The following is a 57671-nucleotide window of genomic DNA, read 5'->3' as shown; positions in this document are numbered from 1 at the left end:
AACATCCCTATATAATAAAGCACAACAACAGATAGAGAACCATATAAAGCAGAAGGGAATCTAAGCGCCCATTCACTTAATCCAGCAATTTTGCTAAAAAGATATATGGAAAGATGACTCAAGGGAGCCATAAATCCTTCACTCATTACTGAACGATAAGCATCTTGTAGAGTAGTATGATTAATCTGAAAAGCCGTTGCACCCTCATCTTGCCAAAGACTCATGCTATCAAGATGAAACAATCGAAGGCATAGCGCTCCTATGAATAGAGATACAGACCATTGAAAATTGGTTAACGCTCTGTAAGTTGTCATTATTTATTACCTGGAAATATGTTATTATTATTTTCTGATATCATATTATATGTCTAGTGAATTATAAAACAACAGCAAATCAATAATTAGAGTACAAAACATATCTGTTCAATTGTCAAGGTAGTTTTGGTAAATTCATATTGGGTTTAATCATTTTAATGTTTACACTCATGCATATTTTGTCAGATTATCATATAACCTATGCTCCCTGATATTTCCATCTCATGCCAGTTTTTCCCATCCTATCCTTTATCAAAGGACGACACGCACTTTCTACATTCCCGCTTCCAATAGGATGCTCCTTTTCAATATACTCACTATATTTCATTCGTTCTTTATTATTTTCGAATAATGAAATAGTATCCGATCAAGATAAACATAAGCATCTGTAATATTCTTCTTCAAAAAATAACCTTGCTCAGCGGGCAAGGTTATTCATATTAGAATATAATTTATTTGTCATGTTTTCATAATAAAATGCTTACCACGAAAAAACTGTAAATAATGATTGCTTATTATTCAATAATTATCATATAATAAACTCAAATCATCACTCCCCCCAAAAGGAATAATATTACTCATTGATTTTTACTAATATTTGAATAGAAATAAATCATGTGCGGAATAGCAGGTATCTATAACACAAGAGCTCGAAATCCAGTCGATTCATCAGTACTAGAAAAGATGATTGAATCGCTCAGGCATAGGGGGCCAGATGAAACAGGTTTCCACATAAACAATGATATCGCACTTGGGCAAAGCAGGCTTAGTATAATTGATCTATCAGGCGGGAAACAGCCGATTTACAATGAGGATAAAACAATTTGCGTGACTCTGAACGGAGAGATATTCAATTATATTGAGTTAAGAGAACAATTGATTAAAAAGGGTCATGTATTTTCCACCCATAGCGATACAGAGGTTCTTGTTCATCTTTATGAAGATTATGGCAAGGACTTCCTTCAACATCTCAATGGTCAGTTTGGCATTGCGCTATGGGATGAAACGAATAAAGAGTTAATATTAGCGAGAGACCGCGTTGGAATACGTCCACTCTTTTATTCTATTTTGAATGATGGCAGCTTGTTATACGCCTCTGAGATGAAGGCCATTTTCTGTCATCCTGGGATAAAACCAGAACTTGATCCTCATGGCATTGATCAAATATTCAGCTTCTGGGTTAACATTCCACCAAGGACAGTATTTAAAGACATAAATGAACTTGCTCCGGGCCACTTTCTTACTGTTTCGCAAGGTGGAATTAAGAGTTACAAATTCTGGGATTATCAATATCCAGACGAAAGAGATTTCGAAGATAAACCCCTATCCTACTATGTTGAAAGATTGAATGAAAAACTATATGATGCGGTAACCATTCGCCTTCGTGCGGATGTGCCTGTTGCAGCCTATCTAAGCGGTGGCATCGACTCCTCAATCATCACATCGCTTGTAAAAAAATATCATAATAATGATCTTATTACTTTCTCAGTCGCATTTCATGATGCGGACTATGATGAACGCCCCTACCAGATGGAGATGGTAGATTTCTTAAATACTGACCATCGAATTATTGAAGCTGATTACAATAATATTGGAAATGCATATTCTGACGTGGTATGGTATGCTGAAAAACCGATGATTCGAACTGCGCCTGCCCCGCTTTATTTGTTATCAGGTTTAGTGCGGGATAATAACATCAAGGTAGTGCTAACCGGAGAAGGGGCTGATGAAATGTTTGGTGGTTATAATATTTTTAAGGAGGATAAAATCCGTCGTTTCTGGGCAAAATATCCGAATTCCAGATGGCGTCCCAAACTCCTCTCGTCATTATATCCCTATATCGCTAAGGATCAAAGGGCGGAAAGATTCTGGCAATTATTCTTTAAGAAGGGACTCACTGATACAGATAATAAATATTATTCCCATAACATCCGTTGGAATAATACCTCACAGATAAAACAGCTCTTCAACAACCAATTTAGAGAGTCCTTTGATGATAATCTGATATTTCAGGAATTAGAAGATTATATAAATCCGGAGATAAGAAGATGGCACCCGCTCTGCAGGGCTCAATATCTGGAGTCATCCCTATTTATGGCAGGATACCTGCTCTCATCTCAAGGCGATCGAATGATGATGGGTAATTCTGTAGAGGGGAGATTCCCATTTCTGGATCATAATGTTATAGAATTTGCAAACACCATACCGCCAAAATATAAAATAAAGGTGCTGAATGAAAAATTCATATTGAAAAAAACCTTTGAACAGATCTTACCCAGTTCAATTATTAACAGACCAAAACAACCCTATCGCGCGCCAATAAGTCAATGTTTTACAGAAAACAACAATATATCCTCATCAATGATATCTGAGAAAAATATCGATAAATTCGGGTACTTTGTACCAGAGAGCGTAAAAAATTTATTGAAAAAATTTTCACAAAAGGGTGGGAAAAATATCAGCGCACGCGATGACATGGCTTTGGTGGGTATTGTTTCTCTGCAATTGTTGCATTATCATTTTATTGAGAGGTATCAAGATAATTTTTCTACCCTTAGTATAAAAAAATAGGATGTGAATCTGGATTTTTCCCAAAATAGGTTACATCATCTATGATTTTAATCTTTTCGCCACGTAGAATTGAATAGAGGGTGCGCTCAATACCGATCCCGCCTCCAGCAGTGTCAGGGAAAATCGGTTTACCCGTTGAATCCTTCATTGAGGCAAAATATAGAAATGGCCCATACCCACCAAGTTCATCAATATTTTCAATATTCCCATCAACAATATTCGGGCGAGATGGCAGAACCCTATTATCAATTATTCTTTCGATAATCGGTTCAAAAAGCCATTCCCTGATCGCTCCTGACATGATCTCCTTTGCCGGCGCTTGCTTGCCTGACTTCGCGTCTATACTCTTTGCCAAAATATCATAATTAAAGATATTACGAGATTTAGCATCTCGTAGATTGACCTTAGATCCATTCTGAGATAGATACGGATAGATTAGATCATAGTTCTCCCTCAATAAACCTGTTATCCAGAAGAACTGGGCATCTGTCATCTTCCCAACCTCTTCTTCAAGTCCTCTTGCTCCAAATTTTGCTACACATTCGTCTTTATGGAAGCTAGGGAATGGAATCCTTGGCACCTCCAATATCACGCCAAGATCTTTTAGATTATCGCTATTTCTTTTATTCAATTCCTCGCATACATGAACCATCATCCTTTCAAAAAAATTCTTTGCCTTTCCCATATCTTCATCAAGGGCATCGAACACCATTGACACCTGATTATAATAATCATCAATGGTTATTCCCCTATTGCGTCTAAATTCAACATCCATCTGAGAAAAATCAGCAAGATATCTTCCCCTCTGTTCTCCAATAGGACTCTCGATCTCAAGACGGATATTCGGTGAATCAACAAATATGCCTTTAATGTCAGGATTTGAACATGCTAGGAACTTACTGTAAATCATGCTATGTGTTGTTAGGTACGTATGCCCCTTGTAGTCGATAGCAGGTGTATGTTCAATATCATGCGCCAATGGATCTGTAATAATACTCAGCATAACCTTTTCAAGATTAAAGAGCCCCTCATTAACAAGGAATTGATTCATGGCATTCACAAATGTAGTTCGAATTGCCATCACATTGAACAGATTATCGGATATCCATTTGCTCGTGTAATTTTCCTTAATATAATCCCCAAGGGTAGAACCTTCCTCGTTTATTGCGGATTGAAATCTGTAAAGATCTTCACCAATAGTCTTAATTTTATCTTCCATTTTTACATGCCCTATTCAAAAGGAATAATTTAATACGAAGTCCCTTCAATGATTTTCAATTCCATATCGACTTCTTGATTCTTAAATTCATTCTCTTACTGAATGCATCCTGAGGTGAAAAGAAATATTACTTACCCTCATCAAGATGAAGTATAAATTTCAATCATTTTTTTTATAGATGATAAAAAAGGGATAATAGTACAAATAATGGATGTATTCGCTACCTTTGACAGTTGTCATTCACCTTTATGCATAGGTGTAGGTTCAGCAAATGCAGGAATCTTATAATAATTCTATTCAAAACAAATGGACTCCTGCATTTGCAGAAAGTCATTTGACAATCTCTATAATACTCAGTTAATTTTACTTCTATGTAACAAAATATCCCTTTAATGCTTTGCCAATTATCCACATTAAAATAATGTTGTAAAATCAGTGCCCCTTTCAAGGGCTGCACTCATAAGCAAAGGAGTGAATGCCTATACCCGCCCATATGCTCGACGGCTGGTAAAACATTTGCCAACCCTGTCAGCACAATGACTATATAAGAACTCAAGAGTTTGTTTATTTTTTTCTTTAGGATACACTAAGTACATGGACAGAATAGTAAGTAAAAATATTAAAGAGATAACCTCTCTTATAAAAAAGAGAGAGATAACCTGTGTGGAATTGATAAAGGCTTACCTGGAACAGATAGTTAAATATGATCCTGTTCTGGAGTGCTTCATCTCACTATATAGCAGGGAGACTCTTATTAAACAGGCAGAGGAGAGCGATGCGCGGTGGCAGAACAAGGCTCAAAAAAGCCTGATTGACGGCTTACCCATAGCTATAAAAGACAACATCCATTCTATGGGTATTGCAACCACCTGCGCTTCTAAAATTTTAGAGAACTATTATCCCCCATATGACGCAACAACAATCAAAATGATCAAGGGAAAAGGTGGGATTATCATAGGTAAGACCAATCTGGACGAATTCGCAATGGGATCAACCTGCGAAAACTCAAGCCTCAAGCATACAAGAAATCCCTGGGATTTAAACAGGGTACCTGGAGGTTCATCAGGCGGATCTGCAGCGGCTGTGTCATCAGGCATGGTTCCCCTGGCCATAGGAAGCGATACCGGGGGTTCTATACGGCAGCCAGCAGCGTTTTGCGGGATTTTCGGTTTAAAGCCAACATACGGCCTTGTTTCACGGTATGGATTGACAGCCTATGCCTCCTCATTAGATCAGATTGGTCCTTTATCCAGAGATGTATATGGGATTGCTATTCTGTTGAATGCAATAAGCGGGTATGATAAAAATGATTCCACATCCCTGGACATACCCTCAAAGGATTATACAGCTAAATTGGATCAGGATATAGCTGGAATGCGCATAGCAGTATTGCCGGAACTCTTCCAGGAGGGAGTGTCTCCGCAAATTCGGGAGCAATTTAAGAAATCCATAGGGATGTTAAAAGGGCTGGGCGCTCAAATTGAAGATGTTTCATTTAGCGCCCTTCAATACGCAACCTCTGCATACTATTTTATTGCAACAGCCGAAGCCTCTTCAAACCTTTCCAGATATGATGGAGTAAAATACGGCTATCGAAACAGCAGGCAGAGTGATTATCAGGAGATGCTTCGCATGACGCGTTCAGTCGGTTTTGGAAAAGAGGTTAAAAAACGAATTCTTCTGGGTAATTTTGTGCTTTCTTCAGGGTATTACGATGAATACTATAGAAAGGCCCAGAGGGTGAGGGCTTACCTCAGAGAGGAATTAAAAAAAATATTTGAGACATTTGATGCTATTGCCATGCCCACCACCCCTGAGATAGCCTTTCCCATTGGCGAGAGCCTGAAAGATCCTATGAAAATATATTTGTCAGACGTTACCACAGTACTGCCCAATCTGGCGGGACTGCCGGCGATTTCAGTGCCTTCAGGTATGGTTAATGATATGCCTGTAGGTCTTCAGTTGATGGGCAGGGCGCTAGAAGAAGAAAATCTGCTGAAAATTGCTTTTGCCTTTGAAAAGCAGCTCAGAGATGAGTTCATACCCCCTCTCGAAGAGGTGTTTGCTGATAAGGATAGAATCGTCTGCAAGACAGGCGCCAGGGAAGAAGGCGGGAGAGAGGAAGCAACCTCAATATATACACAGGAAGATATTAACAAAATATCCAAAACATATATGCAAAGAGATAAAAATTATTCTGACAGGGTATATTGTAATGATCTTGAAGACTATGTGAATAAAGATATTAAAATCGCAGGATGGATTCATAGAAAGAAGAACCTTGGCGGCATTGAGTTTTACGATTTAAGGGACAGGAGTGGTTTCACACAGCTTGTTATTGAGGGGGATGGACTTAAGGAACGTTTAAATCTCGAAACGGTTGTTGAAATCTATGGGCAAGTGACAAAGGAAGAGCGTAGTCCATATAACAATATTGAAATAAAGGTAAAGACAATAAATATTATTGGCAGGGCTGCTAATGATCTGCCTATCAGCATTAATAATAACTCAGGCAACATAAATCTCCCGACAATACTTGATAATAGAACTATTTCAGTAAGGAATCCGAAAATTCTAAATACATTCAGAATCCAGTCAGAGATAGTTAAGCTCTTTGGAGAATACCTTTCAGAACATAAATTTATTGAAATAAAAACACCCAAGATCATTTCTTCCGGAACTGAGGGGGGCAGTAATATATTTGAGATAAAATATTTTGGAAACTCAGCATTTCTAGCCCAATCGCCACAGTTTTATAAACAGACCATGGTAGGGAGCGGATTTGAACGGGTATTTGAGATCGGTCCGGTATTCAGGGCAGAGCTTCATAACACAGTGAGACATTTAAATGAGTATGTGAGCCTGGATTATGAAATGGGATTTATAAAGGATGAGCAGGATATTATTGATATGCAGGAAGGGCTTATAAAATACATTTTCAAAAAATTGAAAGAAAAGTTTGCATATGAATTAGAAGAGGCTGGTTCCCCAATTGATTTGCCTGAAATCATTCCCAGAATTCACTTTCTGGAGGCCCTGGAAATTGTAGAGTCATTCGGTATAAGGGATATGGAAGAGGGTGACATTTCACCTGAGGGTGAAAGGGTTATATGTGAATATTTTGAAAGGGAGAAAAACTCATCCCTTGTTTATATAATCGGTTATCCTGTAAAAAAGAGACCTATGTACACAATGCCCGATGAGCGATTGCCTGGTTACACCAGAAGCTTTGATTTGCTCTACAATGGAATTGAAATTACTACAGGGGGACAGCGGATTCATGATTATGATATGCTCAGGGAGAATGTTTTAAGTTTTGGCTGCAATCCACGTGATTTTAGTCATTACATGGATATCTTCAGGTTTGGCATGCCGCCGCATGGCGGACTGGGTATGGGATTGGAAAGGCTGACAATGAAAATTCTAAATCTGAAAAATATTCGAGAGGCCTCCCTCTTCCCGAGGGATATAAATCGGCTATCCCCATAGATAGATGGAAGTTAATAATGAAAGAAAAAGGAACAATAAATATTGAGAAACTGATTGGACTTGCAACTTTTGATGTAAGCGAAGAAGAAAAGGGTCAGCTCGAAAAGGAGTTAGAGGATTTTTTGGAATATGCCAGGGTAATCAATAATGCCCCCTGCCAGGACATGAAACCGGTCAGTCATGCTGTTTACAAAGATCCCTATCTGCGAGAGGATGAATCTGAGACATGGGCTGATCTGGATATGCTCATTAAAAATGGTCCATCCGTTCTTGGTACAAATTATATTGCCCCTCCCCAAAAAGGGAGGACAGGAATTGATGAAAAGTCCCTGGAACGGAATGTAATTACAGAGAAGGGCATTGAGTATGAGGCGGTAATTGGATTAGAGGTGCATGCCCAGTTGAATACGAAGACAAAATTGTTCTGTAAATGCTCTACTGAATTCGGCAGGGAATCAAACAGCAATACCTGTCCTGTATGCTCCGGACACCCCGGTGTATTGCCTGTTCTAAATAAAGAGGCTGTTAATATGGCAATACTTGCCGGGCTGGCTGCAAAATCAACAGTAAATAATCGCTCCATCTTTGCCAGGAAAAATTATTTTTATCCTGATTTGCCCAAGGGTTACCAGATTTCCCAATTTGAGGAGCCTATCTGCAGCGGCGGATATGTTGATGTGGAGGTCGATGGGCCTGTTAAAAGGATCAGATTAAACCGCATCCACATGGAAGAGGACGCTGGAAAGATGGTTCATGTGGGAGCGCCAGGCATCTGGGGATCAAAGGCGAGCGCTATAGACTTTAACAGATGCAGCGTTCCTCTTCTCGAAATTGTCACTGAGCCGGATATATCAAGTCCAAAGGAGGCCAGGGAGTATGTTATGATGATACGGGCCATACTGGTTTCCCTGGGCATATGCGACGGCAATATGGAAGAGGGCAGCCTGCGCTGTGATGCCAATGTGTCTATAAGACCTGTGGGAAGCGCTGAACTGGGGGTTAAAACTGAAATTAAGAATATGAACTCCTTTAAGGCAATTGAAAAAGCCCTGGATTATGAGATTGACCGCCAGAGGAAGATGAAAAAAGCAGGCATTCCTATTGAACAGGAAACAAGATTATGGGATGATAGCGCTCAGAAGACATATCTGATGAGAAGTAAAGAGGAATCCCATGATTATAGATATTTCCCCGATCCTGATCTGTTGCCCCTTGAATTAACTGATGAATGGATCAATGGCCTTAAAGATAGATTACCCCTTTTGCCTCTGGAAAGGAAGAAGACATACAAAGAGGAATACGGCTTTAACAATGACGAGGCCCGTTTATTCATGATCAATCCGGACTATGCTGATTTCTTTGAGGAGGTACTGAAGATCTATGATAAGCCCAGAATACTGGCAAACTGGTTTTTTAGTGAGATATTATCCTACATTGATAACGATATTCAGAATATGCATATTCAACCAGCAGATTTATCAGAGTTTCTCAAGAAGATTAATAGCGGAGAAATAAGCGGCAAGATTGGCAAGGACGTGATAAAAAGGGCCTTTGCCACGAATAAGGGATTGATTGAGATTATTGACCAGGAAGGGATTAAACAGATCATTGATCCAGATGCTATTGAGAAGATAGTTGATGAGATTCTTGAGAAGAATCCATCCCAGGTTGATTTGTATAGAAGCGGTAAGACCAAAATAATGGGCTTCTTTGTTGGGGAGGTGATGAAAGCCACTAATGGGAAGGCCAATCCAGGGATGGCAAATGAGATATTAAGGGAAAAGCTCAGTTAACAGCAAAAATTCACAAATATGGACAGCCAGCATCATCATCTATTGATGGGAAACCTCGTTATCGTTATGCGGAATTAAATATCTGTCGTATGCCTCTCTAATTCTATGCTGATAATCCTTTAGTTTACTCATAAATTGAGGGGCTTTTGCATCAATACCAAGCATACTTTTTGCCAAAGCCTCCAATTTTACTGGATCAGCAGGCAATGAATGAACCTGCCTGTCTTCATACAACTGCAGATAATGCTCAACCTTTCTCAAAAAAATATATTCCTCCCTTAGACTTTTAACAACATCCTGATTTAAAATATTGATTTTTTTAAGAACAGTCAATGCTTTGAGGGTATTTGCCTCTAACAACCCTGAATTGGATGGAAGATTGATTAGCTGAAGACCCTGAACCAGGAATTCGATATCCCGTATGCCACCTATACCGTTTTTTATATCAATTCCTGATAGAATTCTTGATGAATTTTCCTTAACCGCTAATGAACGAAGCCTCCTGATTGATTCGATCACGCTTTTATGGGTAATCCTGTTATTATAAATCTCTTTGACTTTATCAATAAATTTATATCCCACTGGGAGATTCCCGGCCACCGGGCGCAGTTTAAGCAGCGCCTGAATCTCCCAAAGATCCGCTATGTTGTTATAATAATCAACAAGATTTTCTATAGAATATGCCAGAGCCCCTGAACTACCATAAGGTCTTAATCTCAGGTCAACCCTGTAGGCATGCCCCTCCTCTGTATGTGAGGATAAATCAGATAATAATTTTTCTATAATCGTTGAGTATATATTTCCATAAAAAGCTTCATCAGACTGCATACCCGTAGAATTGTCACCTGCATCATAGATAAGCATTATATCAATATCAGAACTATAATTGAGCTCATTACCACCGAGTTTTCCAAATGCCATGATCGAAAAATTATTTAAAATATTATCCCAGTGAACAGATGCATCCTCAGTATTCAATAAAGATAGGTTAATTCCGGAAACCACATCAATAAAAGCCTCTGCCAGAACAGAAAGGTCCTCTGTTATATCTGGAAGCGGCATATTCAGGCATATATCCCTTGTTCCTATCCTCAGGATTTCCCTCTTCTTTATTAGACGAATACTATTCAGCCAGTCTCCATGTGACTCAGAGGACTGGTAAAGCTTTTTTAATTCATCTTCAATCTCTGTTTTATTTAATGATTTGTATAGATTTTTTGGTAGGATAAGCCATTCAAGAAAATCAGGATTTTTTATGAGGGTATCTGACAGATATTGACTCGTTGAAAATATGCTTAAAAGGATATCCAATTTCTTAGGTTGAGACAACATTTCCTGAAAATGCCTGACCGGATCAGATATTACATCTATAAAACGTTCCCAATTGTTCAGTGCCATATCAGGATCAGGTTTATGCAGCAGTATATCTGTAGCCAGAACAGCAATCCTTACAAAAAGTTCCTGTTTGTTGCCACTAGCTAGATTCTTAAGATTGACAATCGCCCTTTCAGGATTTTTAAAACCATAATCTGATAAGATTTTTCTGGATATCGAATCAGAAAGATCCTTCGACAATATCAAATCTGCAATATTTCGCACATCGTCTCCAAGAAGTATAGTCCCACCGAAATGTCGTTCAATAAATGTTCGAACCATGGCAGATCTGGTTTCAAATTCTATATGAAGCTGCTTTACCTGGCTCAGGTCTCCTTCAACTTTATACCCCATACGCCGAGCGAGATGGCCATATTCGATTGAATCAATTGAAGGTAGAAAGAGATCTTCTACGGAACCCCTGAGCATCCTGAGACCATTTATTAACTCTCTGAAAAAATCGTATGCTCCGATAACATCGACCACCTCAACCCATTCCAGGATTCCATGCTCGGCTAAAGCATTCAAGGCATCATGAATGCGCGGCGTCCTCAGAGATAAATTCTCTCTGCCGAACATTATCTGCAAAATCTGTACAGTATATTCAATATCCACTAACGCGCCAGGTGAGTATTTTGCGTTTATTCTTCCCTCCTGCGTCTTCTCTATAAATTGCTTACGCCTGAGATTATGAAGCTCCTTTATATCAATACTATTTGTTGAATAAATAAATTCATTTCTTAAACGAATAAGCTGCTCTCCAAAGTCAACGTCACCCCCCACAGGACGCATGCGCACCAGCGCTAATCTCTCATAAGAATGAGCGTCTCCTCCAGCTCCATAGTATTTGCAGAAAGAATCTAGACTACACGCGAGAGGCCCGTCAATCCCATAGGGACGAAGACGTAAATCGAGACGAAAAATTCCCTCTTTTTTTGCTTTAATAAAACCGATTATCTCTTTAACAAGGCGATTAAAAAAATCCGAATTCTTTATTGAATCTGTTCCATCAGTTTGGCCATTGTCGCTATAGACAAGAAGAATTTCAATATCTGAGGCATAGCCCAATGCTGCGCCCCCGAATTTCCCCAATCCAAATATACAAAATTTATCATACAAACCTGCTACAGTTGTTGGGTATCCATAGATATCACTTAGATGCTTATATGAATATCCTGCCACAGTATCAATAACAACTTCCGCAAGCATAGTTAAACGTTCGGAAAGGATACGAAAGTCTGTTTCAGGGTTGAGTATATGATCAAGATCAATATGAAAAATTTCTATATCCTTGAATTCATTCAGTATCCTCCGTTGTTCCCCCCTATCCTCAACCCCCTTCATGGCCTTGGACAATCTATCCGAAATGGATGAAGCGGTTTCTGTAAATCCTTTTTTCTCACCTTTAGCTTCTAAAAGCGGAAGGATGGTCTCATATTGAAGTCGAATAAAATCCTCCCATAGAAAATCGCTTGCGCCTAAGAGTCTTGCAAGATCTTTCATCAAATGTGGATTTGAAAGTATCTCCAGCCAGTTGCTCTTCTCAGGAAGGGACAATATCTCACTTGTAAGATACTCAAAACGTGATAGGGCCACATAGGGATCCGGGGCAGTCCCTATAAAAGAGGTAAATTGTTTTGTCAGCAATACGGATAATTTAATTCTATTGATTGTATCTTCGTTTTCTATCTTGCTGCCCAAGGAATTTACAATTCTGAACTCATCAATAACCTGCATCTGGATTGTATCTATATTAACATGCTCAATCTGGACATTCTGCATGCTGAGTGCTGTTGATAATGCATAGAGGAAAAAGGGGGTATCCTCAGAGACGACCCTCATCTCTGTGTAAAATTCATTTTTGTTATCTATTTCAATTTTTACTGGGTATAATATCGATTGGCATTCTGTAATATTTTCCAGCTTTCTGGCTGCCAGTTCATTTACACTCCTCCTTGCAGCAGATAACCCGCTATCATCCTTTTCAATCAATTTAAAGACTGAATTGAGACAGTCGGTCAACTCATTGACCCAGATATGAGAAAAAATCCCTGTAGAGAGTCTGCCATAAAAGTGATCAATAATAATTCTTTTATTAGTAGTCTTTTTAAGGGCTGCTGAAGGATTTTTCTTAAATCCTGGTTTTGGAGTGTGGGGAGAAACAGAATCCTTTTTGTAGGTAAATATTTTACCAGAAATAATCCTATAATCCAAACTTGAGAGTATACCAGTAATAAGCGAAAATACAGCAGGATAATCTCTAGCTATCACTGTACATGTTATACATTCATCAGATGATAAATTGGTTATTACCTTTACAGGATTTTTATAAGAGAGTTCAGATACTGCCCTAAGGTGATCAAATATATTATTCCTTGAAAAATAATAAAAATAATCGCTTTCGAGCCTTGCCAGGTGATCATTTATTATATTGTCATCAATATCCGGACATGCGGATTTAATTGTTTCATAAGTAATTATTCTTTTCATAATGATTATTTCACTCAATTTACTATTAAAATCAAGTAAAACAAAAAAGGGGCTTTAAAGTCAACACGACTCATAATAATGCCCCCTATTAGTCATATCAGATTTATCCAAATATTAGATATCGTAATACATCGCAAATTCCCATGGATGAGGACGAAGATCAAGCGCCTGTACTTCATTCTCCATTTTATATGAGATCCAGGTCTCTATTACATCTCTTGTAAAAACATCCCCCTTTAAAAGAAATTCATGATCATTCTCAAGTGCTGCCAATGATTCTCTTAAAGATCCGGGAGTAGTTGGCACCTCTGCCAATTCTTCAGGAGGCATATCATAAATGTTCTTATCTAAAGGCGATCCTGGTTCAATCTTATTCAGAATGCCGTCAATAGAAGCCATCAGCATTGCTGAAAATGCAAGATATGGATTACAACTTGGGTCAGGGCACCTGAACTCAAATCGCTTTGCCTTCTCTGATTGTGAATACATAGGTATCCTCACAGCAGCGCTTCTGTTTCTGCTGGAGTATGCCAGCTTTACAGGCGCCTCAAAACCTGGCACAAGCCTTTTATAGCTATTGGTCGTGGGATTAGTAAATGCTAGCAATGCTGGAGCATGCTTTAATATGCCGCCTATGGCATACATCGCAACTTCTGACATCCCTGCATATCCGTTCCCAGCGAATAAATTCTTGCCATCCTTCCAGATCGACATATGTGTATGCATTCCGGTTCCATTATCATTAAAGAGTGGTTTAGGCATAAATGTGACAGTCATATTATATTTTCTTGCCACATTTTTGATAACATACTTATATTTCAGTAGTTTATCGCCCATCTCCACAAGTGGCGAGAATCTCATATCGATCTCACCCTGACCGCCTGTGGCAACCTCATGATGCTGAGCCTCTATCTCAATGCCAAGACTTTCTAATATGAGCATCATTTCGCTTCGAATATCCTGAAGACTATCCGTTGGAGGTACCGGGAAATATCCCTCCTTATATCTTGGTTTATAACCAAGATTCGGATTTTCTACACGACCGGTATTCCATCTCCCTTCAACTGAATCGATGAAATAATATCCTTCATGCTCGTTCTGATCAAATCTGATATCATCGAATATAAAGAATTCAGCCTCAGGGCCAAAATAGGCGACATCTCCAATACCCTGACCTGTCAAATAGTTTTCAGCCTTTTTAGCAATATTTCTAGGATCTCTAGTGTAATCCTCCCCTGTGACTGGGTCTGCAATGTTGCATATCATCACAAGGGTTTTATGCTCGAGGAATGGATCAATAAAGGCAGATTCTGCAACAGGCATGACAAGCATATCCGACTCATTTATTGCCTGCCAACCCCTTATACTGGAACCATCAAATCCAAGGCCATCCTCAAACATACCTTCATCTACTTCCCGCGCTGGAATAGCAAAATGCTGCCAGAGGCCAGGGAAATCCATAAATCTAAGATCGATTACCTTTATATCTTCCTTCTTAATTATACTAAGTACTTCAGCTACACTACTCATATCGTAACTCCTGGGTTATACTATTATTACTATTTATGTACATAATTTCATTTTCATGTTAGGAGTCAACATATACAAAAATAAAAAACAATATTGCTTAACAATTTTACATTATAGAAATAATATCAATTCTTCACCCCTTTCAGACCACCAAGATCGATAAGCTTAAATAATACAGAGAAAAAATATTCACAATAAGTAAATGCAATTACAATAATGATCAATAATCAATTCTGTACATACTCTTCTATTACAAACTTGGCAAAATCGAGGGAACTTGTGAATGCTGGAGAGATTGCATTCAAAATATGCACGCTGTTGCCATCTTTTAATACCATAAAATCCGTAATAAGCTCTTTTTGGCTCCAGTCAACAAGTTGAGGCCTTATACCTCTCTTCTTCGTTGATTCTATATCTTCTGGCTCAATCCCCTTTACAAGACTTCGAGCATCGCGATAGAAAAATGGCGGGTAATACTTTTTTGGTTCTATTAAGGCGATCTTCCTGAACTTCGGATTCGTAAAAAAGAGACAAGCCTCCCGAAGTGATATTTCAAAGGCCTCAATGTCTATACCCTTCACTATTCCATAATTTTCTCTTCCGAAGGCTGGAATGGCCGTAGGTCCAATATAAACATCACCACTGACATTTTTAGTATAATGAACTCCCAAAAAAGGATTCCTAATATCTGGCACAGGGTATATGTTCCCTTTGATTGAACTTGCCTTTTTATTACTCAATTTTTTATAAATTCCCTTAAAGGGTATCAACTTATAATTTAATCCGACCCCAAAATCATAAGAAATTATATCACTATAGGCTCCTCCAGCATTAATAAACATATTAAATTTTATCTCCCCTTTATTTGTTACAGCGATATCATCACCTTTAACATGTTTGAATTGGATTCCCAATAATATCTTTACTATTGATGAAGAGGTGAGATCATTATAAAGGCTGGTCAATATTTTTTTTGGATCCACTACAGCAGTATATTCTGAGAAAAGGGCTATTCCACATGTCCTAGCATATGGTTCTATCTCCTTAAGCTCCCTCTCATCAATTAGTTTAACCCTTGCTCCATTCTCCTGAGCTCTATAAAAGAGTTCATTTAATACAGCTATCTCACTCTCATTCTTGGCAACGATAACCTTCCCTGACTCTAACAATGGTAAATCCTTCCCTCTACAATACTCCTTCATTAAAAGGTTGCCCCTTAAACACGACCTCGCTCTCAAGCTATCAGGAGTGTAATATATACCAGCATGCAATACCCCACTATTTCTCCCAGAGGCATGCAATCCAATTTCTTCTTCTTTATCTATCAATACAATATTCTCATACCCTTTTTTCAATAATTCCCTTGTAATAGTAAGGCCGATTATACCCCCTCCACATATTAAAATATCTGCTGTAGCTATTCTTTTCATACTATAGCTTCATGTTATTTATTAAGTTATCTTGAAATCCCAATGTACTTAAATATTTATTGACATTTAATTTTAATCCATTTAATAAAGGCAAAATAGGCTTATTCTCTATAATTATTCTATCTCATTTTGTTTACCTCCTTAGATAATAATAACATCATGAGCAAATATTGAATAATTTATGCTACATTAAGCTAGAGGATAAGCCTTCTTTTTATACCCTATACTTTCATTAGTACCTTCTTTACTAATTCATAAATATTTCAGAATTATCTCAATATCATACTTGCTTTCCCATAAATAAAGTGTTAATATTTATTTGTGAGATCAATAAATGGATGGTATTCAAATTTTAAGTATGCAGGTATAGTCTTTTGTTTAAACTACAAATTTTAAATAGTTCCTATACTATTTTTATAAAAACTCCTATATATTGATCCTTATTTATGAATAATAGAATAAAAAAAGAATGCTTAGTATAATAATAGTCAACTACAAAACCTCAAGAGATATTAGCATCTGCTTAGAATCAATAGTAGAGAATGAGAGAAATTATTCAAACTATGAATTCATAATTGTGGATAACAATTCAGACGATTCGGGACTAAAGAACATAAGTGAAAATTATAACTTTGTCAACATAATTTATGCACCTAAGAATGGGGGATTTGCGTACGGCAATAATATTGGCATTAAAGCTTCTTCTGGTGATTGCATATTATTGCTAAATCCGGATACATATATTATTGAGAATAATAGCATTGAGAAATTATACAATCATTTAAAACAGAATCATGATATAAATTTTATTGGCCCACAGCTATTGTATCCTGATAAAAGTAATCAATCCTATTACCATCCCAAATCCAATTTAACGCTATGGAGATTATTCTGTGAAAGATTATTTTTGCATAGAATGCTGAGTAACTCAAAACTCTTTAACTCATATTTTATGACATACATGGATTATAAAAAACCAAAATATGTAGAGCAGATTAATGGCGCAGCCTTTATGTTTAAACGAGATGTTATTGATAAAATTGGATTACTAGACGAAAATTATTTTATGTATTTTGAAGAGTCTGACTATTGCCTACAAGCAATAAAAAATGGTTATCGATTGCTTTATTATCCCTATAGTAGAATAATCCACAAAGGTGGTTTAATTGCTGAATCTAATTGGGTAAGATCCACAAGGGATTATATAATATCATTTAAATACTATTTCAAAAAAAATTACAATAATTCCGTCTATTTTATTGCTATGTTACTTTTTTTTATTGGCACTATGATAAGGATAATTACTCTATGGTTAAAAGGCAATAAAAAATATAGTTACTACTTATTTTATTTAAAATATTTATTTAAAACATGAAATCATTAATAATTCTTCACTGATGTATATATAAAAATATAAACTCTAATTCAATATAGAGCCGAATACCTTTCAAGGATAGGCATAATAAAAAAGGAGAAATAATTGACAAAATTAGCTTTAATAGCCTCATCAGGTGGTCATCTTTTTCAATTATATAGTTTAAAAGAATTTTGGAGTGATAAAGAGCATTTCTGGGTAAGTTTTCCTACCCAGGATGCAGAATATCTCTTAAAGGATGAACGTGTTTATTGGGCATATTATCCAACAAACAGAAATGTTATAAATCTGATTCGTAATATATTCCTTGCTCTTAAATTATTAAGAAAAGAACGACCAAATGCTATCATTTCAACTGGAGCAGGCGTCGCTGTTCCATTTATTTTCATTGGGAAAATATTAGGGATCAAAACCATTTACATCGAATCTATTACGAGAAATCAAGAGTTTTCAATGTCAGCGTATTTAGTCTATCCATATGTTGATAATCTATTGGTTCAATGGCAAGAATTGGCGGACAAGTATAAAAAAGCTCAATACCATGGACGTGTAATATGATTTTTGTAATTACAGGAACAGAAAAGTTTCCTTTTGATCGTCTCATTCAAGAGGTTGATTCATTAAAGTCAGATAATATACTTAAGGATGATGTCTATGTACAATTAGGATCATGCAAGTATGAACCTATCCACTGTGCATGGGATCGATATATTACTTTTAATGAAATGAGAAATAATATCCAGAAAGCAGAAACAGTAATTGCTCATGCAGGCGCTGGAACAACCCTATTATGTTTAGAATTAGGGAAAACACCAATTATTGTTACTAGACTGAAAAAGTATGGAGAGCATCTGGATGATCATCAAGTGCCATTTGCGCGGATGATGCAAAAGTTGAATTACGTGATTGTAGCTTATGAGGTAGGTGATTTAAGAGATTGTATTGAAAATCTAAATGCTTATAGTTCATCAGTGACACAATTTACTAAGGACAATACAAAGTTAGTAAATCACCTAAATTCCTTGATTCAGGCTTGATGGATATATTATCTGATCTTCCAAATAATTACAATTCAGATAGAAAGATCAAAAACTGCTCAGCGATAATTTTACGTCCCTTTTCGTTTAAATGACCGCCATCATCAGTATACTCGGGTATTAGAGAATATGAGTATTTCCCTCCTTTTTTTCGCGCTTCTCTCTGTCCCTTCGGATAGGTGGATTCGAAACGCGCCAAATCAAATATTCTATTTTTATCATATTCTTCTCTCAACAAATCATTGAACTGGTTTCTAACAATATTATGATCACGACCAATAATGCTCTTAATAAACGCCTTAGGCCCTTTAGCTTCTCTCATCAAAGGTACTGTAACATGAATAAATAGTGTTTTAGGATACCTGTTCTTTAAACGCATCATTGCGGATTTATAATAATTGAACACTTCATTAACATTGGTATCATTTAATATATCTACATAACAGAATTTGAAAAATGCAATATCAACCTTATCGCCCAAACCCTTCTCCATTAGATTAGTAAAAGCGTCAACTTTGGATTTTGGATCCTTGTTAATGCCATTTTGTGAATGAGCAAAGATTGGGCGTTTGAAATCTTCAATATTATCTGTTTTAACTATATTCAATTTGATTGATGAATTCTCCTTAATTATGTCATTTATTCCATCAATAATGTTGAATCCCACTGACTGGTGTCCAAAATATATCCTTTTTTCAGTAAGCTTCTTCAATAAAGTATTGGGAACCTCTCCAATGGATCTATTAGGAATTATTTTCTCGTCCATCTTCTCTCCTTTTCCACAACTGAATATTAATAAGCTAAAAATCAAAGCTATCAATTTAATCCTTTTTCCCATAATCACTCCACCTATTTATTATACTTAAAAATACAATATTCAAATATGTTATCTAAAACCAAATTATTTGCTATGAATATACTGTTATTGATTAACTCATAAAGTGAAATTATACTACATGTCAATTAAAAAATATTATTGAGGGCCTGCACAGTAGTTTTCGGTTCATGTAGCGTTTTATGCTACAACCCCTAGCGAAAACCCTGATAAGTTTATCATAATTGTAACCATCTAATAGTAGAATAATATACGATTAGCCTAATTGTTTCCCTTTATTAAAGGTTTCAATCATGCATGAAGTCACATTATTCGCCCCATGAGCCGTAATTTTTTGATAGAGACAAACAATTCAATGTTTTTTATAATGCTCTTTGTAAAAAATTTGCTTAGTATTAACATGTATATCAATGAAAATCTAAAATTTGCTAATTTCACAGACATATCAGTCTGTAATAATTATAATTTTTATCACATATTGTAGCCATAGGCATAGCTGAGAGAGGGAAAACAAGCAAAGGATGATTTTATGGATTAAATTACTTGGAGTATGTTATGTTAATGATCTTTTGAAAAGTATTTTCTTCATAAGTGGCGAAGCACATGTTTTTAAAAGACCCATTGAAATACTATCCTATAATAAATCAACGGTAAACGAAAGCCATTAAAATCATCATGCCGGATTCTCCAGCAGAAATAAGTATAAGTGATATTTTAGCATCAGTCTAATCGAAATTCATCGGTTCCTTTAAGCGCTATTTCAATATATTGATCATGGTATACAATAGGACCTAAATGAGTACCAGGTAGAATTCTCAAGGTAAGCCGTGTGCCACCTGCGACTTCCTGTGGATAAAATTTTGTCCAGAATTCTTCAATCACCTTCCTGGTAATATTTTTATAATCATCAACTCCAATGATTTCAGCAGGATCAAAAAGAGTATCGTCTTGCGCGAAGACAACCACAATATTCTTCAGATGACTAACCGGATAATTGCTGTCATCGATGTATATGGATGCATCTTTCGCGTCTCTAAAATTCCTAAAAGGTTTCAGGCAATTGAAGTTACCAAATAGACATGAAGAATATGAGCGAAGTGAGTCACCAACAATCCCTTTAGTTAAACCCCAACTTGAATCAATTGTATCTCCAGGATGAGAAAAGAACCTAAGGCCAATATTACAACTCTCACACATAAAATTCCCTGTTATGCATACAGGACCAATACAATTCTTTCCACCCCATTCAATATAACCAGCAGCACAAAAATGAACTAGACTAACAACAGCATCAGGATATGCATTTGCGAATTGTCTTGATATAATACCTCCATGTGAATAGCCAACTGCTAATATCTTTGCATTAATGATAGTATCCATTGATAAAACTGATAAATCTGTATTATTTATTACAAGCTTTAAATCTGTTAATGGTTGATAGCCTTCAATTGAGATTTTTTTTTCATGCAACAGATATCGTACAAGCTCCATCAATATAACCATCTTGCCAGAATCACCCCGCCATTTTTCGTTGCTTCCGTATGGTGTGTCACATACAGGAATAATTATTATCCCTGATTTGGTTTTCATAGCCATTTCAGCAAGCAGGTTAAATCCGTTATTCGGCCTTTGGGCATGGCCATGGAAAAATACTATGACCGAACCTGAGAGATGACCTCTCTTTCTATCAGCTTGCTTTTCCTCATCTGTTCTTGTGTCAATAACAATATAAAAAATATCTAATGGTTCATTATTAAATTTGACCTTAAGGCATTTATAATCGATTTTTTCAGGTCTGATTCTTGTTGAGGCAGATAATGTAGGTGATAATAAAATGAAAATAAAGAGAGGTAGTAAAAATAATATTATTATTGGTGTTATTTTATACATTTCAATTTATAAAAGGTTACAAAGCGTGTTAATTCAAAATTAGGTTATAATTCTCAATATAAAAAAATAACATATGTTATTTGAAACAATCATATCTATATCTGATGAAATAAATCCCTTAAATGGAGAATAATATATTCAAAAACTTAAAGTTAAAATATTTAAAAAAGTCTGATCGTTTATGGATGTTTGATAAAAAAATTGTTATATTTAATGATTATAAGTTTTTCTCGTAACAACTATGATATAAAACGGATATGAAGATTCAATGAAAAAATCGAAATAAATTACTATCTTAATTTTTATTATAAAAGTCCCATTTCATTGAAGCGGGACACCTTCACCTACAAATTCACGCAGTCTATGCACCATCACTTCCGCATTCTTTTTGCTATTTCTCTTAACGAGGAAATATGGAATAAAAGTACCGGCATTTATGAAATTTGAATATTGCACCTCAACCCAACCGGAATACTTTTGGGATGATTTAATATTCCATCCACCTGCATAATACTTCATGTCTCCCTTAGTGCGTTTCCATTTTACCTGATAATTATCATCATCTATTGAACGCTTAACATTAAGCACCTTTTTGCCCATGGCAGATTCAAATTGGTATTCCCATATAATAGTATTTGCACTGACCTGCTGAACCAATGTCACTTTCTTTACAGCAGGGAACAACTCAGGCAAGTAGTCAACGTCCCGAATCCATTTCCACACATCCTTAAGCCTAGCTTTTACTAAAAATGTCGACCTGATACCCTTTATGCCTTCATCATTTTTTAAATCTTCGATTATAATTTTAGTATCCGGCTTAATAGTTGTTTCGCTTGCTGTCGCTTTGTCCTCATTTTTATGTTGACTCAATTTCATTTCCTTACTCTCGGCATAAAGAGAGATATCCAAGGCCACAAAGCACAAAAGAGATGTTAGCAAACATAATCTATTTAACAATATCATAACTCTTCCTCCACAATCATTATTGATAGGGATGAGATTATCAAAGATATTAAAAAAGTCAAGTTGAACCCATGAATTGTATAATTATTTGTGACAACAATAAGCAATAGTCATAATCAATAACGATGCTACTTGGCCTTAAGGTGAAAGCTTTATTCCCTAAATTGAATATTCGAAATGGAGTATAAGCAATTCTTAATAGATATGCTTCTCAAGAAGTGACATGGTTCGAGGCATATCGGATGGCTTAACTTCCATAGTAATAGTAGAATTATAGTTTTTCCCCTTCAGCATGGATAATATACTAGGATAATCGACTATCCCATCGCCCAGAGCAAGATGAAGATCATCCTTTACGCTTGTGCCGCCATGATTGTCATTAACATGTATGTGATCAATCTTATGAAATACGTTTTGCATGAAGCCGAAGGAGGTGTTTTCTTTTGATAGCAATTCTCCATGACCTATATCCATGGTCATTCTGAGGTCTGGGATTGCGTCAAAGGCTGTAGAAAAGCTCTCATAACCTTCAGTTAGATTTTCAATGCATAGCACCACCTTGTTCTGCTTCGCATATTCTACCAACCCCGATAAGAGTTTAATCTTTGCTGATATGAGCGATGGTTCTGCCCATCTCTTATCCATCCAGAAGTGAATTGTGCCCTTATGAATATATAGCTCCCTGGAAAGCTCAATAAGCCTTTTCATCTTCGGTATAAACCTCTCTTCTAAAGCCTTTGTATCAACAGGATTACCCTCATTGGGATAGTGGGCAAGATAATAGATATGGTACTTCTTCTTTAATTCCAATAACTCATCCAATTGCCGAGAGACCTCCTCCGGATCATCCAAAGATATCTCAGCATAGGGATACTCAAGATTTCCCACCTCATGTATCTCTTCAATGTTATGAGCCCTTCCTCCAATGACAACCATAATAACTCCCTGTTATATTTGATTGAATTTCTAAATCCTGCTCAAAAAAATGAGGTAACATCCTAACTTACCAATTAAAGATATATTTTTATAGACATATATATACATAAACAATTATTTCGTTACAGTGATTTGCCATTCATGTTCATATCTGTCATTACTCAAGACCTTAATCTTATTCCCTTTGATAATAAAAACAGATTAATGCTCGTAAAAATTACCGCAAAAAGAAGTAAAATCACAACGCTTGTTATAACATTCACATCAGAAAACCCATGAAATCCATATCTAAATCCATTAACCATATACAAAATCGGATTTAGCCGAGATAACCTCTGCCAAAATTCCGGAAGACTGTGAATAGAATAGAATATCCCTCCCAGATAAATCAATGGAGTCAGAACAAAGGTTGGGAAAATAGACACATCATCAAACTTCATGGCAAGTATTCCATTTAACAATCCGCCTAAGGCAAAGACGATTGAGGTTAGTAAGATAAAGAGGGCTATGATATTAATATTATAGATACTCGGTTGAGTGAAAAATACTGATATAGCAAAAACAATGGCTCCGACAAATAATCCGCGCAACACCCCGCCAAAGACAAATCCCCCTATGATGACCCAATTGGGTGTGGGTGACACCAACAACTCCTCAATACTTCTCTGAAATTTTGAGCTGAAGAATGAGCTGACCACATTCACATATGACCCATTGATAACCGCCATCATGACAAGCCCTGGTACAATAAATGACATATAGCTTATACCATGTATATCTCCAATTCGAGAGCCAATAAATTTTCCAAAGATTATAAAATACAGGGTTTGTGTTATCACAGGCGGCAATAATGTCTGCATCCATATCCGTATTAGACGAATTACTTCCCTTCTTAATATAGTCACAAGGGCGATAATCTGTTCACCTAAACTCATTCAGAGTTAACCTCTTAATCTATGAAATCCGATTATAAATAGCCATTACAATCCAATGTGCTGATCTTAATCAATAATAATATTAGGGTCTCAAGCTTTAGGAGTTGTCCTCTTCACTATTATCTCTAATAAATGCTAATCTTTAAGTGTATTTAAAAACATCTTCTCCAATCGATTCTCTTTAGGTCGTATATCAGTAACATAAATCCCCAAATTGGATAGTTGAATAATATAATCATTTATAGACTCATTCCTATCCAATTCAATCTCAATAGAGTTATCATCAACAATTACAAAATTTAGATTCTGGACATTATCCAGCGGTTTCATCTGTTTTACTGTGATCACATAAGTAACTTTATCCAGCGATTGTATGAGATGACCAACACTATCATGATGGATGATTTCTCCACTTTTAATGATTGCTGCATTACGGCACATCTGCTCAACCTCTTCCAGATAATGCGTTGTCAGCAGGATTGTAGTGCCATTTTGGTTCAGTTCGCGTAAATAATCCCACATGCTGTGTCTAAGTTCAACATCAACACCCGCAGTCGGCTCATCTAGTATAAGTAGTTTTGGTCTATGGATCAGGGCTCTGGCAATCAACAAACGGCGCTTCATACCTCCTGATAAGGTTCTGGATTGCATATGGCGCATTTCCCATAACCCGAGTTTTTTAAGAATAATCTCTGATTCAGCAATCGCCATCCTCCTGCTGATGCCAAAATATCCAGCCTGGATGACCAAAATATCATTCACCTTTTCAAAGATACTAAAATTAATCTCTTGAGGGACAACACCAATACTCTTTCTAATTTTTGCTCTACGATGTCTATTATCCAGATCATTGCCAAAAATTTCAACTTTGCCTGATGTTTTGTTCACAAGCCCAATTAGAATGCCAATCATAGTTGTCTTGCCAGCGCCATTAGCGCCTAATAAGGCAAAAAAATCGCCGGCAGCCACATCTAAATCTATATTCTTCAGGGCAACAGTTCCGTTAGCATAAACCTTGGATAGATTTCTAATTGTAATAGCGTTCAATCTAAGTAACTCAAACCAATATTATTTGTGTCAGATTATAAAATAATATATAAACGAGACAATAAAAAAATTATTGATAAGTTACGTTTATGAGTAAATCCATATTATTATGGATTCTCTAAGAGAGGGGGAATTGAGTCTATCCAGAAATAAATGATTTTAATTGAATAAGTATAATTCTCAACATGACTAACTTTAGTATAGAAGGACTAAGTGCTGAAATGATTCTTGAAAACATAATTTGTTATTGCATTTCTTGATTTGAAAAACCACTATGCATATATATAGTGATACAGCTTCCTATGGAAGCTCATCTATGAATAAGTTAATAAATTAAGAATTGCTATTGTATTTTTATTTATCGTCATAACGCATTACAACATCCACTGAATCAGACGAGGAAAGGTTGAAAGCATTGTTGGATATTGGATATGGATTGAAAGCAGCGGTGGGATTGGTGGATGGTTAGAGACACCTAATTCAACCGGTGAATCTCGCAGAGTCGTGTTTGAAGCTAATGGTGTGGTTTCATTCTACACTAATGAATATATGTAATAGTTTAGATAATATCTAACATTTCGATAATAAAACTGACACTTATTCCCCCCGGGGGGAATAAGTGTCAGTTTTCGCAAAACAAAATTATGAGGAGTGTCAGATATTATCTTACTATTACAAATTATCATAGGAGGAGTAAATATGAGATACATAATTTTCATAATATTTATTTTAACAACGCTTTCAAAAATCTCTAATGCTCAAGAAATGAATGAGAATGAAATAGACATATTTTCTTTAGGATTTGGAATTGAAACAGGCTATAATATTTGCTCTGATGATATGAAACAATACAACCTAGAAAAAAGCTCGGGACAATATGAAGCTACTTTATATTGCAATTTGGGATGTCATTTATTTATGGATATCTTTCCATTATAATGGATCAACACTAATATAGTCGGTGAAATTAATCATTTCTCGGGTTTTGATAACCCTACAAATACTTCTGCATTAATTAGATATTCATACGGAATACTACCTGGTTTTGCATTCTGGTTGAATAAAGAAATGGCTTTTATTCTAAATTTTGGAATTATGTACCACAAAATGCAATTTGATGTTTATTCTGCTAATGACCATGGTTTTAGGCTGAAAATTTCTGGTATGGCCTATGATATTAATGATCAAATTACTGTCATAAAAGGATTAAAAGCTTTTATTCTATATGATTATGCATATGCTAAGGACGGTGATTTTGAAATAGACAGTAGTGGCATAATATTTGGTATTGAAGTTATGATATTATAACTTATGATAGATTTTAATCGGTTTTTTTAAAGCGCGATGAAAATTAATCGTAACTTCCAAGAAACTTCAATGTGTAAAAAAATGGAGAAATTCTGATATGGTGATACGTTGGGTGTGTACTGAAATTGTAGAAAGTGAGAGGAACTTTAGAAAGATAAAATTGCTGTTTTATATAATTTTTCTCTCCTTAAGCCTCTCCTTTATTATATTCAAATGATGACCATTACATATTAACTTTGTTATTATTCTAACAGGATCTTCAAATATATCCAGTTCAAATGGTTCTTCATAAAACTTAGCAACCATCCCTCTTTTATCTTTTGAAAACCTGCAAAAAACCAAAACCTTTGGTTTTAAGAGGTCCTTAGTACCAAGTTCTTTAATCAAAGCGAGTTCCTGAGAATTCAATTCACAGATGTCACCTACCGCGTAGGTTGACAGGTTATTACTCAAGAGTGATTCCATTTTATTGATAAAATTGCTCACAAAATTATAATCAAAATGAAAATTTATGGAATTTACAATCGACTTTAGCGCATCAGAGGTGGATAAGGCATCCCTATAAGGTCTTTTTGATGTTAATGCATCAAATATATCACAAATTGAAATTATCTTTGAAAATACAGGCAGATTATTATAAGGTAATCCATAATATCCATCCTCTTGGAATTTTTCATGATGAAACAGAATTGATTGCTGGACAATCGGATTTCGTTCCCCATTCCTCTTTATAATCTCATATCCAAGTTGAGGATGTCTCTTCATCTCTAACATCTCTCTTTTACTCAACTTGCCTTTTTTGTTGATAATATTCAGGTCTATCTTCATTTTACCAATATCGTGCAGATATGCTCCAAGCGTTAAATTTTTCAGTTCATCCTGAGAAAAAAGACCGTGCTTTTGCGCAAAGACAGCGACTAATATTCCCACATTAACAGAATGGCTATAGGTATACTCTTCATATGATTTTAGGTCTTTTAGAAGATTAATCACATTATATTTTGTTTTATTAAGCTCATCTAAAATCGTCTCTACCGTCTCAACCGCCTCTCTATACGTGGCTTTGCTTAACACCCCTATTGACTCAACTTCTTCCAAAATACTCTTTGTTTTGTCACGAATGAGACACAGCTTCTCTTCAGGAATAGCAGGCTCCATTTCGTTAACATTTACCTCATTTTTGTCAATATATACATAATTCCCATATGCCTCCCTAATAGATTTGATCTTACTTGATGAAAGTGGGGTTCTAGCATCATGCAGCTTTTCGCCATTCTCAGAATATATATTGTAAATGAAAAAACTGTCCGGTCTAATATAGTTGATATCCAACTGTGTCATTTTGAGTAACATAGCGATTTCCTATTCATTAACTATATGTATGTAAAATACATAATAGCATACCATTGTCTAGCATGGACACTAACAATACTATTAATTCACGCAAAAGTTAGACAAAAGGGAAGTTGAAATGGAAGAGGCAGATTATACTTACCATATTGATTAAGGTAAGAACTTCTATTTATTTCTAAGACTTATATATGATATACCTATTTCATAGCATATCCATTAGTAACTATACATCAATCTCTTTCATTATCATTGTGCAAAATACAGAACTAATTATTCAGTATTTAGTAGTATATTTAAAACGAGTAAGAATTAAATGTTCACTTGTAATAATATTACTATTAACTTAAAATCGTGATGGAGCCCTTTCAAGACTGGATATCAGCTTAATAATACCGCCATACCCTCCATTTCACTATTTAAATATATATCATACAAAAACGCTGGTCAAGCAGAAAAGTATTCACATTAGGGTTGTGATTTTTGCCCTCTTTTATTCCAGTATTATGTCTAAATCTATATTCTTTATGAATAGCTCTTCTATATTTCCAGTCTTACATGCAGAGACATCCACCTCATGATCATAAGGCAAAATTCCCAAGAGGGGAATATCGGATATTTCCTTCAATATCTCTGGATTAGTCCTCTCCGCTATACCAGCATTTATTTCATCATACCCGCTGATAATAACCCCCCTAACCTCAATGCCATTCCTCATTGCCTCTCTAACTGTTAAAAGCGTTTGATTAATCGTACCAAGAGATGGTCTTGTTACTATGATGACTGGCAAATCCAGCTCCCTAATCAAATCCGTCACATAGTAGTCCTCGAGTATGGGAACTAAAATGCCCCCAATACCTTCAACCACCACATAGTCATGTCTAGCGCAAAGCATACCATAGGCTTCCCTTATTTTACCTATATCAATTTCTCTCTTCTCCAGCCTTGATGCAACGAGAGGCGATAGGGGTAATTCCAGAGTAATGGGATTAATATTAGTAATTTCATCAACACACTTTATTGACTCAACAAGAAACCTAACATCATCGGATATGAGTTCATCCCTGATCCTAGCCGCTCCTGTAGCAACAGGCTTCATCACACCTACATCCATGCCTCTTGCTTTAATCGCGCATGCAAACCCAGCAGCAACAATGGTTTTGCCAACATCAGTGTCAGTGCCAGTAATAAACATACCATTACTCATTTTACATCTCCCTCTAAATTATAGATAGTCTTCGACCAACGTCTTGAAAAACAGTTAAGGCCCTGTTTATGTGTTCATCATTGTGTGAGGCCATCAAGCTTACCCTTATTCTGCTCATTTTTTCAGGAACTGTAGGCGGGCGTATTCCCGGAGCATAGATCCCAGCGTCAATCAAGGCTTGAGCAAATTTCATAGTTTGACCTGTATCCCTGATAAGAATAGGCACAATGTGGGTTTGGCTCCCCATTGTATCATATCCTAAGTCATGCAATCCCCTAATCAGCATGCCAACATTTCTCCATAGGGATTGCCTTATCCCTGGTTCAGAGTCTATTAGATCGATAGCCGCAATAGAGGATGCGCAAACCGATGGAGGTAAAGCTGTGGAATAGACAAAGCATCTAGCCCTGTTTTTCAGATAATCTATCAGCACTTCACTACCCGCGACAAATCCACCCATACCACCCAAGGCCTTGCTGAAAGTCCCCATCTGTATCAGATTCTCGCTATTACTTATATTATAGTGCTCCGCTGTTCCCCTTCCGCCTTCGCCTAACACTCCAGTTGAATGAGCATCATCCACGATTACAAACGCGTCATACTCTTCGGCAACCCTTAATATATCAGGAAGGGAGGCGATATCTCCATCCATGCTGAAAACACCGTCAGTAATAATAATTCTCTTCCTATTTACTTCATCCACAAATGCTTCATCATCCTCTGATAACATATGCCATAAGGCCTTAGCATCCTTATGGGGATAGATTTGTATATCAGCCCCGCTCAACCTGCATCCATCAATGATGCTGGCGTGATTCAACTCATCGCTCAGGATAAGATCCCCCTTGCCTGCAAGAGAAGTGATTAAGCCTATATTAGCCATATATCCAGTAGGGAATACAATTGCCGCTTCACAATTTTTAAATTGTGCTATCCTCCTCTCAAGCTCTTCGTGGATATCCATATTACCAGAGATTAGACGGGATGCACCTGATCCTGTGCCATATCGATTCAGGGCATGAAGGCTAGCCTCCTTCAATTTCGGATGAGTAGCCAATCCCAAGTAATTGTTGGATGAAAAAAGGATTAGTTCCCTGCCTTCTATTACTACTGTTGGATTCATAGGGCTTTCAATCCTTTTGAGGATTCTATAAAGCTCCGCTCCTTTTAGCTTTTCAATCTCTTTGCGCAAAAGCTGATCCAATCTCGAATTCATATACAATCGCTCCAGCTATTTTCTATTATCACATTCGTTAACCTATAGGTAAGGATTATATCAATAAATAAAAACACGTCCTTCCAAAAACCATGAACAAATACAATAATATGATTAGTTTTCTGTCGCAACCCTAATTGAATCAAATACAACATAAATCAATTCTTCCAATTCATCCATTTCAATGCTTAAGGGGGGCATAAGTATAATCACATCGCCAAGAGGTCTAATTATAACCCCTCTCTTCCTAGCCTCCATAATAACCCTAATGCCCATCTTATCCCCTGGATGGTATGATTCTTTTGAATTTTTGTCAAAGACGAGTTCTATCCCTACCATAAAGCCAAATTGTCGTATATCCCCCACATGCTTCAACTCATTAAATCTCTTTAAGGCACATTTAAGAAAATCAATCTTCACCTTGAGCTTATTAAGGATGTCATCATTTGTAAAAATATCCAGACTAGCCAAGGCTGCTCTGCACGCTAATGGATTCCCGGTATAGGTGTGCCCATGATAAAAGGTTTTGAACTCATCGAATTCCCCCAAAAATGCATCATATATTTCATCAGTTGTAACTGTAGCTGCTAATGGAAGATAACCGCCTGTGATACCCTTCCCTAATGTCATAATGTCCGGTCTTACATCCTCATGTTCACATGCGAACATCCGTCCAGTCCTTCCAAATCCCACTGCGACCTCATCAGCTATCATTAAGATTCCATATCTTGTACAGAGTTCTCTTGCCCTTCTCAGATAACCCTGTGGAAATACAAGCATGCCAGCCGCGCCCTGCACAATAGGTTCAATGATTAGAGCCGATGTCTCATGATGATGTTTTTTAATAGTATCCTCTAAATGGGCAAGACATGCTATATTACAGGAAGAAAACTCCTTCCCCAGACTACAACGATAACAATATGGAGATTCAACCTTGATTACTTCAAAAAGCAGTGGTTCATAAATCCTGTGAAAGAGATCAATCCCTCCAACGCTAACCGCGCCTATGGTATCTCCATGATAGGCATTTCGAAGTATAATATACTTCTTCCTAACATGTGATCCACCTGGTCTCTGCATCCAATATTGAAATGCCATTTTCAAGGCAATCTCAACTGCAGTGGCACCAGCATCTGAATAAAAAACCTTATTTAATCTCTCAGGTGTAATCTCCACCAGCCGTCTCGATAGCTCTATGACAGAGGGGTGAGATAATCCAAGAAGCGTAGAATGGGATACCCTTTTAACCTGATCTATTATTGCTTCATCTATCTCCTTACGGCAATGTCCATGAATGGTTACCCAGAGAGAGGATATGCCATCCAAATATCTATTCCCATATATATCCCAAAGGTATGAGCCCTCCCCTTTTTCAATGATCAGTGGTTTTTCCTTAAGATAATCCTTCATCTGGGTAAAGGGGTGCCATACATATTGCTTATCATCCCTTTCCAATTGTAAATTTCTACTCTCATCCAACATACTCTTCTCCGTTATTAAATTTTGATACAATCACTCTCATTCTTATAACAAACATAAATGACTGTTAGCCTATCTTATTATTCAGTCAGATGCTTTCCGCTCTTACGGGGAGTCAGCATTAAATCCTTGATCAATTGTAGATCTTCTGCTGGATCACAACCTGGTGTTGTAAGATAATTGCCAATCATCACTGCATTTATACCAGCAAGATACATAAGAGCCTGAATGCCTCTCAGGTTCTTATATCTTCCTCCACATACCCTTATATCCATTTGTGGATGAATAAATCTATAAATTGCCAGGGTCTTTAATATTTCCATTGGCGGGATAGGTATACTATCCTCCAAGGGAGTACCTGGAATAGGATTTAAAAAATTTAATGGGATAGAATCAACATCCAACTCCTTTAGATCAAAGGCCATTTCGATCCTCTGGAGAGGGCTCTCACCAAGTCCAAATATCCCGCCAGCACAAACTGAAAATCCAGCCTCTTTTGCTATTCCTATCGTATCCACCCTATCTTCAAAAGAATGGGTTGAGCATATCTTTGGGAAAAAACTCCTTGATGTTTCAAGATTGTGATGATATCGTTCCAGTCCTGCCATCCGCAGGCTCCTTGCACTATCTTTTGTTAGTGTTCCCAAGGATGCGCACCTTCCAATCTCTATCGTCTGGGAGATGTCTTCAATAGCTTTGCATATAGATTCTAAATCAGTTTTGCCATGAATATCCCTTCCGCTGGTAACAACGCTAAATCTGTCTGCCCCAAATGCTTTGGCCTCCTTTGCCTTCTCTATAATGTCTTCAATGTTTGACAAAGGATACCTATCGATCTGTGTGTGATGGTGAGCAGATTGAGAGCAGAATACACAGTCTTCACTGCACCTTCCTGATTTTGCATTCATTATGGCGCAGGTCTCAATATTAGCGCCCTTAAATTCATCACGGATGATGTTTGCAAAATTGATTAGGGTTACGATGTCACACTGTTTTGTAATCTCAACTAATGGCGCCACCTCTTCAAATGAGAGATCATCACCCTTCAATACTTTTTCTGTTAGTTTCGAGAGAACACTTAGCATATCAAAATCCTACCTAAAGCTAAAATTTCATAACAATATGTGAAGAGCGCGGCTTATTGTCAACCATTTAAGCATATGAGGTTTACAAAAGAACGAAAAAAATATGAGTACAACGAAATTCATTTCAGCCCTTGATCATTGACACAGACTCCTCTATCAATAAGATATATCATAATAACTATTCCTTCAGCCTTAAGGACACGTCACCGCTCAATATCTTCTTCCTCTTACCCATATTGTCTCTAAGGATAAGGCATCCATCACCGTCCACTGATTCAGCAATACCCTCTTCAATTTTATCAAAGGATATAATCCGCACGGGTTTGCCTATCACTAATGAGTGCTTATTCCAATCCCTCCGAATCAGATCAACCTTGCCAGCCTTTAGCAACTTATAACTCTCCTCAAGTTCCTGAAGGACGGATTGAAGCAGGCTAATTCTTGAAACCGGCCGACCTGCTACATTGGATATGCTTGTGGCAATATCCTTGATCTCAGAATACCTGGAAGAATCAAAATTGACGTTAAGCCCTATTCCAACAATCGCGAAGTTAATCCTATCCTGCTCCGCATTCAATTCTGTAAGTATTCCTCCTACCTTTTTGTTTTCTATATATACATCGTTTGGCCACTTAATCTGCGCCTTTATATTAGTAGTGCTTTCGATAGCCTTGACAACTGAAAGTGAAGAAAGCATGGTCAGATTAAATACCTTTAAAGGCTCAATATTTGGCCGAAAGATTACAGACATTAAAATATTCTTATATGCTGGGGATAGCCAGCTCCTATCCAGCCTGCCCCTCCCCTTTGTCTGCTCCTCAGCTATAACAACCGTACCCTCCTCTGCTCCATCTATTGCCAGATTATTGGCGATAGTGTTTGTAGATTCAGTCTTAATATAATAAACGATGTCATTGCCAAAAAGGTTTGTGTTTAGATTATTCTTGATCAACACCGGCTTTAGAATATCAGGACATGAAACTAAACGATAACCCGATCTTGGATTAGCATCGATTCGGAATCCTTCCCTCCTCATCTTTCGGATATGCTTCCATACTGCCGATCTAGATATGCTTAGTCTATCAGCGACCGACTCGCCAGAGATATAGTCATCAGCATCCATAATGAGGCGCAATATTTCTTCTTCAATATTAATCATAATTCATATCTCACTTTGTTTAACTCGTTTACAAATTCTGCCACTTGGAATTAATGATAAATTTTAAATTAAATTACATTATCTGACTGCATCATCTTGATGCTTCTGCACAACGTACCGGTTGTCTCTTTTAATCTATAATCATACTTTCTCACAGTCATCAGCTATCGAACCTTACCCTGTACAATCTGAGGCTGTTGGTAACGACCGTTATGCTGCTCATTGACATGGCAAAGGCGGCCAGCATCGGATGTAGATGTCTCAGAAATCCAGGAAGCATCTCAAAGGGATACAAAGCGCCCGCTGCGACGGGTATCAGCGCTAAATTATAAAAAAATGCCCAAAACAGATTCTGTTTAATGATCCTCATAGTAGCCCTGCTTAGTTGGATTGCCCATGACACGCCCTTAAGGCTGCCGCTTGCAAGTACGATATCAGCAGTCTCTATAGCGACATCAGTGCCGGTGCCTATTGCCATGCCCACATCTGCCTGTGCCAGTGCAGGGGAATCATTGATGCCATCGCCTACCATCCCCACCCTTTGTCCCCTGTCTTGAAGGTCCTTTATTATTGAGGATTTATCTTCTGGACGAACATCTGAGATAACCTCATTTATGTTAACTTGCACAGCCATGGAATCCGCAGTCTTGATATTATCACCCGTCAGCATAACCACCTTTAATCCGTGCCTCTGAAGATCAGAAACAGCCTCCCTGGAATCAGGCTTCAGCCTATCAGCAACCGCTATTAGTCCCGCAGGGTCTCTCTCAATGACCACAATGATTACAGTCTTCCCCTCATCCTGAAGAGCATGAATAACCTTCTCAGCCACACTAATATTTACATCCAACTCATTAAACCAGTCCGGCTTTCCAGCAATGACAACCCTCCCGTTTACTTTTGCCTGAACTCCAAGACCACTGGATGCCTGGAATCCCTCTGGATCATAGAGAGAAATTCCCCGATTCTCTGCCTCTGATACAATTGCCCGCCCCAATGGATGCTCGGAACCCCTCTCCACCGATGCCGCTAGTTTTAGAAGATACCCTTCATCGCTTATACCAGGATCAAGCGGAATAATATCCACGACAGCAGGTTTGCCGACAGTAATGGTACCGGTCTTATCGAGCACAACCGTTTCCAGCTTTGCGGCCATCTCCAGAGCCTCGCTGTTCTTGAAAAGCAGACCCCTCTCTGCACCCTTCCCAGTACCGCTCATAACAGCCGTTGGCGTTGCCAATCCAAGAGCGCACGGGCAGGCGATAACGAGCACGGCAACGAGTCTTATCATTGCTGGCACAAATTCTCCACCAATCACCCACCACAGCAAAAATGTCAATAATGCAATAATAATTACTAAAGGCACAAATATAGCGGCAATCCGATCCGTTATTGCCTGAATGGGAGCCTTGCTCCCCTGAGCCTCTTGTACCATCCGAATGATCTGTGACAGGGCCGTATCCCGTCCCACCCTGACAGATTCGATCCTTAGAAACCCATACTGGTTAATGGTTCCACCAGAAACCCTATCACCTACCCCCTTATCCACTGGAATCGGCTCTCCGGTCATCATGGATTCATCAATGGCCGAATCTCCCTCAATGATCACACCATCCACAGGCAGGCTGTCACCGGGACGAACAACGACAATATCGCCTACTCCTACTTGAGAGATTGGGACCTCCTCCTCCTCCCCTTCCTTCAGGATTGAAGCTGTTTTGGGACGCAATTCCATCAACCTTCGGATAGCGCCACCGGTTCTGCCCTTGGTTCTCGATTCCAGCATCTTTCCCAACTTAATCAATGTAATAATGACAGCCGAAGTCTCAAAATATACATGTTCTCCGAGCAAGGGATAGAGCATCAATGCAAAAGAGTATATATATGCAACTGATGATCCCATAGCCACCAACACATCCATATTAGCGCTACCATTCCTGATGCTCTTCCATCCACCTGTGTAAAAATCCCATCCTGTGTAAAATTGAACAGGAGTTGCTAAAAACAGGAATAGCCAGTTTACCCATTCAGAATAGGACCATGCCCCCAATATTCCAAAATCTCTTCCCATGCTCAAGATGAAAAGTGGAATTGTAAAAAGAATCCCAAGGAAAAATTTGCGGGTTTGACTTTTTATTTCACCCTTACGCGCTAGGGATTCTGCATCCTCCCCTTCAATCCCTTCATTTAGGGGAATAGCTCCATAACCAGCCTTTTCAATAGCAGCGATAATCTCATTAACTGTTGTAATGGATGGAATATATTGAATAAATACAGTCTCAGTAGCAAAGTTTACAGATGCCTTTATCACCCCCATAACCCTTTTCATTAAGGTCCTCTCAATGGTCACAGCACAATTCACACATGTCATCCCAGTTACTATCAATTCCACGCTGGATGTCACCACACCAAAACCAGCATCAGCAATCTTGGCAATGATACCATCTATTCCAATCTGTTGCGAATCATAAGCAATAGATGCCTGCTCTGTGGCAAAATTAACATTCACCTCCTTAATCCCAGAAAGCTTTCTTACTGCTCTCTCAATATTCATCGCACAATTCGCACAAGTCATTCCTATAATGGGCAGGTTTACTCGCATCTCTGACATTTGCTCTTCCCTTAGTCTTCAGCCGGATAGTTTATTTCCCTTAGTGTTTCCTTAATCTGATCCAGGTTGGCAGGCATACCCCATTCAACTGCTATCGATTTCTTTTCAGAATCTCCCACTACCCTTGAGACTCCATCAATTCGGCTCAGTTCATCCTCAATAGCCTTCACACAATGCTCACATGAGATATTGGGTATCACAAATGTCTTTTCCTGTGTATGAGTTGACATAAAAACCTCCCGCTTATTTGATTTAACTTATAATCCAAGCATACCATTTATTGACAGATTACAATTGCTTATATTTTTCAGCAATCCTTATTCTCTCCAATATGGGAGGATGGGTATAATAAAACCATACAAATAATGGATTTGGCAAAATATAGGATCTATTAATTCTCGTCATACGCGTCTTCATCCTTATAAAGGTATCCGGATTTTCGGTAATATTGATCGTATATTCATCAGCCCGTCTCTCCATTTCCCTGGATACGTTATTCCCTATTGGCTTGCTTATAAAAATGATAAATATCAACAATATCAATAAGAAAGGATGGCCTTCCGGCCGCATAATGCATTTAAGGTCTTTACCAGTAAAGTAGGTGGATAATATATTTAAGAGCGGCAATGCGATTATGATACCGACAGTACCAAGGGCTATGCCTAATAACATATGCTCTTCTATATAATGGCAGAGTTCATGTCCGATTACTGACAATATCTCCTCAGCCTCAAAATTATTTACAAGCGTATCGTATAAGTATATTCTTCGATCAGCGCCGATTCCAGTCATGTATGCATTAATTGCTGAGCTGTATCTACTTTTATTTAATACATAAATATCCTCAATATCAATGTCAGATCTATTTATTAGTCTATTTATCTTGATCCTCAATTCATTGTCAGGCAGTTTTGTGGAATTGTAGAATATCGGTGTTATGAGACGAGGATAAATTATTGTAAATATTAGGCTTAATATGAAAAAGGCTATAGGGATATGTATAATAAACCGTTTAGTTTTAATTATTACAATTGCAAGGATTGACAAAGATACACATATCAGTAATAAATAGATTAGAGTTGCTGAAAAATATCTTGCTAACCATGTGAATAGGTCTGTATTCATTAGGCCGAATATATCCTTTCTAATAAAACCTGTTAAGAGAGCAAAGGGGAAATTGATGCAAGCTAAAATTGATAGAATATATGCAAAGGAAATACTAACCTGTAATAGGTCAGACTTATACCTTGTGGACAGATAGGCAGAGAACCGGGAATGGTGTCCATTGGCAGCAATGTATAACAACAGTAATACCCCGATAATGTTAGAAACTGTAGATGGGATCATGCCAAATAAAAAATAAGACCTCCCAACATCAAGATCATTTCTGCTGAAATACTTTAAGGCATAACTAATCTCAACATTATTATTATTCCCGAAAAAACCAAATACTCCAATAATAAGAAGAGATAAAATATATATATAAATCAGATATTTTATTTTTACTATCTTCATCATCAATCAAGAATAACCAATAAAACACTTCTATTTCAATCGAGTTGATATAACAACCATTATTGGGTAACAAGATAAGAAGAGAAAATCAAGAATTATTTATAATGATTAAAATTCAAATGATGAATATGATCAGTTCATCATCTTGTTAGTTTGCATTACACATTACTATTTCCCAGCATTTTTCATATAAAATGCAGGCATATCCGAAAAATTTATTACGACATAATCCATCATTTTATATTTAATATATAAAATGATTTGACTTATTGCTAAAAATGGTAATAATCTGACAATCTATTCAGGATTTTATAATACAATAATATTGTTCTAAAACGAGATATAATTATGAGGATGTTCACAAAATATATTTTTTGTATAATGCTATTAATAGCCCTTCAGGCCTGCGCTTCACAGCAATTTCAATATAAGGCGAAAATTATATCCGGGAACTGGTTGCAGGATCTGAAAATAGAATATGTTTATTTTGGTGAAAAAAAAGATGTACCAATTCAAATATATTTTCCCAAGAGCTATTCAAAGGGGAAGGAATACAGGGTACTCATCTGTCTGCATGGATATAATAAGAATATGCATGACTGGGAGACGAATACCGATATAGAGAACTATGCCGATACTTACAATTTTATTCTCGTATGTCCGGATATGAAAACCACCCTCTATGAGCTAAGATACTATCCAGAGACAACCAACAGGTGGAACGGTATTCCAGGGGGAGCATGGATAGCCGAAAAACTCATCCCCTTTTTAAGGGATCAATTTCTGATTGCACTGGATAAAAACAAAACCGGCATATTAGGATATTCCAGAGGAGGACGTGGATCAATACTGATCGCATGCAATTATCCAGAAATTTTTGGCGCTGCAGCAGGTTTATCCGGTTCTTACGACAATCTATCCATGACTAATGATGAATTGCTCACATCCCTATATGGCGCTTATGATGAATACAGTGAACGTTGGAAAAAGGATGACAATATTCTCGACATGGCTGTAAATCTGAAAGAGACCTCAATTTTTATTGCCCATGGGACAAAGGATTGGAGGACAAATTATGAGCAATCAAGGCTTTTCGCAATCAGGTTAAAACAGCTACAGAAAAAAAACGATGAAGGATACAAATTTGAATATCATGAAAAAAAATATAAACTACATGATTGGAAATTTTGGAAAGGGATGCTACCGGAGATGATGCGCTTCTTTGATGAGAATTTAAATAGTGAGGAATAATTATTTCTAATCTTATATTAAGGCAACACAGATAGAATTACAATGATACTGAATATCTTCCTCATAATGAAAACCAAAAAATTCTAACAGCCTATATGCAGACACCTCAAATCATCTTTCCTGAAGATCCTTACTATTTCCCTTCTGGAATAGCCCTTCCCAAAACAATAACTCCTCCTCACTCAATATGGGATTCTCCTCCTTCTCAGGTATCTGTGCTTCAAGGTGTTTCTCAATTTTTGTATTGATATACTCAGCAAATTTATCGCTGGTCTGTACTTTTGCCCTATATCGTGTAACAAAGGATATGATATCTTTATCTGATGTTACAACAGTAACCATCCTGGGATTTATATCCTTTTTAACAAACTCCTTAATGAGAAAATCCGCGGAATAATCAAGGGAGTAATAGACATCGATTGTTCCAAATCTTTCGCTTCTAATATCAAGGCCCATCTCCTTTTTCCCATCAAATACAACCCGAATATGGGATCCAGTGATTTTTACATACTCTTTAAGCTTTTGGAGCAATCCCTTTCTTGCATCCACAAGCCTGTCATTATACATCAACTCTTCTAGTTCAGGGAATTTATAGATCAGGTTAAATCCGTCTATTAGTATGGACATGGGGAGACTTTCTCTTCAGGAATCTTTCAATTCTTCTCATTGCTTCCTTTATGTTATCCAATGAGGTAGCAAAGGAACATCTAATATGGTTTTCACCTGATTCTCCAAATGCAATCCCAGGCACAACAGCAACCTTTTCAGATTTGAATAATGCGAGAGCAAAGTCACTAGAAGTCATACCTGTCTTACTCAAATCAGGGAAAACGTAAATTGCTCCATCCGGGGAATGACATGGAAGCCCCAGCTCGTTGAATCTGTTAACAATAAAATTCCTTCGTAGTAGATATTCTGACCTCATTCTACTAATATCCTTTTCGGAATTGTGCATTGCCTCAATAGCAGCATACTGAGATATGGAAGGTGCGCATAGGGCTGTATATTGATGAATCTTTAACATTACATCTATAAGCGATCCAGGGCCTGCTACATAACCCAGCCTCCATCCTGTCATTGCTAAAGATTTGGAGAATCCGTTAAGATATATCACCCTATCCCTCATCCCGGGAATTGATATTATGGAATCGTGCTCTTTCTCAAATGTTAATTCAGAATATACCTCATCAGAGATTATTAAGAGATTATTGCTGCAGGCAAGGGTTGATATCATCTCAAGGGTATCTCTATCAATAGTCGCTCCTGTGGGATTGGCTGGATAATTTAATAGGATTGCCTTGGTTCGCGGGGTTATGGCTTTTTCCAATCTCTGCAAATTTATTCTGAATTTCTCATTAAAGTAGGTTGGGACAATCACGGGTTTGCCGTATAATAGGCTTACATTTGCGGGATAGGAGACATAGCAAGGGTCAAATATAATAACCTCATCTCCCGGATTTAAAATGCTGCGCAGAGCGAGATCCAATCCCTGACTAACGCCATTTGTCACAATTATTTCACTACAGGAATCATATTTCACATCGAGCATTTTCTGGAGATGATCGGATATAAGAGAGATCAGCTCCGGCAATCCCCTATTTGGGGTATAATGCGTATATCCATCCTTGATGGCATGTATGCCAGCCTCGGATATCCTCCAAGGTGTGACAAAATCCGGCTCTCCCACACCCAGCGAGATACAATCAGGTGTGGAATAGACTAAATCAAAAAATTCTCGTATTCCTGACGGAGGGATTGAACTCGCTGTTTCTGATACCTGAAATTCAATGTTATTCTCTTTTACTAAACTTAGCTTCAAACTCGGTCTCTCATACATTGAAGGTTATTATAAAATATCTGTCACTTCTCCATTAGATCTTCAGCCAATCTATTTTTTACTTTTCTTTTAATGTTATCGATGTTTTCTTTCTCTATAATTCTAAAATAAAATGTGAAATATAATATTACCGATGCAATTAATACCAATATGATTGCAAATAGTTTTAACTTGCGGAATAGCATGCCGCCAATAAATGTAGCAACAATAGCCACGCCAATTGCAGTATAAGGATTCTGCTGAATAATATCCTTAATCACTTCCATATTATTCTCCTAATCTGAGGTGTAAATTCACACCTATAATAAAAATCGCTATAATCGAGGGAACACTCCTCTATCAATACATTGGTTTATAATCAAATTGGTGCCTGGCAGTAATAAATCTAAGAGTATGTGTCTTTGATCTCATGACAATTGAGTTAGTTTCAGCCCCGCCCGCATAGAAACGAACACCAAATAGCAATTCTCCGTCTGTAACGCCTGTGGCTGAAAACATGATATTATCCCCCTTTACAAGATCGCTTAGAAAATATATTCTATCAAGATCCTCTTCGCCCATTTGTTGAACCCTTTTTCTATCTTCATCATCTCTATATACAAATCTTGCCTGAATATCTCCCCCAAGGCATTTAATGGCAGCAGCAGCCATAATCCCCTCCATCGCACCGCCCACACCCATTAGAATATCAATCTGTTTTTCACTCATCGCAGCAGCCACTGCCCCAGATACATCTCCATCCCTGATAAGCATTATTCTGGCTCCTACGCCTCTTACAGCTTCAATGAGTTCTTTATGTCGTGGCCGTTCCAATATGCAGACAGTCACATCATCAATATACTTATTCATTGCGCGAGCCACCCTCTTAATATTAATGGCTGGTGATTCGGTAATATCAATGGCTCCCTTGGCTTCTGCTCCAACAGCAATCTTTTCCATATATATTCGCGGAGCATCAAAGAAGGAGCCTTTCTCTGCAATAGAAATCGCTGATATTGCGTTACGCCCACCACTTGCACAGGTAGTTCTGCCATCTACAGGATCAATCAAAACATCCACCTCTATTCCGTTCTCATTATCTATACATATCTCCTTTATCATGGAATCTTCATCAGAATCGACTTTTCCGCAAATGATGGTCCCCTTTATCGCTACTGAGGATATGATCTTCTTCATGGCATCTAAGGCTGATCGACTAGCCAAGGATGCATCTCCCCTACCCATGTATCTGCCTGCAAGTAGAGCCGCTGCCTCAGTTACTCTTACAACCTCAAGTGCGAGATTCCTCTCCATTGATCCTCCAAATTCTATTTACTTATACTCTTCAAACAAAAAAACTCATTTGGCATAATAGTATATACTATAATTCAATCATTTGTATTTTCATGCCCCAGTTTTGTCAAACAGTTTATTCTGCCAAATGATAAGATCTAATATTGTAATCATTGTTTGCAATCAATATTTTACAGAATTCTTGAAACCATACTTGACTTATCATGCCAAATATGTAGGTTAATCTAATTTGAAAAGAGCTAAATAATCAATTTTCCCAAAACAAAATCAGTTGTTGAGAGGTACAAGCTTGAAGCGTGTCATTACTATGTTTTTTTTTCTCTCATCTCTTATTATACACAATAGCCTATATTCTGAAATAGGTGTGCCTGAAAATATTGAATCTTTATCATTAAATCTGAAGCAATATTTTGATTTATCTAATCTTGAGTATGATGATTCGCCATATCCAGGTCAATCAAATATTGGGCATATCTTCATCCCAAATCTTTTAATAAAAACAATTTATATAGATTTGATAATAGGTGGATGGTATAAACATATCTATGTACAGTTTGATGAGGATAGCGCTCCAAAAAAAATCTACCCATACATGGGCGCCCTCCTCCGTCCATGGGAAGGCTCAGAGTTCGGGATAGGGAATTATGAAAATCTCTTCAAATTTCCAAATTCAATCTATAATGAGTTTCTATTCTTTACTGAGAGACCTGTGTCATCTGGAATAGAGTTTACCTTACATAGAAAAACATTTAATCTAATTTCATATCTTGATTGGCTCGAGTTTGATACAGAGGAACATCCCGAGGAATTCATTACAGGAGTATTATTTGAGCACTATTTATTCAAAAACATCTATTATAAATTTTACAATCATTATCACCACAGGGGCGGACAGTTACACAAGGATTCCCATCCATTAAGAATAGAACAGGATATAGTCACTTCACCTCTGATTGGCTTTAGATTTAGTGGCGTCTTCGTGGAGATGGAATACTATCTAAGCACTTTCTCACAAAACTTTAGAGCCTCATCCTATGGAAGCGCTGCAAGCCTTCTCCTGGGGTATAGCTTTACCAAAAAGATCAACCTCTCTTATCAATTCTGGTATAACAATGATTACTATCATCAGGATGCGCATATCTTTTATCTTAAGAAAAAGAATGCGCTAAATAGATTGAGGTTTGACTATAATATATATACCTATAATAAAATCTTTGATCTATTCTATACAATGAATGTCTATGGAGTTGATCCCCCTGGAATAGACTTTAGATTTTTTGGAAAAATTAATCTTAATATCATAGATTTTAATAATCTTGATGAGGAAAAACCGCCGATTAATTAGCTATTAGACCTTTATTCTAATGCATATCTTGCGCTAATAGAATAGTGAACTTCTATACCCATTCACCATTTTAGGAATGAATCTACTCCCAACAAAATTAATAAAAGGATAATCACTATAAATAAAATATGAGGCTATTAGTTATATGAAGTGGATCCATGCATTCATTATCCTTTTTGTATTCCTATTCAGTAATCTCTTTGCACAGGAAGAGATTACTGTTCAGATAGAGGAAAAGCAAAAAAAGGATTATACTGCTGAATATTGGTTATTTGGAAGTGTGCCAGCTTTAGTAATAGCATGGGGAATTGGCACATGGGGATGGGGTACAGCCACGAAATGGCACTTTGAGGGAGATGGATGGGGACTTGAGCAGGACTCATATACAGGGGGGGCGGACAAATGGGGCCACACCTGGGGGATATACCTGATCTCAAGGATCGGAACATACACCTTTGAATGGAGCGGAGATTCTCGCACCCGAGCAGCGATTAAGGGATTTATTTATGGTCAGTTTGTGGGTTTAGGCATAGAGGTTGGAGATGGTTTTGGTGATACATATGGTTTTGCATGGGGTGATATGGTCTGGAATCTGGGTGGAGGTTTATTTGCTTTATTGCTAGACCTATATCCCCCAATTGATAATCTACTAGGCTTTCAGATGGAATATTGGCCATCGGAAGATCACAGAAACCAAAAAAAGGAAAAATGGCTTGAGGTCACCAGTGATGTCTCAGGACAAAAATATATACTGGCATTAAAACTGAGCGGTGTGCCATATATCAAAGATACTTTCTTAAAATATTTCCAAATCGATTTTGGGTATTACACCAAGGGATACTGGTATAATCCATCTGTAGATAAATACAAAACCAGACACACCTATATTGGATTTGCCATGAATTTCAGTAGACTATCTGAGAGTGTTTTTCCCAAAGGGGGGTGGAGAAGAGCCTTCTCCTCTTTCCTGAAGTATTATCATCCTCCTGTTGCCTATAATCCCGATGCTCTGGATAATACCCTTGCAGGGAAGACGCTAATTATACCTAAATAGATATCATTCATTACATGTATCCTCTATCTCTGGAAATGGGTTCTGCCATTGCCATCCAGTCTTGCCATACTTCCTGTAGCGTTCTAATCTTCGAATGCTAATCTCAGCGAATATTGGATCAATATCGAAGGTGAATACCCTCCGATGATGCCTTTCTCCCGCAATAAGTGTTGTTCCTGAATGGGAAAAGAAATCCATTACCACGTCAGCTGTTTCGCTGCTGGTTAATAATATTCTCTCAATTGCCTTCAAGGGTTTCTGCGCATAGCATCCAGGAACATTCTCTTCTAACCTATAAAAGACCTGCTGCACGTCTATCCATACATTACCGGGCCTAATTGTATCTGATCGACTTCTCTCTATATTCTCTTGCATTCTATTATTGACCACCTTATAATATCCCTTCAGCACCTTGGGTATATCAGTATAGACTACCTGGAATTTAGGATCACCCTTTACATAATGAATGAGTTCCTGCCTAATCCACATCCAGTTTTTTTGAGTTCCATATCCCCTCTGATTCCTTAGGGTAATATAGTTTCTGGGCTTCAAATCTTTAAAATCTCTCATCATTATCATAAAATCAGGCAGGGGTTGAAAATTATCTTTATAATCTGCCCCCAGCCATACATACATATGGGAATTCTCATCCATAATTCCCTCGGCATTTGCTACCCATTTCCTTGAAAAAGCGACATAATCATCCTGGTCAATCTTAAACAGATTATCTGTATTTGCATTCCCAACTGCGACATTATAAGGCGGATCATTAATTATTAGCGCGGCCCTCTCATCATCAGCGATCCGGTTTACATCAACTGACTTGCTGGCATCAAGAACACCCACCCGATGGCCAGAAATAGAATCTTCCCATATTTCTCCATAATCCAATCTGCAAAAGGAAGATACTCGTTCTCTTAAGCTGATATCTGAGTCTAATCGTCCAAGCCTCTCTGCTGTTTTATGCTGATTGTCCTTCTCAGAGGATTCATCCAATTCAGGAAATACAATTATATTTTCATCTTCAATATTCATCTATAAATACCATCAATAATTATGAGATACACTACCAACCCAACTACAGGGATTCTATATAAATTAAAATTATATGACAATCAAACACTTTATTCAATAATTTTGCATATTACTATGAGTAGATAGGCTTAGATAATATGAACTATAAGTTTTCCAAAATTTTTATTTTTTTATGTAAGATATTTTTATCATATGTTATAATTTTTATGATAGCATATGAATACACCCTTATCACTGATAGAAAGGTCATCAAGGTATCAAATGAAAAAAATACTTCGAATTATCCTTTTGATTTTACTATGTCTATTTAATTGTACCTACGATTTTACTATTGGTCAATGGGAAGAAGGCATAATACCATACTATCTATCTGGAGAATTTTCAGAGAGTGATTTAGAGGATATAGCCATGGCTATGGAAACTTGGGAGAGCGCCTGCGGAGTCAAGTTTGAGAAGGTAACGCCTAGATCCGGAGCCTATGGGATCATACGTGTTTCCCAAAATAAATGGTTTTCAACAATTGGAGAAAACAACAGTTTTTGTTATATGCACTATAATGGATATTATAACAATGAAGAATACAATAAGTTAGAAGCCATAACCCATGAATTAGGCCATTGTTTAGGACTTTTACATGAACATCAAAGACCAGATAGAGACGCCTATGTCACTATTGTATGGGACAAGGTGATGCCATCACATGATTATGATTTTGATATTATGGACAATCCCCTCTATGAAGAACAACACTTTGAATATGATTATGACTCTATTATGCATTACCCTTCAATAAGTTTTAGCATTGATGGATCAGAGACTATTGTAGCAAGAGACGGAACTACACTATGTCAAACTAGCGGAATAACCGAAATAGATGTTCAAAAAGCGCAGGCGATTTATGGGCCTCCCCTTGAGGAGTAATTTAATAAAAAATATATTAATAAATGAAAAAGAATATAGATCGAATCTAAACGGTCTTTTTCAATCAAGCGTTTTATTATCTGCTTATATGTTGACTTTTTATAAAAAAACATGTATAGTAATCATCAAAAGAATTCGTGAACGGCAATTATAATGTATTTGAATAAATTTGGTTATATAATAATTATTTTAATTTTAATAGTATTTATTCACTCTGGTAATACAGAAGAGACAAAACCAAGACCGGCAACTAATTTAAAGAAAGATACTAATCAAGCTAACCTCACAAAGAATAATAAACAAGACGAAGAGGAATTAGAAGAAGAGATTGAGGATTTGAATGATAAGATCAAGGAACTTCAAAGCAGGGTGGACAAGCTAAGCAGACAAGTTGAAAAGCTTAGCGCATTGGAGATAAGCGGTTTTTTCGATGTTAGTATATCAAACTACAAGAATAAGCCCAATGTATATTCAATCGGCGATTTCGAGCTTAATATAGAACACAATTATAAAGACCATTTTCAGGTTGCCGCTGCCCTTGTCTTTAATAATGGCGCGGAGCTTGCTGTGGGTTTTATTGACTATCATCTATTTGGCAGTTCAGTATCTCCCAGAGGCAGGCTGTTTAGCACAGAAGGCATCCATATACAGATCGGCAAATTCGACGTTCCCTTTGGCAATGACTGGCAAAATTTTTTGGCTATTGATAGGATATCCGTAACTCCGCCACTCACAACTGAAATGGTCATGGAGGGAGGTTATAATGATGAGGGTATACGAATGCTGGCTAGTTTTGTTTCGTGGAATGCCACACTCTTCATGGTGGACGGAATAGAAGAAAAATACTCCTATGGTGGGAACTCATTTGGCGGAAGAATCGGTATCACCCCTTTTAATAATCCCTATATATTGAAGGAAAAAGGGATACCAGCCTTTGAGCTGGGTTTCTCATATATTCATGATATAGATAATAATGGATACGTGGCTGAACAACTCTATGCATTCGACCTAGAGAGTAAAATCTCTCCCTTAATTTTTCGTACAGAATACTACAATAGGGACAAAAATGCAGGTGTCGTATTTGATGGTTTTCATATCACGTGCGCTTTAGAATTAGGCACTCTATTCACATTTCCCATAGTCCTATATAGTCGATATGATTATTTCCGAATGAAAAATTATGTTATATCGAGTTATCTTGATGCAGCTACACAGGGAGCGGGTAAGGACAATAATTTAAGCAGAATTACAAATGGCTTCAATATAAATATAGCTGATATATCATATTTAAAGCTAGAATATCAAAGATTTCTCAGGACTTATTCTGAATACAGAAACGATGAATATTTTAGCAGGAATCTATTCTACACACAACTGGTTATATCCTTTTAACGGAGATATGGCAATGTTTCAAAAAATGAAATCTGATTTTTCACATCGGAATTCGAAGCGATTGGCGCCCTGGCTTATACTTATAAAAATATCTCTTCTATGCTGGGGAAAAATGCTAAGATTATACCTTTTGTATATAATATCAATAATCTCATTATATGCTTTTGCAGTAGCCTATGATAAGGAAACAGAAAAAATTATGCCATTCGTTGCATCAAGAGACTATTGTACAGAATGCCATAGGAAGGGTGAATTGAAGAATAACCAATACAATGTTATTCAAACCTGTGACAATCTCTGTCTTAAATGTCATAAGGATATAACTAGTCATCATGAAATTGGATTAAAGATAGAAGATCAGTTACACCAAAAGTTGCATTTAACAGAAAAGAATAGGATAGCCTGTTTCACCTGTCACAACCTCGGTATCAAGAGATTTGACAGTTCATCTTGGAAAGCCGAGAGTCTCTTTGAAAGCATGTTCAAAAGAAAATCGAGATATAAAACCTATTATCTGGCAATAAAAAATGACAAGGGGCAGCTTTGTAAAAAATGCCATTAAGGAGGGATGATGAAAAAAGATAATAGAAGAAAAACAGTATTGATCAACAGAGGTTTCCAATATAGAATGATATTAAAGTTTATAGTGCTAAATATTATGATAATGATTCTCTTTGGGGGGTTGCTTTATCTCTTTCTAAACAGCGAAATTGAATCTAACCTCAAATCAGCGCATGTTACCTACAAGAATATTAAGGAAATGCTATTCCCAATAATCGTTACCCTATCGATTATAAATATCTTTGTTTCATCAGTAATTATTTCACTCTTTGTCCTCTTTGCCTCTTTTAGGATAGCTGGACCACTATACCGCTTCAATGAGGTTGTTAAGGCGATCTGCAATAAGAATCTGAGACCAGTAACATCATTACGGGAAGGAGACCAATTATACGAATGTTCTATAACATTGAAGAACATGTCTGAAATAATAGCTGAAGACTTCCAGGATATAAAGGCAAAAACAGATGAAATATGCGCCATGAATAAAGCAGGTGCAGAAAAGGAAAAAATTTCTAAGAAGATAGAAGAGCTGAAAAAAATTGTTAACCAATATCAGCTTTGATTATGAATAAGAGGAATGAATAGAGATGATAAAAGAGCATTCATCAACTCACTATTCTTTTAGTAGATGAAGTGTAAGCCTTAAACTAACCCCACCGTTAATAGTGTGTGAAAGCATATCTTCTTCTGAAATTATGCTATTATTCTGCTAATATACATTCTGATCATTGGATTTAACGCTTACTGAATGGATCAGTGCAAAGGAAGTTATAATCATAAGATTTATTTAAAAATCTTCATCCAGAATTATAATCTCTTTAACAAAAATCGTAAGCATCAAATTAATTTTCCATTTATTTATTGAAATTCCGTTGCGCTCAAATAAATCTTTATGATCTTTGTGAAAAAATAATTCTAACAAATTGCTACTCATGTTTACAGTATGGCCCCGCGATCTTACGGTACGGACCCGGCTGATCCTATGACAAAATAAACGATCTCAAACCCGCAAAACCGATCTAATGCGCAAAAATATACACAAATGTAATCTTCTCGCTTCCTTTGTTGATGAACATTATAGGATTAGTTTGACTTTTACTTTACGATGATGTCTTGCATTTCCGTAAAATTACTGATCACTTATTATACTATAATCCTCATCTAATGGCATAGATTATCCTTCATAATATTAAAAAGCAAAGATAGATTAAAAATTTATACAAACACTTGGGAATAAATAAACCGCACTTATAATTAAAGTGCGGTTTATGAAAAAAAGGAAGTATTGAAATCTCAAATTTTAGACTCTATTCTCCTACATACTCGCCTTCTACAAAGGATATAGTCTCAATCTCCGGCATATCACCTACACTTATATCTTCATATTCCGGAAGATCATCAAGCGTTAAACTGCTATCAATTGTAGGGCTTGTGTCGCTCTGAGATACAATATCAAGCAAACGCACGCCGAATATGGGTTTGATCTTATAGGTATTGCCGTCTCTTCCTGTAATATCTCCCTCTGGAATATTGATTATCTTATCCTTCATATCACCTGAGAGTACGCCATCATTTTCATTCATCATCATCCATACATCCGCGACTCCAAAAAGATGGCCGTCGTATGCTGCGCCATTTATCTCCACAATATCGCCATTCATATCAACCCCATTAATCGTAGCAAAGAATATGGGATCATCCAAATACACAAACTCACCATCCGCATCCTTGAGATAAGTCATGATGTTCCATGTCTCATTTTCATTCATAGCATACTGCCATGTATAAACTTTGCTATTATCCCCTTCCATATACCACTCACTCTGAGTATGGACATTGTTCAAGCCCGAATCCGAGCATAGCATCAGGGCTGTTGTATCCCAGTAGTAATCGGTTCCATTGCTCGTAAATGTAACATTTTCTAGCGCATTAGCCTCTGTGCCGGGTTGAATTACGTTCTCAAGCTCCTTTTTCAAACCAGTTGCAGACAAACCTGCTACTGTGAGGATATAATTTAGCCCTTTTGAATGCATGTAGAATTCGCCGTCAAATTCGAATGTATAGTCTTGGAGATCGCTTAATGTAGGCTCCCAGCTATTTTCACTATATTGAACATCCATATATCGTTTCCATCCTGAACCGGTATATGTTACAAATATTGGCATATTGATATTAACCCATACTTCATCTGTTGCACTGGGTGTATAATTAGTACTATCACTTTTAACAAAACTACTTGGGCTTGAAGCATTATAGGTCAATTCACCTTCATCAGACCAAATCCACACCATCTTGTGTTCCTGTTCATCTGACACAAGGCTGCTTAACTGATCATAAGCTGCGCTCTCTTGCGATGAGCAGTCCCATGGTCCTTCGCTACCATCACATTTGCGCCATTCACTTCCATTCCAGTACAGTTTAAACCCTTCATTCACCCAGGTTTCGAGAACCTCGCCTTTGATGTCATTCATTGATGTTGTCACCAGTGTCTTTTCAACAAGATAACCCATATATCTTGCGCCAAGGGTGTATGTTGTTTCCTCTTCTCCGTATTCAACGCTTTCTAATTCAGCTCCAACCGGAACAGTGACATTCTGAGGACCCCAAAGCTGGTGTCGTCCCTGCCAACCGCCATAGTACATATGATGCTTGTCGCCCTCATCATCCTCATACATTACGGGTTTGCCAAAATTTTTCGATTTTCTGATGTTCTCCCCTTCAGCGCTATAGACATTATACTCCATGAAGATATCGGCGTAGGATTCTCTATCCAAGTATATCGGATCCGCATCATCAACTTGAAGAGCCACTTCGGCATCATTATAGGCATATATTGCAGTTGGATATGTAATTTCCGGTTCTTCTCCAGTCCAGTTTTCAGAAGTATAATAGACTATCCCGCTTCCTTCATCATTAGTCAGGGTGAGCTTTCCCTGCACAGTCCACATTTCTCCTTCAGGCAGCCATTCATTCTCCTCCTGCAGGTTTAGCATAACCTCAGTATTTCCGCTGGCGTTCTTTGTGCTGCTTGCCGCGATAAAACCTGTTCGGGTTCCATCATCCTTATCAAAAAACCCAAGATTCATTGTCCATACTCCATAGATATCACCCTCAGTAGGAGCGCTGTATATTTTACACACACCCTTTCTGAGAACACCCGGATCATCTATCCACACATAAACCTTGTTAACTTCAGTATAGCCCTCAAGAACCATCTTTGAATTGATAATCCACTTGCTCATCTGCTTGCCATGCTCCATCTCGTCAGCCACCATCGCAGCGTAGGGTCCCTGGTTTATGGCATGCGAATCTGCATATCCAGTCTGCTGGAACATTTCTAGTATTTGTTCAATCATGCTAAAAGCTTCCAACGCCCTTATGGAAACCTTCAACTCCATTTCGCCGTCTTTCTCAAAATCTGTCAGTTCATCTGCCCTGGGTATTATGGGAAATGCGCTGCTGGAATCATCGTCAGAGCACCCCAATAGAAAAACAGCTATTGAAAAAACTGCAAAAATCGACAGCATCTTTGATATTAATCTCATTTCCTTAGATCCTCCTGCGTTATACGAATTTTTCTAGCACGTGATTCAGTGCTCTCCGCTGGTACAGTCTGAATACTCTGCGGAAGGTCAATGCCTGTGGTCCTGCCGGATAAAACATCCCCATCCGCGTCGGGAATGAGCGTAGGCGCGCTGTCACTATCGTCATCGCAGACCCCGCAACCGCCAAACGAGAGGCATAGTAAAATTACTGTAACTACCTTAAACCTCTCGCGCATCTTTTTGTTTAAAATCATTCTGTTTACCTCCGGTTTTTTTAAATTTATTTACCATATTTCCTTTCATTATACATCATTATAAACAAAAGTAAAGGTATTTTCACCAGTCATGTAGATACATAAAATTATTAAAACTTATATTATATTTAATATATAACAATTTGTTCATTATGTATCATTACACAGTGTAATAATGCAGTTGGGTATAGGCTTTTCATACTTTTCATGCTCAAACTGAGCTTAGGCTAGGATGATTATAATAATATAATCTTATCTTGATGACAGCAGAAGTATATTCAAATTAACATATACATATCTATTCATGCTTTTGCGGGAATCATAACATGCATAGTGCTATATTAAATATGCATTATTTACCAATTTGAATCACGATATTAGGTGAGAATAATATTGAGGAGAATTGTACAGTAACAGAAAGGATCAAAGGCATTTAAATATTTATTCATGCAGGAGGTTTGTTAAAATTCTATCATTATTAACACATACCTTCTTGTCAATTCTCGTAATCAAATCCCTTCCTATATCCGCAAGGTTATCACATCCAGTTAGTATCATGGCATTTTTTAGCTCTCGTTTCAAGATATTTAAGTAGAAGGATACGCCCTCCCTTTGCATTCCAACAACTGAAGTTGCGATAGGTCTTCCGATTAACACAAACTCAGCCCCAATCGCTAGCGCCTTCAGGACATCCACTCCTGTTCTAAATCCGCCATCAATCAGAATCTTAATGTACGGTTTAACCTCTTTCACAATATCTTCCAAAACATCCATTGAGCCTGGCATCTCGTCAAGCACACGGCCACCGTGATTTGACACAATGATTGCATGAGCCCCTGCTTCCACTGCAAGAATGGCGTCCTTAACATTCATAATACCCTTAAGGATAAAGGGAAGATCTGTTGAAGATACGAGATAGCTAAGGTCTTCCGGACTCTTTGGCCCTACAGTTTGATTTTTCATTTCCATGGTCTTTAATACTATAGCATCAATGTCCATGCCCACTGCGACTGAATTCACCTTTTCCGCAGCCCGTATTCTTTTAATAATCTCTTCATTATCGCTGCGAGGTTTAAATATTGGAATCCCCATACCCTCAACCTCAGAGATAGCTCGAAGACCGATCTTATACTTATCGGGGGTTGCGCCATCCCCAACAAAGGCGATTGTGCCTCCATCCAGACACCCCCTCGTTACTGCTTGGTTGTATTCGAATTCATCAATAGCGCCCCTCATATTTGTTACAGTTCCTGTAATAGGAGCTGCCATGATTGGAATATCTAAATCAATTCCAAAAAATTTAGCGGAAATATCAGGATTAGTTACATCATGTATAAGTTGTGTGTTTATCTTATAAGCTCTAAGGGCTTCTATGTTGCGCCGAAAAGAAGCCCCTGTGCCAACGCCTCCCATTCCAGGAATGCCCGTTGGGCAATTCGTGCCATCGCAGGTTTTACAGACATAGCATACTTTCTTAAATTTATCCCTAGCTGCAATTCTGATTACTTCCATGGAAAGCTCAGTTTCTTCTGATATCTCAATCTGTAATGTATCCATACATTTTCGAACAACCTCCTCAACCTCATTAAGACTTTCCCCAACAGCAATAATATGCCCTGCCTTCTCTACATTCGATCGCGGAACTACAACCCTATCCCCCTGCTCAACATTGAAAAATATTTCCTCAATTCCTGGAATTCTCATAGCACCAGCTAAACCATTGATCTTTTTTACAATCCCAGGCTTTGTCACTATTGACCTTTCTATTGCCACTCGGTTAATTAAAGGATCAAGATTCCCAGGCTCATGTCCTAAGGCAATTTCAATAGCTGCCTTCATTAAATCTACACCTGTGGATAATGGATATGTATAAGCAGACATGAATCCACCCGATAGTCTAGCCGCAAGTTCGCCAATCATTGGCCCCTTGCTTGTTAGCTTGATATCCCCCTTCGCGCAGCCGTGATTTATTCCAAGTGCCTTAATCCCTCTTTTCATAACAGCTACTGCAGTCTCCAAAACCTCTTCCGGTTGTTGCGATGGCATAGTGTGTCCTGTCTCAACGAAATAGGGAGGATATTCTATTATTCTATCAGCAATACCGGTAATGCTAATCTCTCCATTAAAGATAACTGCATCAATGGATAATTCATCACCATCCATGTATTCTTCAATAATAAGCTCTCCACTTGGAGAGGCATTTTTTGCAAATTTGAATGCATCAGGTAATTCTCGTTTATTATCCACTCTCATTACACCCCGAGCACCCATATTATTGGAAGGTTTAATCACAACTGGAAATCCAAGCTCATTGCACGAATTCTTAGCGTCAGATAAAGACCATACTGGGAAAAAGTTTGGACAAGGTATGCCATGCTCCTTAAATCTCGATCTCATCTTTATCTTGTTTGTAGAGGCTTCAGCATCCTCAAATTTAATGCCTCGCAGATTAAGGGCATTCGCTACAGCTGCGACAGTCATTGAGGCATCAGTGCCAACTGTTAAAACAGCATTAATAGGAGTTATTTCGTTTTGCGCTCTTGCAACACGGACTGATCCCTCAATATCCCTCGTACTCATCACAATAGCTATATCTGCATACCTCATTCCAACGGCATCTGGATTATAGTCTGTAACGATCACCTGAAAGTCCATTTTCTTGGCTGTCTGGATAAGTGGCACCTGAAGAAGCCCACCGCCAATGACCATAATAGTCTCTTTCATATTCCCTCCCCTGGAATTTTGATAAATGTTACAAGTTATAAAAAAGATAGCATTAAATTATGTCTCATAATTTACTATTTCTCAAGTTTAGTCAACAATTATTAATTTATAATTTATTGATAATTTATATATATTTTAATAATCTCAATATTTGATGAGATAGCGCTACTATACCATTCAGCTAGCGTGGATTATAAGACATTTTATAGAGTTACAAATAATACATTCTAAGCTTACAATGATGAAGAAGATTAACTTAGCATTATACTTAATCTATAAAAATGACAGGCAATCAAGGCATTTTCACTAAAATATATTAATGAAAAAAATAGGAGTGAGGATATTTTTCAGAGTTTCGAAGATATTTAAGTTGCATTTAGCTTAATATCATTAGTAAAAGAATAGAGACCTTTCTTTGTCATTGACGAAAAAGGTCTCTATTCTAGCATATTAGTAGACCAATATTAAAGAATTAAAAAATTGAAGAGAGAAGAGAGAGAAGATAGGATATCCATTCTGAATCCAATGGAAGCTCAATACCATTGAGTATAATTTTTCCACTAAGTTCAGGTTGAATATGCAATATTATATCTTCCAATCCTATAGTCTGTTCACCTAAGGAACCAGACAAAATCAATGGATTATTCTCATCAGTATTTATTGACAATTTCATTTTCAATTCGGATATGTCTTCAATTCTAACCACAATATTCATGCTACCAGAAATTGTCTCATTTATTACATTTTCTATTGACAGAGGGAATTCATCAAATGTCAATTCTAAAATGATAGCAGGATTCGAAAAGTCGAAATTGAAACTCATGTCAATCCGAAGCCCTTCCGTTATGTAAATTGTCAATGGCGAAAATAGATTATCGAATAACGAAAATTTATCTATAGATTTTTTCATGAATGAATCTGCAATAAATTCTTCTATCTCAACTAATTGATTTTTAATCTCATCCCAATTAACTCGATTCATCGCGTCCGCTAAGAAGTCCATAATATCTTTTGGTGATAAAAAATCATTCATAGAATGCTCCTCACCATTGACTACAATTACTCCGCTATAGCTATGAGTATAGCTGTCAAATTCATATATAACAGTAAGATCTTTAAACTGGATTATTGAGTTATCCAGTTCACCGCCTGTTAGAGTTAGCAGATCTCCATCTTCAGTATTTACAACAACCATCATCGCATTATCTGAAATGCTATTTGTGACAAGCACTGTCATGACTCCATTTACAACAGAATCTGTAAATATCCCAGGGCATTCATCAAACTCAAAGGTTATCATGAAACGATAAGGATCATCATTGACAACAGTAACCACAGCCGTCAATCCATCCATAATCTCTCTTGTCTCATCCACCATACTTAATAAATAATCCTGCACCTCCTCCATACCCTTAATACTCCGATCATTACCTAAAACGCCATAGATAGACTCATCGATTATCATCTTTCCATGCTCAGGTGTCGCTTTAGAGCTATTCATATCAACTGCTGGGCCAATATTGTTGACAGGAACGTCTCCACCCTCATTAAAGCAGGAAGTGAGAAAAACTGCTGTACAAAGCAGTAAAACAAAATTAAACAGTTTTGATCTCATTTGATTACCTCCATTTTTTAACATTAAGTAAATTGTAAGGCAAGTGCCCTACTATTTAACATTAATAAAAGTCCTATGAGCAGTCAAATAATACTGTAAAATATTCGATTAATAAAATCATAAAATTTCATATAACGATATAATATATAAAATTATTAATAACTTACTTTAGATAACCTAGGTTTAAAAAACAGCAAAAGAGCTGGCAAAAAAATTAGATCTCCAATAACTGCAAGAAACATCGCAAAGGCTGTAAAAAGGCCAAAGGTTTGAGTTGGCTTAATGTTGCCCATCATAAGAATAGAAAATCCCATGAACAAGACCAATGATGTTATGATGATTGGCTTTCCAACATTCCGAAAAGTTTTAATAATCGCATACTTATAATTATTTCCAGCTTCAACATTCCTTCTGAATCCTATTATAAAATAAATAGTGTCATCCACACCTATTCCAATCGTCACGCTTGCTATCATAACCTTAGTGATATCCAAAGGGATATTCAAGCATCCCATAATTCCAAGAACAACGAGTATTGGGAACACATTAGCGATCATCGCTATGACTGTTAATCCAAAAGTTCTACAAATGAAAAACATAATAATGGATATTACAGCAATGGCAAATAGTAGGCTTTTAATCTGAGTTTCAGCTAATTTATTCTCCAAAGCAATGGATAATGATGT

At 37.2% G+C, this 57671-nt stretch carries 46 protein-coding genes and 1 pseudogene (1 of these 47 running past the window's edge); 16 read left to right on the top strand and 31 right to left on the bottom strand.

What is annotated here, in order from left to right:
- Together SVZ03_11790 and SVZ03_11785 are read right to left on the bottom strand one after the other, a co-directional pair.
- Nucleotides 1–314 carry the 5' portion of a glycosyltransferase family 39 protein gene (locus SVZ03_11790; protein ID MDY6934884.1) on the bottom strand. It extends 1225 nt beyond the left edge of the window, so the window shows 314 of its 1539 coding nt (coding positions 1–314); it begins with the start codon at nucleotides 312–314; the stop codon falls past the left edge of the window.
- 199 nt (nucleotides 315–513) lie between these two features.
- Nucleotides 514–642 (bottom strand): hypothetical protein, encoded by a 129-nt coding sequence (locus SVZ03_11785; GenBank protein MDY6934883.1) that lies wholly within the window; start codon nucleotides 640–642, stop codon nucleotides 514–516.
- 287 nt (nucleotides 643–929) lie between these two features.
- On the opposite strand from SVZ03_11785, the gene asnB reads away from it, so the two are divergent.
- Nucleotides 930–2885, top strand: coding sequence for an asparagine synthase (glutamine-hydrolyzing) (asnB, locus tag SVZ03_11780; protein MDY6934882.1), 1956 nt, complete (start codon nucleotides 930–932; stop codon nucleotides 2883–2885).
- Here the strand turns inward: asnB and SVZ03_11775 are convergent.
- Nucleotides 2869–4104, bottom strand: a complete 1236-nt coding sequence (locus SVZ03_11775) for a hypothetical protein (GenBank protein MDY6934881.1) — start codon at nucleotides 4102–4104, stop codon at nucleotides 2869–2871. The genes asnB and SVZ03_11775 overlap by 17 nt on opposite strands.
- 594 nt (nucleotides 4105–4698) lie before the next feature.
- Here SVZ03_11775 and gatA point away from each other — a divergent pair.
- From gatA to gatB, 3 genes and pseudogenes are all read left to right on the top strand, one after another.
- Nucleotides 4699–6126 (top strand): annotated as a pseudogene (gene gatA, locus SVZ03_11770) (Asp-tRNA(Asn)/Glu-tRNA(Gln) amidotransferase subunit GatA).
- 153 nt (nucleotides 6127–6279) lie between these two features.
- Entirely contained in the window at nucleotides 6280–7593 is a 1314-nt protein-coding gene (aspS, locus tag SVZ03_11765; GenBank protein MDY6934880.1) for an aspartate--tRNA(Asn) ligase, read from the top strand.
- A 17-nt stretch (nucleotides 7594–7610) separates the two neighbouring features.
- Nucleotides 7611–9386 carry an Asp-tRNA(Asn)/Glu-tRNA(Gln) amidotransferase subunit GatB gene (gene gatB, locus SVZ03_11760; protein ID MDY6934879.1) on the top strand — a complete coding sequence of 592 codons (1776 nt, stop codon included), beginning with the start codon at nucleotides 7611–7613 and terminating at the stop codon, nucleotides 9384–9386.
- A gap of 39 nt (nucleotides 9387–9425) precedes the next feature.
- Here gatB and SVZ03_11755 read toward each other — a convergent pair whose 3' ends face one another.
- The 3 genes from SVZ03_11755 to SVZ03_11745 all read right to left on the bottom strand — a co-directional run bounded on the left by SVZ03_11755 (nucleotide 9426) and on the right by SVZ03_11745 (nucleotide 16210).
- A complete protein-coding gene (locus tag SVZ03_11755; GenBank protein ID MDY6934878.1) occupies nucleotides 9426–13250 on the bottom strand; it encodes a glutamate-ammonia-ligase adenylyltransferase in 3825 nt (1274 codons plus the stop codon).
- 114 nt (nucleotides 13251–13364) lie between these two features.
- Complete coding sequence (gene glnA, locus SVZ03_11750) at nucleotides 13365–14780, bottom strand: type I glutamate--ammonia ligase (protein MDY6934877.1); 1416 nt, start codon at nucleotides 14778–14780, stop codon at nucleotides 13365–13367.
- Between the two features lie 227 nt (nucleotides 14781–15007).
- The gene (locus SVZ03_11745) at nucleotides 15008–16210 is read right to left on the bottom strand and encodes an FAD-dependent oxidoreductase (protein ID MDY6934876.1); all 1203 of its coding nucleotides are present in this window, start codon (nucleotides 16208–16210) and stop codon (nucleotides 15008–15010) included.
- Nucleotides 16211–16679: 469 nt separating this feature from the next.
- On the opposite strand from SVZ03_11745, the gene SVZ03_11740 reads away from it, so the two are divergent.
- From SVZ03_11740 to pssE, 3 genes are all read left to right on the top strand, one after another.
- Entirely contained in the window at nucleotides 16680–17585 is a 906-nt protein-coding gene (locus SVZ03_11740) for a glycosyltransferase family 2 protein (GenBank protein ID MDY6934875.1), read from the top strand.
- Between the two features lie 105 nt (nucleotides 17586–17690).
- Complete coding sequence (gene pssD, locus SVZ03_11735) at nucleotides 17691–18143, top strand: PssD/Cps14F family polysaccharide biosynthesis glycosyltransferase (protein MDY6934874.1); 453 nt, start codon at nucleotides 17691–17693, stop codon at nucleotides 18141–18143.
- The gene (gene pssE, locus SVZ03_11730) at nucleotides 18140–18622 is read left to right on the top strand and encodes a PssE/Cps14G family polysaccharide biosynthesis glycosyltransferase (protein ID MDY6934873.1); all 483 of its coding nucleotides are present in this window, start codon (nucleotides 18140–18142) and stop codon (nucleotides 18620–18622) included. Before pssD ends, pssE begins: the two co-directional genes overlap by 4 nt.
- Nucleotides 18623–18650: 28 nt before the next feature.
- On the opposite strand, the gene SVZ03_11725 is transcribed toward pssE, so the two are convergent.
- The 6 genes from SVZ03_11725 to SVZ03_11700 all read right to left on the bottom strand — a co-directional run bounded on the left by SVZ03_11725 (nucleotide 18651) and on the right by SVZ03_11700 (nucleotide 25228).
- Nucleotides 18651–19388: a hypothetical protein gene (locus SVZ03_11725; GenBank protein MDY6934872.1), complete on the bottom strand. Its 738-nt coding sequence runs from the start codon at nucleotides 19386–19388 to the stop codon at nucleotides 18651–18653.
- A 789-nt stretch (nucleotides 19389–20177) separates the two neighbouring features.
- Nucleotides 20178–21347 (bottom strand): hypothetical protein, encoded by a 1170-nt coding sequence (locus SVZ03_11720; protein MDY6934871.1) that lies wholly within the window; start codon nucleotides 21345–21347, stop codon nucleotides 20178–20180.
- Nucleotides 21348–21668: 321 nt separating this feature from the next.
- On the bottom strand, nucleotides 21669–22310 hold the full coding sequence (locus SVZ03_11715) for an SRPBCC family protein (protein ID MDY6934870.1): 642 nt from the start codon (nucleotides 22308–22310) through the stop codon (nucleotides 21669–21671).
- Nucleotides 22311–22505: 195 nt separating this feature from the next.
- Nucleotides 22506–23246: a sugar phosphate isomerase/epimerase gene (locus SVZ03_11710; protein MDY6934869.1), complete on the bottom strand. Its 741-nt coding sequence runs from the start codon at nucleotides 23244–23246 to the stop codon at nucleotides 22506–22508.
- 161 nt (nucleotides 23247–23407) lie between these two features.
- A complete protein-coding gene (locus SVZ03_11705) occupies nucleotides 23408–24181 on the bottom strand; it encodes an ABC transporter permease (GenBank protein ID MDY6934868.1) in 774 nt (257 codons plus the stop codon).
- Between the two features lie 135 nt (nucleotides 24182–24316).
- Complete coding sequence (locus SVZ03_11700; GenBank protein ID MDY6934867.1) at nucleotides 24317–25228, bottom strand: ABC transporter ATP-binding protein; 912 nt, start codon at nucleotides 25226–25228, stop codon at nucleotides 24317–24319.
- 699 nt (nucleotides 25229–25927) lie between these two features.
- Here SVZ03_11700 and SVZ03_11695 point away from each other — a divergent pair.
- Together SVZ03_11695 and SVZ03_11690 are read left to right on the top strand one after the other, a co-directional pair.
- Nucleotides 25928–26167: a hypothetical protein gene (locus SVZ03_11695; protein ID MDY6934866.1), complete on the top strand. Its 240-nt coding sequence runs from the start codon at nucleotides 25928–25930 to the stop codon at nucleotides 26165–26167.
- Nucleotides 26168–26284: 117 nt separating this feature from the next.
- A complete protein-coding gene (locus SVZ03_11690; protein MDY6934865.1) occupies nucleotides 26285–26536 on the top strand; it encodes a hypothetical protein in 252 nt (83 codons plus the stop codon).
- A gap of 168 nt (nucleotides 26537–26704) precedes the next feature.
- Here the strand turns inward: SVZ03_11690 and SVZ03_11685 are convergent, their stop codons facing one another.
- The 9 genes from SVZ03_11685 to SVZ03_11645 all read right to left on the bottom strand — a co-directional run bounded on the left by SVZ03_11685 (nucleotide 26705) and on the right by SVZ03_11645 (nucleotide 38161).
- Nucleotides 26705–27889: an HD domain-containing protein gene (locus tag SVZ03_11685; protein ID MDY6934864.1), complete on the bottom strand. Its 1185-nt coding sequence runs from the start codon at nucleotides 27887–27889 to the stop codon at nucleotides 26705–26707.
- A 490-nt stretch (nucleotides 27890–28379) separates the two neighbouring features.
- Nucleotides 28380–29093, bottom strand: a complete 714-nt coding sequence (bioD, locus tag SVZ03_11680; GenBank protein MDY6934863.1) for a dethiobiotin synthase — start codon at nucleotides 29091–29093, stop codon at nucleotides 28380–28382.
- Nucleotides 29094–29106: 13 nt separating this feature from the next.
- On the bottom strand, nucleotides 29107–30309 hold the full coding sequence (gene bioF, locus SVZ03_11675; GenBank protein MDY6934862.1) for an 8-amino-7-oxononanoate synthase: 1203 nt from the start codon (nucleotides 30307–30309) through the stop codon (nucleotides 29107–29109).
- A gap of 114 nt (nucleotides 30310–30423) precedes the next feature.
- The gene (gene bioA, locus SVZ03_11670; protein ID MDY6934861.1) at nucleotides 30424–31791 is read right to left on the bottom strand and encodes an adenosylmethionine--8-amino-7-oxononanoate transaminase; all 1368 of its coding nucleotides are present in this window, start codon (nucleotides 31789–31791) and stop codon (nucleotides 30424–30426) included.
- A gap of 77 nt (nucleotides 31792–31868) precedes the next feature.
- Nucleotides 31869–32873, bottom strand: coding sequence for a biotin synthase BioB (bioB, locus tag SVZ03_11665; GenBank protein ID MDY6934860.1), 1005 nt, complete (start codon nucleotides 32871–32873; stop codon nucleotides 31869–31871).
- Nucleotides 32874–33051: 178 nt separating this feature from the next.
- The gene (locus SVZ03_11660) at nucleotides 33052–34032 is read right to left on the bottom strand and encodes a biotin--[acetyl-CoA-carboxylase] ligase (protein ID MDY6934859.1); all 981 of its coding nucleotides are present in this window, start codon (nucleotides 34030–34032) and stop codon (nucleotides 33052–33054) included.
- A 160-nt stretch (nucleotides 34033–34192) separates the two neighbouring features.
- Complete coding sequence (locus SVZ03_11655; protein ID MDY6934858.1) at nucleotides 34193–36643, bottom strand: heavy metal translocating P-type ATPase; 2451 nt, start codon at nucleotides 36641–36643, stop codon at nucleotides 34193–34195.
- 11 nt (nucleotides 36644–36654) lie between these two features.
- Nucleotides 36655–36873, bottom strand: a complete 219-nt coding sequence (locus tag SVZ03_11650; GenBank protein ID MDY6934857.1) for a cation transporter — start codon at nucleotides 36871–36873, stop codon at nucleotides 36655–36657.
- 58 nt (nucleotides 36874–36931) lie between these two features.
- The gene (locus SVZ03_11645; protein ID MDY6934856.1) at nucleotides 36932–38161 is read right to left on the bottom strand and encodes a M48 family metalloprotease; all 1230 of its coding nucleotides are present in this window, start codon (nucleotides 38159–38161) and stop codon (nucleotides 36932–36934) included.
- Between the two features lie 345 nt (nucleotides 38162–38506).
- On the opposite strand from SVZ03_11645, the gene SVZ03_11640 reads away from it, so the two are divergent.
- Nucleotides 38507–39409, top strand: a complete 903-nt coding sequence (locus tag SVZ03_11640) for an alpha/beta hydrolase-fold protein (protein MDY6934855.1) — start codon at nucleotides 38507–38509, stop codon at nucleotides 39407–39409.
- A gap of 111 nt (nucleotides 39410–39520) precedes the next feature.
- Here the strand turns inward: SVZ03_11640 and SVZ03_11635 are convergent, their stop codons facing one another.
- The 4 genes from SVZ03_11635 to glpX all read right to left on the bottom strand — a co-directional run bounded on the left by SVZ03_11635 (nucleotide 39521) and on the right by glpX (nucleotide 42539).
- Nucleotides 39521–40036 carry an NYN domain-containing protein gene (locus SVZ03_11635; protein MDY6934854.1) on the bottom strand — a complete coding sequence of 172 codons (516 nt, stop codon included), beginning with the start codon at nucleotides 40034–40036 and terminating at the stop codon, nucleotides 39521–39523.
- Nucleotides 40011–41228, bottom strand: a complete 1218-nt coding sequence (locus SVZ03_11630) for an aminotransferase class I/II-fold pyridoxal phosphate-dependent enzyme (GenBank protein ID MDY6934853.1) — start codon at nucleotides 41226–41228, stop codon at nucleotides 40011–40013. The genes SVZ03_11635 and SVZ03_11630 overlap by 26 nt, the downstream gene beginning before the upstream one ends.
- 41 nt (nucleotides 41229–41269) lie before the next feature.
- Nucleotides 41270–41512 (bottom strand): hypothetical protein, encoded by a 243-nt coding sequence (locus SVZ03_11625; protein MDY6934852.1) that lies wholly within the window; start codon nucleotides 41510–41512, stop codon nucleotides 41270–41272.
- Nucleotides 41513–41585: 73 nt separating this feature from the next.
- Entirely contained in the window at nucleotides 41586–42539 is a 954-nt protein-coding gene (gene glpX / locus SVZ03_11620) for a class II fructose-bisphosphatase (GenBank protein ID MDY6934851.1), read from the bottom strand.
- A gap of 289 nt (nucleotides 42540–42828) precedes the next feature.
- Here glpX and SVZ03_11615 point away from each other — a divergent pair, with 289 nt between their 5' ends.
- Together SVZ03_11615 and SVZ03_11610 are read left to right on the top strand one after the other, a co-directional pair.
- On the top strand, nucleotides 42829–43884 hold the full coding sequence (locus tag SVZ03_11615; GenBank protein MDY6934850.1) for a hypothetical protein: 1056 nt from the start codon (nucleotides 42829–42831) through the stop codon (nucleotides 43882–43884).
- 145 nt (nucleotides 43885–44029) lie between these two features.
- Entirely contained in the window at nucleotides 44030–44938 is a 909-nt protein-coding gene (locus SVZ03_11610; GenBank protein ID MDY6934849.1) for a DUF2279 domain-containing protein, read from the top strand.
- A 3-nt stretch (nucleotides 44939–44941) separates the two neighbouring features.
- Here SVZ03_11610 and SVZ03_11605 read toward each other — a convergent pair whose 3' ends face one another.
- Entirely contained in the window at nucleotides 44942–45973 is a 1032-nt protein-coding gene (locus tag SVZ03_11605) for a site-specific DNA-methyltransferase (protein MDY6934848.1), read from the bottom strand.
- A 261-nt stretch (nucleotides 45974–46234) separates the two neighbouring features.
- Between SVZ03_11605 and SVZ03_11600 the strand changes: the two genes are divergently transcribed.
- The 4 genes from SVZ03_11600 (at nucleotide 46235) to SVZ03_11585 (ending at nucleotide 49409) form a co-directional block, all read left to right on the top strand.
- Nucleotides 46235–46894, top strand: a complete 660-nt coding sequence (locus SVZ03_11600; GenBank protein MDY6934847.1) for a M12 family metallopeptidase — start codon at nucleotides 46235–46237, stop codon at nucleotides 46892–46894.
- Nucleotides 46895–47047: 153 nt separating this feature from the next.
- On the top strand, nucleotides 47048–48286 hold the full coding sequence (locus SVZ03_11595; GenBank protein MDY6934846.1) for a hypothetical protein: 1239 nt from the start codon (nucleotides 47048–47050) through the stop codon (nucleotides 48284–48286).
- Between the two features lie 13 nt (nucleotides 48287–48299).
- The gene (locus tag SVZ03_11590; GenBank protein MDY6934845.1) at nucleotides 48300–48848 is read left to right on the top strand and encodes a hypothetical protein; all 549 of its coding nucleotides are present in this window, start codon (nucleotides 48300–48302) and stop codon (nucleotides 48846–48848) included.
- Between the two features lie 6 nt (nucleotides 48849–48854).
- Nucleotides 48855–49409 carry a hypothetical protein gene (locus tag SVZ03_11585; protein MDY6934844.1) on the top strand — a complete coding sequence of 185 codons (555 nt, stop codon included), beginning with the start codon at nucleotides 48855–48857 and terminating at the stop codon, nucleotides 49407–49409.
- A gap of 745 nt (nucleotides 49410–50154) precedes the next feature.
- Here SVZ03_11585 and SVZ03_11580 read toward each other — a convergent pair.
- The 5 genes from SVZ03_11580 to SVZ03_11560 all read right to left on the bottom strand — a co-directional run.
- On the bottom strand, nucleotides 50155–52392 hold the full coding sequence (locus SVZ03_11580) for a hypothetical protein (GenBank protein ID MDY6934843.1): 2238 nt from the start codon (nucleotides 52390–52392) through the stop codon (nucleotides 50155–50157).
- Entirely contained in the window at nucleotides 52389–52646 is a 258-nt protein-coding gene (locus SVZ03_11575) for a hypothetical protein (protein ID MDY6934842.1), read from the bottom strand. The genes SVZ03_11580 and SVZ03_11575 overlap by 4 nt, the downstream gene beginning before the upstream one ends.
- A gap of 441 nt (nucleotides 52647–53087) precedes the next feature.
- Entirely contained in the window at nucleotides 53088–55370 is a 2283-nt protein-coding gene (locus SVZ03_11570) for an alpha-hydroxy-acid oxidizing protein (protein MDY6934841.1), read from the bottom strand.
- 472 nt (nucleotides 55371–55842) lie between these two features.
- On the bottom strand, nucleotides 55843–56985 hold the full coding sequence (locus tag SVZ03_11565) for a hypothetical protein (protein MDY6934840.1): 1143 nt from the start codon (nucleotides 56983–56985) through the stop codon (nucleotides 55843–55845).
- A 155-nt stretch (nucleotides 56986–57140) separates the two neighbouring features.
- Nucleotides 57141–57671: MMPL family transporter (locus SVZ03_11560; GenBank protein MDY6934839.1), on the bottom strand; the 531-nt coding region annotated here is incomplete at its 5' end.

Source organism: Spirochaetota bacterium, assembly GCA_034190085.1.
In the GTDB taxonomy this organism is placed as follows: Bacteria; Spirochaetota; UBA4802; order UBA4802; family JAFGDQ01; genus JAXHTS01.
The sequence above is the reverse complement of the archived record's forward strand: the minus strand, read 5'-3'. Positions and strand labels throughout refer to the sequence as shown.

Bases quoted from the DNA above. Each gene is read 5' to 3' on its own strand.
- SVZ03_11695 (MDY6934866.1), top strand. From the start codon at position 25,928: ATGAGATACATAATTTTCATAATATTTATTTTAACAACGCTTTCAAAA.
- bioF (MDY6934862.1), bottom strand. From the start codon at position 30,309: ATGAATTCGAGATTGGATCAGCTTTTGCGCAAAGAGATTGAAAAGCTA.
- SVZ03_11785 (MDY6934883.1), bottom strand. From the start codon at position 642: ATGAAATATAGTGAGTATATTGAAAAGGAGCATCCTATTGGAAGCGGG.
- SVZ03_11580 (MDY6934843.1), bottom strand. From the start codon at position 52,392: ATGAGATTAATATCAAAGATGCTGTCGATTTTTGCAGTTTTTTCAATA.
- SVZ03_11635 (MDY6934854.1), bottom strand. From the start codon at position 40,036: ATGTCCATACTAATAGACGGATTTAACCTGATCTATAAATTCCCTGAA.
- SVZ03_11740 (MDY6934875.1), top strand. From the start codon at position 16,680: ATGCTTAGTATAATAATAGTCAACTACAAAACCTCAAGAGATATTAGC.
- SVZ03_11650 (MDY6934857.1), bottom strand. From the start codon at position 36,873: ATGTCAACTCATACACAGGAAAAGACATTTGTGATACCCAATATCTCA.
- SVZ03_11645 (MDY6934856.1), bottom strand. From the start codon at position 38,161: ATGATGAAGATAGTAAAAATAAAATATCTGATTTATATATATATTTTA.
- bioD (MDY6934863.1), bottom strand. From the start codon at position 29,093: ATGAGTAATGGTATGTTTATTACTGGCACTGACACTGATGTTGGCAAA.
- SVZ03_11590 (MDY6934845.1), top strand. From the start codon at position 48,300: ATGTTTCAAAAAATGAAATCTGATTTTTCACATCGGAATTCGAAGCGA.
- glnA (MDY6934877.1), bottom strand. From the start codon at position 14,780: ATGAGTAGTGTAGCTGAAGTACTTAGTATAATTAAGAAGGAAGATATA.
- SVZ03_11600 (MDY6934847.1), top strand. From the start codon at position 46,235: ATGAAAAAAATACTTCGAATTATCCTTTTGATTTTACTATGTCTATTT.
- SVZ03_11755 (MDY6934878.1), bottom strand. From the start codon at position 13,250: ATGAAAAGAATAATTACTTATGAAACAATTAAATCCGCATGTCCGGAT.
- SVZ03_11640 (MDY6934855.1), top strand. From the start codon at position 38,507: ATGAGGATGTTCACAAAATATATTTTTTGTATAATGCTATTAATAGCC.
- SVZ03_11685 (MDY6934864.1), bottom strand. From the start codon at position 27,889: ATGTTACTCAAAATGACACAGTTGGATATCAACTATATTAGACCGGAC.
- asnB (MDY6934882.1), top strand. From the start codon at position 930: ATGTGCGGAATAGCAGGTATCTATAACACAAGAGCTCGAAATCCAGTC.
- SVZ03_11775 (MDY6934881.1), bottom strand. From the start codon at position 4,104: ATGGAAGATAAAATTAAGACTATTGGTGAAGATCTTTACAGATTTCAA.
- glpX (MDY6934851.1), bottom strand. From the start codon at position 42,539: ATGGAGAGGAATCTCGCACTTGAGGTTGTAAGAGTAACTGAGGCAGCG.
- SVZ03_11575 (MDY6934842.1), bottom strand. From the start codon at position 52,646: ATGATTTTAAACAAAAAGATGCGCGAGAGGTTTAAGGTAGTTACAGTA.
- SVZ03_11625 (MDY6934852.1), bottom strand. From the start codon at position 41,512: ATGGAAGTGATTAAGGATATTATTCAGCAGAATCCTTATACTGCAATT.
- SVZ03_11585 (MDY6934844.1), top strand. From the start codon at position 48,855: ATGATGAAAAAAGATAATAGAAGAAAAACAGTATTGATCAACAGAGGT.
- SVZ03_11565 (MDY6934840.1), bottom strand. From the start codon at position 56,985: ATGAGATCAAAACTGTTTAATTTTGTTTTACTGCTTTGTACAGCAGTT.
- SVZ03_11705 (MDY6934868.1), bottom strand. From the start codon at position 24,181: ATGAGTTTAGGTGAACAGATTATCGCCCTTGTGACTATATTAAGAAGG.
- SVZ03_11655 (MDY6934858.1), bottom strand. From the start codon at position 36,643: ATGTCAGAGATGCGAGTAAACCTGCCCATTATAGGAATGACTTGTGCG.
- bioB (MDY6934860.1), bottom strand. From the start codon at position 32,873: ATGCTAAGTGTTCTCTCGAAACTAACAGAAAAAGTATTGAAGGGTGAT.
- SVZ03_11745 (MDY6934876.1), bottom strand. From the start codon at position 16,210: ATGAAAAGAATAGCTACAGCAGATATTTTAATATGTGGAGGGGGTATA.
- pssE (MDY6934873.1), top strand. From the start codon at position 18,140: ATGATTTTTGTAATTACAGGAACAGAAAAGTTTCCTTTTGATCGTCTC.
- SVZ03_11595 (MDY6934846.1), top strand. From the start codon at position 47,048: ATGTATTTGAATAAATTTGGTTATATAATAATTATTTTAATTTTAATA.
- SVZ03_11710 (MDY6934869.1), bottom strand. From the start codon at position 23,246: ATGGTTGTCATTGGAGGAAGGGCTCATAACATTGAAGAGATACATGAG.
- aspS (MDY6934880.1), top strand. From the start codon at position 6,280: ATGCAAAGAGATAAAAATTATTCTGACAGGGTATATTGTAATGATCTT.
- SVZ03_11715 (MDY6934870.1), bottom strand. From the start codon at position 22,310: ATGATATTGTTAAATAGATTATGTTTGCTAACATCTCTTTTGTGCTTT.
- SVZ03_11570 (MDY6934841.1), bottom strand. From the start codon at position 55,370: ATGAAAGAGACTATTATGGTCATTGGCGGTGGGCTTCTTCAGGTGCCA.
- SVZ03_11660 (MDY6934859.1), bottom strand. From the start codon at position 34,032: ATGATTAATATTGAAGAAGAAATATTGCGCCTCATTATGGATGCTGAT.
- SVZ03_11720 (MDY6934871.1), bottom strand. From the start codon at position 21,347: ATGTATAAAATAACACCAATAATAATATTATTTTTACTACCTCTCTTT.
- SVZ03_11605 (MDY6934848.1), bottom strand. From the start codon at position 45,973: ATGAATATTGAAGATGAAAATATAATTGTATTTCCTGAATTGGATGAA.
- gatB (MDY6934879.1), top strand. From the start codon at position 7,611: ATGAAAGAAAAAGGAACAATAAATATTGAGAAACTGATTGGACTTGCA.
- SVZ03_11610 (MDY6934849.1), top strand. From the start codon at position 44,030: ATGAAGTGGATCCATGCATTCATTATCCTTTTTGTATTCCTATTCAGT.
- bioA (MDY6934861.1), bottom strand. From the start codon at position 31,791: ATGTTGGATGAGAGTAGAAATTTACAATTGGAAAGGGATGATAAGCAA.
- SVZ03_11725 (MDY6934872.1), bottom strand. From the start codon at position 19,388: ATGGACGAGAAAATAATTCCTAATAGATCCATTGGAGAGGTTCCCAAT.